Genomic DNA, 57,671 nt, shown 5'->3' on the forward strand with positions numbered 1-57,671 from the left:
CGCGGTGGCCCCGCCAAAGCGGCCACCGCCGATTATGAGCGAACCTCTGCCACCCTGGCCCGCCGCGCCCGCCACCCCGCCACCAGCGAAGGCCCCAGCGCCACCAGTGCCGACCCTGCCACCACCGTCACCGCCCCGGCATAGCCCAGCGCATTGATCTGTTCGGCATGCACGTACTCAGGCCACACCCAGGCCGATAGCGCCACCGCAATAAAGGTGACCAGCGGCGTCAGTGCCAAGGTCGCACTCACCCGCGATGCTTCCCAATGCGCCAAAGCCTCGGCAAATGCGCCATAGGCGACCAGGGTGTTCAGGCAGCACGCCAGCAGCAACCAGCCTTGTACAGCCGTCAGTTGCAGCGCCTCCAGCGGGTGCGCCCAAGGCGTCAGCAGCGCCGCGCAGCACAGGTAGATCACCATCATCACCTGCTGCGAATGCCAGACCGTCAGCAACTGCTTCTGGCTCAGGGCATAGAACACCCAGATGCTGGTGGCCAGGATGATCGTCAGTACACCGGTGGTATAGGTCCCAAGTGATGTCAGCAGCTCGTCCAGGCGCTGGTTGAAGAACAGCCCGAAACCGGCCAGCAGCACCAGCAACCCGATACCCTGGCCCAAGCTGAAACGCTCTTTGAACACAAACACACTGGCCACCAGCAACAGCACCGGCCCCAGTTGCACCACCAACTGTGCAGTACCAGGGCTGAGCAGTTTGAGACCGACCAGATACAGCACGTAGTTGCCCATCAGCCCACACACGGCCACCGCTACCAGGCCCAAGCCCTTGCGCCCCAGCCGCTGGACTGGCGGCAGGCGCCGGTTGGCGGCCAGCCAGGCGAACAGCAAGCCGCCGGAGACCAGCAGCCGATACCAGGTGACCGTGATCGGATCCATCACCTGCAGCACCTGCTTGAGCTTGATCGGCAGAATGCCCCACAGCAGCGCGGTCAGCAGCGCCAGGAACAGGCCATGGACCCAGCGTCCGGAAGAAATGTGCATAGCGTCCTCGATCAATGCCCTGATTGGGGTGATTGAAGTCTAAGGGCTGCAAAGGTGGGGCTGGCAGAAAGTGGCGGGAAAAGAATTCATCAGGTCATTCCCGCGGGGCATGGCTGCCCCGCGGCGGACGGGATGCGTCACTTCTTGTGCCTGGCGAACGCCGCTTCCAGTGCATCGTTGATGGTACGCAGCACCTTGACCCGCGCCCAGCGCTTGTCGTTGGCTTCCACCAGCGTCCAGGGGGCTATCTCGGAGCTGGTACGATCGACCATGTCACCCACCGCCTCGGCGTATACATCCCACTTGTCGCGGTTGCGCCAGTCTTCCTCGGTGATCTTGTAGCGCTTGAACGGGATCTCTTCACGTTCCTCGAAGCGCTGCAACTGTGTCTCTTGGTCGATTGCCAGCCAGAACTTCACGACCACGATGCCCGAGTTGCTCAACTGCTCCTCGAAATCATTGATCTCGCCATAGGCGCGCATCCAGTCGGCCGGGGTGCAGAATCCTTCGACCCGCTCCACCAGCACCCTGCCGTACCAGGAGCGGTCGAAGATGGTGAACTTGCCGCGCGCCGGCACATGTCGCCAGAAGCGCCACAAGTAAGGCTGGGCGCGCTCCTCCTCGGTGGGTGCGGCGATCGGTACGATACGGTACTGACGCGGGTCCAGCGCAGCAGCCACCCGGCGGATCGCTCCACCTTTACCTGCCGCATCGTTGCCTTCGAACACCGCGATGAGGGCATGCTCACGCATGCGCTTGTGCCTCAGCAGCCCGGCCAGGCGCGCCTGCTCGGCGACCAGTTGCTTTTGATAGTCGTGCTTGTCGAGGCGCTGGGTGAGATCCAGGGCACCGAGCAGGCTCAACTGATCGATGCTGCGCCCCAATGGCGCGACATTGCCCTGGTGCTTGCCCTTCGGCGCGTTGGCCAGCGCCGCGTTCAGGCTTTCGAGCAGAATGCGCCCGGCCGCCAGCGCACGGTAGTGCGGATCGACACCCTCGATCACATGCCAGGGCGCGTAGTCGCGGCTGGTGCGCCGCAGAACCCGCTCACCGAAACGTACGAAGCGGTCGTAGGTCTCGGACTGTTGCCAGTCCAGCGGACTGATGCGCCAACTGTGCAGCGGATCGTCGCGCAGCACCTTGAGCCGGGTCTTCATCTGTTTCTTGGAGAGGTGAAACCAGAACTTGATGATCAGCGCACCTTCGTCGCAAAGCATCTGTTCCAGGCGCTCGGCGCCGGTGATGGCCTGGTCGAGCACCGCATCCTTGAAGCGACCATGCACCCGCCCCTGCAACATCTGGCTGTACCAATTGCCGAAGAACACGCCCATTCGCCCTTTTGGCGGTAGTGCACGCCAGTATCGCCAGGCGGGTGGGCGCGCCAGTTCTTCGTCGGTCTGCTGGTCGAAGGTGAGCACATCGATCATCCGCGGGTCCATCCACTCGTTGAGCAGCTTGACCGTCTCGCCCTTGCCAGCACCCTCGACACCGTTGATCAGTACGATGACCGGGAATCGCGCCTGCTGCTTGAGCTCGAACTGGGCCTCCAGCAACGCCTCGCGCAGGGCCGGCAATTCGGCCTCGTAGGTTTCCTTGTCAATGCTGTGACCGATTTCCGCGGATTCGAACATGGCTCACTCCTTCGATGGATAAGCAAGAGTAGCGGATTGCACGCCAGTCTTGCGCCCTCTTCCCACGGCGGATACAGCGCCGGCGACGCAGATGGCATAAAATCTTCGCTTCACTGCCAGCCGAACCGACCATGCCTGATACCCCACTCCCCCAGCACGCCCAGATCGACTGGGACGACCAGGGCCGCCCCCACTCGCGGCAATACGACGACGTCTATTTCTCGAAGAACGAGGGCGTGCACGAGACGGTGTACGTCTTCCTCGAGCGCAACCACCTGGCCCGGCGCTTCGCCGAGCTTGCGCCGCACGCCTGCCTGGTGATCGGCGAGACCGGTTTTGGTACCGGCATGAACTTCTTCTGTGCCTGGCAACTGTTTGCAGAAAAGGCTCACCCCGAGGCGCGGCTGCATTTCGTCAGTGTCGAGAAGTACCCACTCAGTCGCGCCGACCTGGCCCGCGCTGCAGCGCTGTGGCCGGAGCTTTCGCCCTTCAGCGAACCCTTGCTGGCGCAGTATGTGGCCGTGCATCCAGGCTTCCAGCAGTTCAGCTTCGAGCAGGGCCGGGTCACCCTCACCCTGCTGGTCGGTGACGTGCTGGAACGGTTGCCCCAGCTCGACGCGCCCATCGACGCCTGGTTTCTGGACGGCTTCGCCCCGGCGAAGAACCCGGACATGTGGACGCCGGAACTGTTCGCGCAACTGGCACGGCTGTCACGCCCCGGCACCACGCTGGGGACCTTCACCACCACAGGTTGGGTGCGCCGCGGCCTGGCAGCCGCCGGTTTTGCGATCAAGAAAGTGCCGGGGCTGGGCAAGAAGTGGGAAGTGATGGGGGGAGAATTCGTCGGCTGGCCTGAAGACCTGCCGACGCCGCCACAACCAGCCCCCTGGTATGCACGCCCCGCCCCCGTGGACGGCCCCCGTCGCGCGCTGGTCATCGGCGCCGGGCTGGCCGGTTGCGCCAGCGCCGCCAGCCTGGCTGCACGCGGTTGGCAGGTCGAAGTGCTGGAACGCCACGACGCCCCGGCCCGAGAGGCCTCCGGCAACCCCCAGGGCGTGCTGTACCTGAAGCTGTCGGCACACGGCACCGCCTTGTCGCAGATGATTCTCGCCGGGTTCGGCTACACCCGCCGTTGGCTCGAACGCCTGCAGCGTGGCCGCGACTGGGACGACTGCGGCGTGCTGCAACTGGCGTTCGACACCAAGGAAACCGAACGCCAGGCCAAACTTGCCGGCGCCTTCGACAGCAGCCTGCTGCAGTGCCTGGATCGCGAGCAGGCCGAGGCGATCGCCGGGGTCGCCCTGTCCAGCGGTGGGCTGTTCTACCCCGAGGGCGGCTGGGTGCACCCGCCCGCACTGTGCCACGCGCAACTGCAACACCCGCGCATTCGCCTGCTCAACCATCACCAGGTGATCGAACTGCGCCGCGTCGACGGTCTGTGGCAAGCCTGGGACGGCGAACGGTTGCTGGCCAGTGCGCCGCTGGTGGTGCTGGCCGGTGCCGCTGAGATACGCAACCTCGAGGCATGCGCCGAGCTGCCGCTCAAGCGTATCCGAGGACAGATCACCCGCCTGCCGCTGACCGAGCGCAGCCAGGCGCTGGGCACCGTGGTCTGCGCCGACGGCTACGTCGCCCCGGCGCGCGATGGCGAGCACACCCTAGGTGCCAGTTTCGACTTCCATAGCCTCGACCTCGCCCCCACTGCCGGCGAGCACGCAAGCAATCTTGGTCTGCTGGAGGCGATTTCTGCCGACCTGGCGCAGCGGCTCGACACGGCCGCACTGGATCCGGCGCAATTGCAGGGGCGCGCAGCGTTTCGCTGCACCAGCCCGGATTACCTGCCGATTGTCGGGCCGCTGGCCGATCCTGCTGCGTTCAGCACGACCTATTCAATGCTGGCCAAGGATGCCCGACAGGTTCCGGCGATCGCCTGCCCCTGGCTGGAAGGCTTGTACGTCAACAGCGGCCACGGCTCACGCGGCCTGATTACCGCGCCTTTGAGCGGCGAGCTGATTGCCGCCTGGGCCAGTGGCGAACCGCTCCCGGTGCCCCGGGCCGTGGCCGAGGCCTGTCATCCAAACCGCTTCACGCTGCGCAAGCTGATTCGCGGCAAATGAAACAGCACCCACCCGTCCCATATAACAGATTGATCTAAAACTCCCGCAAATCCCCTGGGTCAGTTCCTTAAGGTGCCCCATGTGGGGGCACTCTTTCCCCAACGGCAAAACCGGTAAGGACTTATGTGCGGATTAGCAGGAGAGTTGCGTTTCACCCCCATCGACCAAGCCCCCCGCCCGGCGGATCTCGCCGCGGTGGAGCGCATCACCCATCATCTGGCGCCACGCGGCCCTGATGCCTGGGGCTTCCACAGCCAGGGGCCGATCGCCCTCGGCCATCGGCGCCTGAAGATCATGGACCTGTCCGACGGCTCGGCGCAGCCGATGGTCGACAACACCCTCGGCCTGTCCCTGGCGTTCAACGGCGCCATCTACAACTTCCCGGAACTGCGCCAGGAACTGCAGGACCTGGGCTATAACTTCTGGTCAGACGGCGACACCGAAGTGCTGCTCAAGGGCTACCACGCCTGGGGCGCCGCGCTGCTGCCCAAGCTCAACGGCATGTTCGCCCTGGCCATCTGGGAGCGCGACAACCAGCGCCTGTTCCTGGCTCGCGACCGCCTCGGCGTCAAGCCGCTGTACCTGTCGCGCAACGGCGAGCGCCTGCGCTTCGCCTCGACCCTGCCGGCGCTGCTCAAAGGCGGCGACATCGACCCGATGATCGACCCGGTAGCGCTCAATCACTACCTCAACTTCCACGCCGTGGTGCCAGCACCGCGCACGATGCTGGCCAACGTGCAGAAGCTCGAGCCCGGGACCTGGATGCGCATCGACCGCCACGGCGAAGTCGAGCGCCAGACCTGGTGGCAACTGCATTACGGCCCGACCCCGGACGAGCAGGACCTCGACCTCGAAGGCTGGACCACCCGTGTGCTCGATGCCACCCGCGATGCCGTGGCGATCCGCCAGCGCGCGGCTGTGGATGTTGGCGTGCTGCTGTCCGGTGGCGTCGACTCCAGCCTGCTGGTCGGCCTGCTGCGCGAAGTCGGCGTGGACGACCTGTCGACCTTCTCCATCGGTTTCGAGGATGCCGGCGGCGAACGTGGCGACGAGTTCCAGTACTCGGACCTGATCGCCAAGCACTACGGCACCCGCCACCACCAGTTGCGCATCGCCGAACACGAGATCATCGAGCAGTTGCCGGCTGCCTTCCGCGCCATGAGCGAGCCGATGGTCAGCCATGACTGCATCGCCTTCTACCTGCTTTCGCGTGAAGTCGCCAAGCACTGCAAGGGCGTGCAGAGCGGCCAGGGCGCCGACGAGTTGTTCGCCGGCTATCACTGGTACCCGCAGGTGAATGGTGCCGAGGATGCCTTCGCTGCCTATCGCGAGGCGTTCTTCGACCGTAGCCACGACGAATACCGCGACACCGTGCAGGCACCCTGGTTGCTGGACAACGATGCCGCTGGCGATTTCGTTCGCGAGCACTTCGCCCGTCCCGGTGCAACCCATGCGGTGGACAAGGCCCTGCGCCTGGACAGCACGGTGATGCTGGTCGACGACCCGGTCAAGCGTGTCGACAACATGACCATGGCCTGGGGGCTGGAGGCACGTACGCCGTTCCTCGACTATCGCCTGGTCGAACTTTCTGCCCGTATCCCGGCCCGCTTCAAGCTGCCCGACGGTGGCAAGCAGGTGCTCAAGCAGGCGGCGCGACGGGTCATTCCCCATGAAGTCATCGACCGCAAGAAGGGCTACTTCCCCGTACCCGGCCTCAAGCACCTGGAGGGCGCGACCCTTGGCTGGGTACGCGAACTGCTGACCGACCCGAGCCAGGACCGTGGCCTGTTCAACCCGGCCATGCTCGATCGCCTGCTGAGCAACCCCCACGGCCAGCTCACCCCACTGCGCGGCTCCAAGCTGTGGCAACTGGCGGCCCTGAACCTGTGGCTCAGCGAACAAGGAATCTGACCAATGAAAGCCCATAGTGCCTATGGCCAGCGCCTGTTGCGCGGCCAGGCGCCCTCCTACGAACGCCTCCAGGCACGCCTGGCCGGTGACGGCAGCGACCCCCACGACCAGCCGCGCGCCGTGCACTGCGGCTGGGGACGTTTGCTGATCGGCCACACCTACCCTGACCCTGCACAACTTGCCGAGGCCATGCTCGACGAACAGCCCGGCGAACGTGACATCGCCTTGTACGTGGCGGCCCCCCAGCAGTTGCTGGCCCAGGCGCCGCAACAGCTGTTTCTCGACCCCTCCGACACCCTGCGCCTGTGGTTCACCGACTACCGCCCGGCCCAGCGCGTGTTCCGCGGGTTTCGCATCCGTCGCGCCCAGGCCGAAGGCGACTGGCAGGCGATCAACACGCTGTATCAGGCGCGCGGCATGATGCCGGTCAATCCCGAGCTACTCACCCCGCGCCACCTGGGTGGCCCGGTGTACTGGATTGCCGAGGACGAAGACACCGGCGCCGTGATCGGCAGCGTCATGGGTCTGAACCACAGCAAGGCTTTCGACGACCCCGAGCACGGCAGCAGCCTGTGGTGCCTGGCCGTCTCCCCGCAGTGCAGCCGTCCGGGTGTCGGCGAAGTGCTGGTGCGCCATCTGGTCGAGCACTTCATGAGCCGCGGCCTGGCCTACCTCGACCTGTCGGTGATGCACGACAACCGCCAGGCCAAGCGGCTTTACCAGAAGCTGGGCTTTCGTAACCTGCCCACCTTCGCCGTCAAGCGCAGGAATGGCATCAACCAGGAACTGTTCCTCGGCCCTGGCCCTGAAGCCGGGCTCAATCCCTACGCGCGGATCATCGTCAACGAAGCCCTGCGCCGTGGTATCGAAGTCCAGGTAGACGACGCCAGCGCCGGGCTGTTCACCCTGAGCCTGGGCGGGCGCCGGATTCGCTGTCGCGAATCGCTGAGTGACTTGACCAGCGCCGTGACCATGACCCTGTGCCAGGACAAGCGCCTGACCCGCAAGGTGCTGCACGATGCCGGCCTGCAGGTGCCTGCCCAGCAACTGGCCGGCAACGCCGACGACAACCTGGCTTTTCTCGAAGAGCATGGCGCCGTCGTGGTCAAGCCGGTGGATGGCGAGCAGGGCCAGGGCGTCGCGGTCAACCTCACCGAATACGACGAGATCAGCCAGGCTGTGGAGCACGCCCGGCGTTTCGACAGCCGCGTGCTGCTGGAGAGCTTCCACGCCGGTTTCGACCTGCGCATCCTGGTGATCGGCTTCGAGGTGGTGGCCGCCGCCATTCGCCATCCGGCCGAGGTGATCGGCGACGGCAAGCACACCATCAAGGCACTGATCGAGGCCCAGAGCCGCCGTCGCCAGGCCGCAACCGGGGGTGAAAGCCGCATCCCGATGGATGAGGAAACCGAGCGCACCCTGCGCGCCTCCGGGCTGGGTTTTGAAGACGTATTGCCGGCAGGCCAGCGCCTGGCGGTGCGGCGCACGGCGAACCTGCACACTGGCGGCACCCTGGAAGATGTCACCGAACAGTTGCACCCGGTGCTCGCCGATGCGGCAGTGAGGGCTGCACGGGCACTGGAAATTCCGGTGGTCGGCCTGGACCTGATGGTGCGCGATGCGCAGCAGCCGGACTACGTGATCATCGAAGCCAACGAGCGGGCCGGGCTGGCCAACCATGAACCGCAGCCGACTGCGGAGCGGTTCGTGGATCTGCTGTTCCCGCATAGCCAGCCCCTGGCCTGAATCGCTGCTGGTCTTTTCGCGGGCAAGCCCTTGTGGAATGGGCTTGCCCGCGAAAAAGCCAGCAAAGACCCCAAGGAGTACCCATGTCCGAACGACTCCCCGAACCCGACCTGGACTACCTCAAGCGCGTCCTCCTGGAGATGCTCGCCATCCCCAGTCCCACCGGCTTCACCGATACCATCGTGCGCTACGTAGCCGAGCGCCTGGACGAACTGGGCATCCCCTTCGAGCTGACCCGCCGTGGCACCATCCGCGCCACGCTCAAGGGCCGTCAGAGTTCGCCCGATCGCGCCGTCTCGGCACACCTGGACACCATCGGCGCCAGCGTGCGGCAGTTGCAGGACAACGGCCGCCTGGCACTGTCGGCAGTAGGTCACTGGTCCAGCCGCTTCGCCGAAGGCAGCCGGGTCAGCGTGTTCACCGACACCGGCGTGTTTCGCGGCAGCGTGCTGCCGTTGATGGCCAGCGGGCACGCGTTCAACACCGCCATCGACCAGATGCCGATCAGTTGGGAACACGTTGAGGTGCGCCTGGACGCCTACTGCGCTACCCGCGCCGATTGCGAGGCGCTGGGCATCGGCATCGGCGACTTCGTCGCCTTCGATCCGCTACCGGAATTCACCGATAGCGGCCATATCAGCGCCCGTCACCTGGACGACAAAGCCGGCGTGGCGGCATTGCTCGCAGCCCTCAAGGCTGTGGTGGAAAGTGGCCGCCAACCGCTGATCGACTGCCATCCGCTGTTCACCATCACCGAGGAAACCGGCTCCGGGGCCGCAGGCGCGCTGCCTTGGGATGTCAGCGAGTTCGTCGGCATCGACATCGCCCCGGTGGCGCCGGGGCAGGCGTCCAGCGAGCATGCAGTAAGCGTGGCGATGCAGGACTCTTCAGGGCCGTACGACTACCACCTGTCCCGTCATCTGCTCAAACTCGCGAGCGACCAGGAGTTGCCGGTACGCCGCGACCTGTTCCGCTACTACTTCAGCGACGCCCACTCGGCGGTCACGGCCGGGCACGATATCCGCACTGCGCTGGTGGCGTTCGGTTGCGACGCCACTCACGGTTACGAGCGCACCCACATCGACAGCCTGGCTGCACTGAGCCGCCTGTTGTCGGCGTACCTGCTCAGCCCGCCCGTGTTCGCCAGCGACTCGCAACCGGCCAATGCTTCTCTGGAGCGCTTCAGTCATCAACTGGAGCATGATGCGCAAATGGAGAGCGATACCCGGGTGCCAGCGGTGGATAGCCTGGTGGGCAACAAGAGCTGAACCTGGCGGCGGCGTCTACGCGGGTGAACCCGCCCAGACGTCGCCGACGATTAACGTCCCTGCCCCACTTTCAAGTAGCATGCAGCCCAACCTGCCCAACCCGATAGCCATCATGCTGATCCCCTACGACCAACTCGAAGCCGACACCCTCACCCGCCTGATCGAAGACTTCGTCACCCGCGACGGCACCGACAACGGCGACGACACCCCGCTGGAAACCCGCGTGCTGCGCGTGCGCCAGGCCTTGGCCAAAGGCCAGGCATTCATCCTCTTCGACCTGGAAAGCCAGCAGTGCCAGTTACTGGCCAAGCATGATGTGCCACGGGAGTTGCTGGATTAAGACGAGGAGCTGCGCTCCAGCTCCTGCTCCTTGATACGCTTGTAAATCTCCGAGCGGTGCACCACCACCTCACGCGGTGCACTGATCCCGAAGCGCACCACGCCCCCTTCGACGGCCATCACTTTGATGCGGATGTTCTCGCCGATGGTGACGACCTCGCCGACATCACGTCCGATTACCAACATGCTCCGATCCTCCAGACCCAGGGAAAATCCGAGCCTGCTATGGGCATTCGGCCTATTCAATCACTCACCTGTGAAATAGACCGCACCTACCCAGATCGGTAAAAAGCCCTACAGACGGCACCTGCATAACAGCTATTGCCCTGGCCGCGCCTTGGCCCGCATCTTTACCGCCATACTGGCCATCTCGTCATAGAGCACCTGCGGGGCTTGGCACTTCAGACGCCAGGCATCGCGTCCGGCCTCGTGCGGCAGAATCAGGAATTCGCCCGCCGCGACCTGTGCGTGGATGTAGTCGGCAATCTGTGCGGCAGTGATGGGCGAGCCTTCCAGCAGCTTGCCGACCTGCGCCTTCATCGCCGGATTCGGCCCGCGGAAAGAGTCAAGCAGGTTGGTCTGGAAGAACGACGGGCACACCACATGCACCCCCACCTCGAGTTGGCGCAACTCCACCAGCAGGCTTTCCGACAGCGCCAGCACACCGGCCTTGGCGACGTTGTAGTTGCTCATTCCCGGCCCTTGCATCAGCGCCGCCATCGAAGCGATGTTGATGATGCGCCCCTTGCTGCGCTCGAGCAGTGGCAAAAACGCCTTGCAGCCCTTGACCACGCCCATCAGGTTCACTGCGATCTGCCAGTCCCAGTCTTCAAGCGACAGCTCGGCGAAGAACCCGCCCGAGGCGACGCCTGCGTTGTTGACGATCACATCGATGCCGCCGAATTGTTCCTCGCAGGCTTGGGCCAAGGCGGTGAGCTGGCTGTAGTCACGCACGTCGCAACGCTGCACGAAACCATCGCCGCCTGCTGCACGTACCTGCTCCAGGGTTTCGCGCAGGCCAGCATCGTTGACATCTGCCAGCGCCAGGCGCCAACCCTCCCGAGCCCAGCGCAGGGCGATCTCGTGGCCCAGGCCGGATCCTGCGCCTGTGATCATGATGCGGTTTTGCATGGTGACGGGCCTTGTGCCGACTGAATTGCAACCGAGTCTAATCAACGTCGGACAGCGAGGCAGGATTCATCAGGATAGTGAATGCAAGCCCATGACCGTTCAGTCAGTGCCGAGCTCGTCGACCTGCAAGGGGCAGACACACAAATGGAATCTTTCAGGTCCGGCAACAGTCCGAATTTACAAGAGGCCAGCAGTTCCAGGCCCTTGACCCCAACCACGCAAGGATTTCGCCCATGACCACGATCCTCATCATCATCCTGATCCTGCTGCTGATCGGTGGCTTACCGGTCTTCCCCCATTCGCGCAGCTGGGGTTATGGCCCGTCCGGCATCGTCGGTGCCGTACTGGTGGTGCTGCTGGTGCTGTTATTGCTCGGGATGATATGACGCCACCGCCATGCCGCCAGTGGCGGCATGGCGATTGAGCTGGCGATCCAGCTGCTGCATCGCCGCGTGCAACGCGCGCACGTCCGCACTCAATTGCTCCGGTGCGGGTGACGGCTGGGCGCAGGTTCGTTCGAGACGTTCGCACAATTCCACCAGAGTACTGGCGCGCACGATGCGCGCAGCGCCCTTGACCCGATGGGCCAGTTGCGCAAGTGCCTGCGGCTGATGCCTGAACGTCTGCAAGCATTTGAGATCACTACGGTTGCTGCTGCGTAGATCGGACAGCAAGGCACTGAGCGCAGCTTGGTCCTTGCCCACCAGGTGCATCAGATGGCCCATGTCCAGAATCGATTGCCCGCATGCGTTCGCCTGTGAGGGTGGACGACACGCCGTCAGTACTCGCTCCAGGTCTTGCAGCCCCAGCGGTTTGAACAGGCAACCGTCCATGCCCGCAGCCCGGCAGCGGTTTCGCTCATCGACCAGGGCGCTGGCCGTGAGCCCGATCACCCGACAGCGCGGACGCTCGCTGCGCCGCTCATGTTCGCGGATTGCCCGCGCCAGTGCGTGCCCACCGAGGCGTGGCATGTTGCAATCGCTGATCACGACATCGAAATGCTCCTTGAGCCACAAGCGCAGGGCCTGCGTGCCGTCTTCGGCGACGCGGGCCTGATGGCCGAGGTAATCGAGCTGTTGGGCCAGCAACAGGCGGTTGGCAGGGTAGTCATCGACAACCAGCACCCGCAACCTGGCGAAGTGCGCCATGGCCGTGGGCACGGAGGGCTCCTCACGGGCTTCCTGCGCGATCAGCAAAGGCAGCTCAAGGTGAATGCACACCCGTGTTCCCTGCCCCAGCACACTGTCCAGCCTCAGGTGCCCTCCCATCATCTGGCACAGGCTGCGGCTGATGGCCAAACCCAGCCCGGCGCTGTGACGTGGCGATTGTCGATGGTTGCTGGCCTGGCGAAACAGTTGGCCAAGGGCGGCCAGCTCATCGGCGGCAATGCCGATTCCGGTGTCCTCCACGGCCAGCTCGACCGCCAGCCTGGCCCCCTGCGCACGCGCCTGCAAATCAACCCGGACATGACCCTCGCCGGTGAACTTGATCGCATTGCTCAGAACGTTGGCGAGGATCTGCTTGAAGCGCAGAGGATCGAGCATGACCTCGCACGCCTGTGCACCGCGCATGTTCAGTTCCAACACCAGGCCCTTGGCCCGCGCCTGCGCTTCGAACAACTGAACCACGCTGGCCACCTGCTCGCCCAGCACGACACGCTGCGGCGCCAGTTGCAAACGCCCGGCTTCGATCCGGCTGACATCGAGAATGTCACCGATCAACTCGAGCAGGCCGCGCGCGGCATCGGTGGCCACTTCGATGGCCATGCGGTCGAGAACACCCTGGCCCGCCTTGCGCTGGGCCAGTTCGAGCATGCCCAGCAGCGCGTGTAGCGGAGTGCGGATTTCATGGCTCATGGTGGTGAGAAAGCCAGTCTTGGCCTGGTTCGCCGCCTCCGCCTCGCGGCGCGCCCGTGCCGCCTCTCGCTGCAGACGGCGCAGGTAACGAATCCACACCAGCGCCAGCAACAGCAGGCCAAAGGCCGCCGCGAAGCCACCCAGGATCTTGCCACGATAGCGTGACCAGACCCCATCCCCCACGATCAGTGGATTGCGCCAGCGGCGAACCAGGGCATCGGTTTCCTGTGGGGCAAGGCTGAGCAGGGCCTTGTTCAGGATGCCCTGCAACGCCTGCTCGCCGTGCGCCGTGGCCAGCGCGAAGTGAGCAGGCGGCAAGGATACGCTGGCCGCGATCTTCACGCGCCCCGGATACCAACGGGCGATCATCGGCCGCGCATCGTCGTAAGTCAGCACCGCCGCGCTCACCTGACCGCGTGCCACCGCGTGCAGGGCCTCGAGTGCCCCGCCATAGGCCTGCAAGCGGATACGCGGGTAGCGCTGGGCCAGGAGGTCCGGCACGGCACTGCCCAGGATCACACCCAGTCGGTGCCCCTCCAGCCCGACCAGGCTCGCAGGGCCGGAGGCGTCTTCACGCGTGACCAGCACCCGTGCTGCGCTCAGGTATGCCCGACTGAAACTCAGCTCGCGGGCCCGCTGCGGGCTGTAGGGCAAACCGGCAATCACCTGCGCACGCCCCTGACGCACCCACTCGATCATCTGCTCGATAGTGCCTGAGGCTTGCACCTCGAAACGCAACCCGGTGCGCTGGCTGATCAATTGCAGGATGTCCAGGCTCAGCCCCTGCAGCCCCGCCTTGGCATCGCGATAGCTCAGAGGTAGCAACTGTTCGTCCAGCACCACCTTGACCACAGGATTGTCACTGATCCAGCGCTGCTCGGAGGTGCTCAACTGCAAGGCAGCAGGATCGTAGGCCACCATCGCCAACGGGCTCCAGCGTCGGCGGATCTGCTCATGCTGGGGCTCGCCAAGGCTGGCGAGGGCTTCATCGACCAAGGTCGCCAGCGGCCCGGTCGAGTCGAGCATGGCGAAGCCGATCGCCTGTGAATCCAGGTCGGCACGACCGACCGCCTCGACCCCGAACAGCTGACTGCGCCCCAGCAGGTAGCGTCCTTTGTGCTCATCCCCGATATACACATCGGCCTGACCCAGTACCAGCGCGGCCATGGCACTGAACGGCGAGGCATGCCACTGGACCTGCGCCAGCGGGTAACCTGCCAGAACCTGTTCCAGTGAGCGATAGCCTTCGACCATGGCCAAGCGCATACCGGGCTCATGCCCTGGTCCAGGTGCGCCGACCGGTCGGGCCGCCATCAGCATGGGCCGGTCCTCGGCATAGGGATGCGACAAGCGCAAGCCGGCATCCTGAGCCTGGCGAGCGGTCACCGAACCGACCAGGTCGATGCGTGCATCACGCAAGGCTGCAAAGGCCTCGTTCTGCGTGGCAAAGACCTGCACCTCGACCTGCATGCGCAACCGTGCCGCCACCAGGCTGGCGTAGTCGGCAGTGATACCCTCATAGGTCTGGCCGGTGCCCAGCAGGTCGAAAGGGGGATCGTGTCGTTCGACGATACCCAGGCGCAACCGGCTTCGCTCCCACAACCAGCGCAGGGCGGCTTGCGTCGGTTCGATGGCCGGCCCCTTCAGGGCAACCCCCGAATGCAACTGGGTGGCAGTTGCTTGCGACGGGGCGATCAGGCACAACAGCAGCGCCATCGACAGGGCTCGGCCGAGCACTGGACAGCTCTAGATCAAAAGATTGCGGCGGGCGAAATCCGCGAGATCGATGAGCGAACGGACCCGAAGCTTTTCCAGCAGACGGCTCTTGTAGGTGCTGATGGTCTTGTTGCTCAGCAACATCGCATCGCCGATTGCCTTGTTGCTCAAGCCCCTCGCCAACTGCTGCAGAACCATCAATTCACGGTCGGTGAGGCTGGCGATGCACTGCGCCTCGCTGGCCTTGAGATCCTGCCGGTGCACCGAGCTGAACGCCACCTGCGGAAAGTAGGTGTAACCGGAAAGCACGGCGCGCACCGCCTTGTTCAGTTCACCAAGATCATCGGTCTTGGACACATAGCCGGCGGCGCCGGCCTGCATGCAACGCAGCGAATAGGCCTCGGCCAGTTGCGAGGTAAGGATCAGCGACTTGGCCGGATGCTCCAGGCTACGCATCCGGGCGATCACCTCCAGGCCATCCAGGCCAGGCATGGTGATGTCCAGGATCACCAGATCCACCGGTTCCTGGCGCATCAACCGCAGCGCATCGATACCATTGTCCGCCTGCCCGACGACCTCCAGCCGCTCCTGGCGCAACAGCATGCACACGGTCGAGCGGATGAAAGGATGGTCGTCGACCACCAGTACCCTGCTCATGCTCGTTCCTCGCTCGTCATGTCCATGGACTACAACTCGGCATCGAAAACGACGGTAACCAGGCCACTGTAGGTACTTCCGGCATTGGCCAGCATGCCGCGTACCTGATCGGATTCGATGGCGAAGTGCAACTGCCCGGGGCGATTCGCCACCGGCTGAACCGACTCGAACTGCAATGCCATGGCGCGCCCGGTGGGCAGCGGCAGTCGCTGCACCGCGCCGCCCCCATGCTGGATCCCCCCAGGCAGGCTGAGCGCCACTTCCAGGTCGGCCTGATGGCTGGCGGCATCCCGGATCGCGCACCCGGTACCACTGTCGTGCTGACACAGCTTGTAGACCTTGAACGGGCCGGTCGACCACACCCGGAAAGGCAAGTCGCGATAAAGCCGCTGTGGAACCCGCCCGCCCCCCAGCCATGCCTGCCAGCCGCCTCGTGGTTCGAGCACGGCGCGCTCGGATCCTGGGGGAAACTCGAACAGGAAGGCATGCTGCACATCCAATTCGAAATTGACGGTCAGTGTGTCGCCGCTAAGCGCTGACACTCCATTACCGAAGTCAAAGTCCATGCCCGGACCGATGCGGTAGGTGGTGGAACCTCGATAGATGCCAGAACGCAGGCGGTAAGGCGGCGGTAGGTCGAGCTGGAAGGCGACGCTGGTTTCCTGCACGTCGAGGTTCTGGCTGAAGCCCGCTGCAGCGTAACCACCATCTGCAGTGCAGGCTCCCGGGGAGGTCGGATTGCCGATGCTCCAGAGGAAGGAGATAAGGGCGGGACGGAATTGCGAGACATTGCCGATACTGCTGCAACCGCCCTCCACCCTTGCCTGGTAAAGCGTATGTCGATTGATATTCGCGCCGAGCACGCGTTGGCTGAGCGCCGTCCACTCGAACACCATACGCCGCGAATCGAGCCCGTCATCAGAGCGCACCTCGATCTCGCGTCGAGCGGGAACCTTGACGAAGAAGGTATCGCGCACATCCGAAGCTGCACGGATCGTCGTCTTGGTATAGGTGATAGGCAGGGTCACGGTCATCTGCTCACGGCAGCTCGAACCCCAGCTCTGACAAAGCCCGCCAGGCGGCGTAGTATTCTCGAACCGTCCCGATCCGCCGCCATTGTATTTCGCAGTCAAGGTCACCTCCAGGGCAGGGGCAACCGGTGCGACCAGCAGCATGAGCCATAGCCAGGCGCGACCGATATGCGCAAGGCGACCGCGTCCTGCGAGGCGGCTCATCCTTCCACCACGACATCGCGGCGTTCGGCACCTTCATGCAGGTCGAAGCGATGTTCCTTTTCCACATGACCACTGAATTGTCGGCTACGCCCCGGCAACAAGTGATGCTTGGTGGCCGCATCACAGGTCTGCGCCGCCACGTGGCACTGACGGAAACGGTCCAGGACTACACTGGCGTTGCCAGCGTTGGTCACTTCCAACTGACCAGCCTGACGGCGAATCCGGGTATCGAAACGCGCCTGCTGCGGGCGCACGAACAGCAACGAACCGTAACCGGCCAGCAGGTTGACGCCAGCCTGCAAGTGCTCACGGTAGCTGCGTGCCTCTTTTTCATCGACGGCAAAGCCATCGCCGCGCTCAGGCAGCACCGGTACGAAGCGCAGGCGGAAATAGCGCTCCTGATCTCGTGGCCCTCGGTACAGAAGGCGCACAGCCTGCATGCCACCAGCAGGCACGATCAGCCGGGCAGGACTGGCGATCAGCCCTCGCTGTTCCAGCGCCAGGCCATCAGTCGCGACCTCACGAGCACTGCCGTCTGCGTCATACACCAGCTCCACCACGCTGATCCTGACGAAGGCCGTGGTGTCGCCACCATTGCGTACCCGTTTGAGCAAGGTGCTCCGGTCACCTTCAAGGTAGTCGTAAAGCCCACCGATGTTCAGTTCTGGAGCCGCGTGTAATGACAGCGGCATCGTCAGCAGCAGGGCCATCAGGCCGCGGATATCCATGCGATAAATCTCCATGCAATCAATGTGATATTAGGGGGGCGTCGGGCGCGTGGCCATGCACCGATGCGAGCGATACTTCCCAAAACGCGATGAGAAAACTCCTACAAAAAGCAGGCGCTGTGCACTTCTCAACCACTGCGTGCATCCGTGGCAGGGTCCCCTTTGCCCGCCAGTTCACCGGGCCTGCACTGCTGGTCACCGGCCAACAGCACATCGCCCTCGCGCACCAGTCGCGAAGGGTCAAGCGCCAGCAAGCAGACCGCTGCCCCCTTGAGACGGACCTCGAGAGTCGGAGTCGCCTCGCTCATTTCAACGGCGAAGAAACCGTCGACTTCAGTGACGCTGCGGCTGGCGTGATTGAGTACCTGCGCGCCCCGCAAGGGCTGGCCCTTGTCGTCGAACAAGCGTCCCAGCACCGTGACCGTGCGCATCACCCGCAACTGGCGATAGGCGATGCCGCCTCGGTTCAGGTGGTAATCCAGGCTGGCGGGCTGGATCAACGCCGCAGTGGGGTCGATACCTTCGAAGTCGAACTGCACGCTGCCGGGCTTGTAGGCCGCGACCGGGATCACGTTGCGCCCGGGGCGCAGGACGGCGGTGCTGCCATTGGGGTCTTCGGCGTGCAGTTTCAGGTCGGGCAAGTCAGTGTCGACGTCGACAATCAGACCCGCCTGATGCGGCAGGTACTGGCCGCTCATTGCAACCTTGCCGCCCCCAAGCGCAAGCAGGCTCTCCAGGTTCACGCCACCGCCGAACTCGCCGTTGTAGGAAGATTGCTGAACGTAGGCATCGCCATGCATCACCTCGTTTTCGAACTGGGTATCGCCGCCCAGCCCCACGCCATAGCGGTCGGCACTCATCGTTGCACCGACACTGCGCAGCGGCCCGAGCTCGAGGTCTTGCTGATAGGTCAGCGAGGTGTTGATGTCGCGCCCGCCATCACGAGAAGTGCGGGTACCGACAGTCGCCGACAACCGCCGCCCCTTGCCGCCTCCCAGGCTCATGCTCAGCGCCAGGTTGACCCCGCGGCTGCGTGACTCCCCCGTGGCCAACGTGCCGGGGCGGTCGAACACCGACAGCCGCCAGTTGGCATCGGAGCCGAACAGCCGTCCGTAATACGACCACCCCAGATCCAGCCCCAACCCCTCGCTGGCACCGCTGCTGTGCGACACCCGCAGGTTGGCAGTGTGCCGCGGGTCCAGGCGCTGACTCAGCGACACCGAGGTCTGCCGGGTCGCCAGCGCCGCATGAGGGCGCCGGGTGGTCGTCTGGGGGGTGAGCCAGGAGCGGCTGTGGCTGGCCACCAGGGAGGTGGTCTCGAAATTGCCCACGGCCTGCAGGTCGTAGCCGTTGCCATAGCCCCGGGCCTGATAGAGGTTGCCATACAGCTTGAAGCGCTCGTGCACATCCCAGTCCAGCGAAGTGCCGAACTGCTGCTGCTCATCGATCTGCTGCACGGAAACCCCCACCACTGCGCGTGGATGCAGGAGGTAGTTGGCAAGGATGCCGCCACTGAGACTGTCGTCATGCTCACGTGACCAGTTGCTCAGCACACTGCTCTGGCGCCCCAGGTAGACGTTGTAGCGCCAACGCCCGCCGCGGCTGCTCCAGTTGCTGGGTTTGTAGATGAATGCCTGGTCGCGCGAGGTGACCTGGCCATCCTCGACCAGACGCACCTCGACTTCGTAGATGCCACCGGGCAGCACCCGGGTGTCCAGGGTCTGCAAGCCAGGCTGCACAGGCTGGCTGTTGATCAGCACACCGTTGCGGTAGATCTCGACGATCGCCGGTCGGTCGGGGGTGACATAGATCGGGGTGGTGCTGGGCATGCCGGTATCCAAGGCCAACCCGTCGCTGCTGCCGAACATCAGCCCCAGTGTAGTGTCGGGGCTGGCCCCGTTCAGCCGTGGCTGGCGCGTCAGGCCCTGGGCACTGGGGGTGAAGTAGCCGAGCCGATAGAAGTGATCTTCGACCAGGCGTTCGGCATACAGCTGCTCGACGTGATAACGGGTCGAGGCGTCGGCCTCGCTGCCACGGTCGAGTTGGCCATCGGCCAGGGCGGTCCAGTGACCGATGCTGCCCTGGCCCTGCAGTGCAAAGCGCCCAGTACCGCCGCGCCCATCTCCGACCAGGTTGAGCTGGTTGCGCAGCAACAGGCCCGTGCTTCCTTGCTCTGGCGGCTGGTGAAAACGAGGTACCTGCCCGGCGCTTTCGGCCTGGAGGGTGAGCAACGATAACTGTGAGTTGACCAGGCTGTAGTGCACGGCCTGAAGCCCATCGGGACAATCCTGAAGACAATCTCCGAGCGGTCGCGGTCGAGCCAGACGCTCCTGCCAGCGCTGGCGCAGGCTTTCGGGCTCGCGGCTCTCGTCGGTTTCGGTGAACTCGAGCAGTTGCACCTGCTCGTCACGCCCCAGGACCACCATGGCATCGCCCAGGTAGCGGCCGTCCAGGTCCACCCGCACCGCCAGCGGCACATCGAAGAAATGCCCCTCGAATTCACGCGGCAAACCCTCGACCCGCCCGAGGGTTGCAGAGGCAGCAAGGCCGATCCGGGGCATCAGGGCGATGCAGGCGCCCACGAGCAGGCAATGGCGGAGCGCGGCGGGGATAGGTTGAAAGATTGGCATAGGCATCATGGCAGGCAATGCCCGCCCCGCCCTGACAAGCATCAGACAGGGGCAGCAACGGGCAATGGAAAGCAGGGAGTGAGCGAATCAGGGGGTGGCGGTTTCGAACATCATGCTCACCAGCCCCTGGTAGCTGCCGGGCACATAGCCGCCGGCTGGCGCGGCTTGAGCCGCGATCTCGAAACCGACCACCGCACCCGGCGCTGCCTGCGCCGCGGTGATGACTTCGGTGGAGGTGGTGCTGAGTGTCGTGCCGGCCACCGACACATCCAGGCCGATGCTGTTCACGCCGTCGCTGACCGCCGCCGGCGACACCAGGTAAGCGGTGATCGGGCCAACGGTGCTCTTGACCTGCAACTGCTTGCGGATCGGCTGCAGTTCGCTGCGGAACGAGTTCCAGGACAGTTCTTGCGGGTCGTTCATCCAGTTGCCGCCCACCGGCTCGACGAAGAAGGCATCGGTAGGCACCTGTGCGGTGACCTGGACCTGCTTTTCGATAGGGTCGACGGCATATGCCGATGCGGCGGTAAACAGTGCGAGGGGCAGGGCCACGAACAGACGTTTCATGAGGAAATCTCCTTGAAGTGATGAGGCGGAATAACGCTTGACTGCGTCACCTGGCTCATTATTCGCGGAGTAATCGACGCATTAACTCAGACCCTTCCCAGCGAGCTTGGGAAATTTCCCAGGGATAGAGAAATGCCATCAATCAGAAACGACGACGCCCCGGCAAGCGGGGCGTCGTACTCGGCATCAACGATCAGTGGGAAACCGCACCACTGGCGCCCAGGCCGGTCTGCGAGCGAACGAACTGCGGGTAGAACAGTGCACGCTCGTCATCGGCAGCCTTGGACTTGTCGGTGACCGAGAAGAACCAGATACCCGCGAAGGCGATGATCATGGAGAACAGTGCCGGGTACTCGTACGGGTAGATGGCTTTTTCATGACCGAGGATCTGCACCCAGATGGTCGGGCCGAGGATCATCAGGCCAACCGCGCTGATCAGGCCCATCCAGCCGCCGATCATGGCGCCGCGGGTGGTCAGCTTCTTCCAGTACATCGAGAGCAGCAGTACCGGGAAGTTGCAGCTTGCGGCGATGGAGAAGGCCAGGCCAACCATGAAGGCGATGTTCTGCTTCTCGAACAGGATACCCAGGCCGATCGCCAGGACGCCCAGCGCGACGGTGGTGATCTTCGACACGCGGATCTCGTCCTTGTCGTTGGCCTTGCCCTTGCGCCATACGCTGGCGTACAGGTCGTGGGAAACTGCCGAGGCACCCGCCAGGGTCAGGCCGGCAACCACAGCCAGGATGGTGGCGAAGGCCACGGCCGAAATGAAGCCCAGGAAGATGCTGCCACCCACGGCATCGGCCAGGTGTACCGCCGCCATGTTGTTACCGCCCAGCAGGGCGCCGGCGGCGTCCTTGAAGTCCGGGTTGGTGCTGACCAGCAGGATCGCGCCGAAGCCGATGATGAAGGTCAGGATGTAGAAGTAACCGATGAAGCCGGTGGCATACAACACGCTCTTGCGCGCTTCCTTGGCATCGCTGACGGTGAAGAAGCGCATCAGGATGTGCGGCAGGCCTGCGGTGCCGAACATCAGCGCCAGGCCCAGCGAGAAGGCCGAGATCGGATCCTTGACCAGGCCGCCCGGGCTCATGATCGCCTCGCCCTTGGCATGCACCTTGATCGCTTCGGAGAACAGGGTGTTGAAGTCGAAGCCCACATGCTTCATCACCATCAGCGCCATGAAGCTGGCACCGGAGAGCAGCAGCACGGCCTTGATGATCTGCACCCAGGTCGTGGCCAGCATGCCACCGAACAGCACGTACAGGCACATCAGGATGCCGACCAGGATCACCGCGACGTGGTAGTCCAGGCCGAACAGCAGCTCGATCAGCTTGCCCGCGCCGACCATCTGCGCGATCAGGTAGAAGGCCACCACCACCAGCGAGCCCGAGGCCGACAGGGTGCGGATCTCTTTCTGCCCGAGGCGATAGGAAGCAACGTCGGCGAAGGTGTACTTGCCCAGGTTGCGCAGGCGCTCGGCGATCAGGAAGAGGATGATCGGCCAGCCGACCAGGAAGCCGATCGAGTAGATCAGGCCGTCGTAGCCGGAGGTGAACACCAGCGCGGAAATACCCAGGAAGGAAGCAGCCGACATGTAGTCACCGGCGATCGCCAGACCGTTCTGGAAGCCGGTGATGCGCCCGCCTGCGGCGTAGTAGTCCGAAGCCGACTTGTTGCGTTTCGAGGCCCAGTAGGTAATCCCCAGGGTGAAGCAGACGAAGGCCAGGAACATGATGATCGCCGACATGTTCAACGGCTGTTTCTGCACCGCGCCGCTGATTGCATCGGCAGCCCACACGGCCGGTGCGAAGGCACCGCAGGCCAGTACGGCCAAGGTTTTGGCGTGACGAATCATTGCTGCGCCTCCTTCAGGATCGCCTTGTTCAGCTCATCGAACTCGCCGTTGGCACGCCGCACATAGATGGCGGTGAGGACGAATGCCGAGAGGATCAGGCCGACGCCCAGAGGAATGCCCCAGGTGATGGAAGAGCCGGGGCTGAGTTTGGCGCCGAGAATCTGCGGGCCATAGGCGATGAGCAGGATGAAAGCGCAGTAGAGGCCGAGCATGATCGCCGACAGGAGCCAGGCGAAACGTTCGCGTTTGGTGACCAGCTCCTTGAAGCGCGGACTTTCTTGTATCGATCGGTAGATGCTGTCGTTCATTGTTTTTGTCCTAGCAGCAACACAGTAAGGGGAGAACCCGCCTTAACTTTATGCTGCCGGTGGACGCCAACCAGACGACCTTAGTCTTAGATGCAACAGTCTTTTACCATTCGGGTAACAAAGTCAGGGCCAATGCGCACTTTGCAGGAGCGGGTTTACCCGCGAAAAGTACCCACTGGCCCTATCGGTTATTTACCCGTCCACTCCTTGACCCGCTCAGGATGCTTGGCCACCCAGTCCTTGGCCGCTGCTTCAGGCTTGGCCCCTTCCTGGATCGCCAGCATCACTTCGCCGATCTCGTCCTTGGACTGCCACTGGAACTTCTTGAGGAACTCGGCCACTTCCGGCGCCTTGGTCGCCAGTTCCTTGCTGCCGATGCTGTTGACGGTTTCCGCCGCACCATAGACGCCCTTGGGATCTTCGAGGAACTTGAGTTTCCATTTGGCGAACATCCAGTGCGGCACCCAGCCGGTGACCGCGATCGACTGCTGCTTGGCATACGAACGCCCAAGTTCCGCCGTCATCGCCGCGCCGGAGCTTGCCGTCAGCTTGTAGCCGGTGAGGTCGTAGTCCTTGATCGCCTGCTCGGTCTTGAGCATGACTCCGGAGCCTGCATCGATGCCGACGATCTTCTGCTTGAAGCTGGTGTCGTTCTTGAGGTCGGCGATGCTGTTGGCCTTGACGTACTCCGGCACGATCAGGCCGATCTTGGCATCCTTGAAGTTGGGGCCGAAGTCGACCACGTTATCCTTGTTCTTGCTCCAGTATTCGCCATGGGTCACCGGCAGCCAGGCCGAGAGCATGGCGTCGAGCTTGCCGGTGGCGACACCCTGCCACATGATGCCGGTGGCCACCGCTTGCAGCTTCACGTCGTAGCCGAGTTTCTGCTTGATCACTTCGGCAGCCACGTTGGTGGTGGCGACGCTGTCGGCCCACCCGTCCACGTAACCGATGCTTACTTCCTTGGCCATGGCCTGTGCAGCACCCATGGCCAACACCAGGGCGCCGGTCACGCCCAGGAAACGTCGCATTCTTGTAGTAGTCGCCATCAAAGCATCCCCTCGTCAGGTCTTGGAGATTGCATCATCAACCTGCAACACAGCGCGACCTGCTCCGTCAGCGACCTTTACCCAACGATAAGCGACAGCACTTCGCCATTAGCGTCATCCACGCGCGCAGTTCTGCGCGATCCTTGCATGCCAAACTGTTGGCGCCGGGCTACTATCAGCGACTCTCAACCGATGACCCGCGCCAGACGATGGACCGCTCGATGCCCAGCACGCCCCGCACCACCCTCCTCTACCTGATCACCTGCCTGTTCGCCCTGCTCGGTCTCGGTGCATTCTGGTATGGCCTGGGCAAGCCGGTGCACCTGCCCGATGCGGCGAGCCCGTCGCACAAATTGCAGTGCGCCTCCTACACCCCCTTCGACAAGGACCAGTCGCCCTTCGACCAGCCATTTCGCCTGCGCCCTGCGCGCATGGACGCCGACCTGGCATTGCTGGCAGAGCGCTTCCAGTGCATCCGCACCTATTCGATGACGGGGCTTGAGGCGATTCCGGCGCTGGCGCGCAAGCACGGACTGAAGGTGATGCTCGGTGCCTGGGTCAATGCCAACCCGGTAGACACCGACAAGGAGGTGGCGCTGCTGATCGAGGCGGCCAACGCCAACCCGGACGTGGTCAGCGCAGTGATCGTCGGCAACGAGGCGCTGCTGCGCAAGGAAGTCACCGGCCAACGCCTGGCCGAACTGATCACTCGGGTGAAAGCCCAGGTGCAGGTCCCGGTGACCTATGCCGACGTCTGGGAGTTCTGGCTCCAGCACCCGGAAGTGGCGCCAGCGGTGGACTTCCTGACCATCCACCTGCTGCCCTACTGGGAGGACGATCCACGCGGCATCGAGGACGCCCTGGCGCATGTCGCCGAGGTACGTCAGGTATTCGGCAACCGCTTCGCCCCCAAGGACGTCAGGATCGGCGAAACCGGCTGGCCCAGCGAAGGCCGCCAGCGCGAGACCGCAGAGCCAAGCCGGGTCAACGAGGCACGCTTCATCCGGGGCTTCGTCGCGATGGCCGAGGCCAACGGCTGGCACTACAACCTGATCGAGGCCTTCGACCAGCCCTGGAAACGCGCCAGCGAAGGCGCAGTGGGTGGCTACTGGGGGCTGTACGACGCTGATCGGCAGGACAAAGGCGTGCTCGAAGGACCCGTCAGCAACCTGACACAGTGGCCACAGTGGTGGCTGGCCAGCGCGTTGCTGGTGTTGGCGACTCTGGGCCTGGCCGGGCGCCCGGCGCACGCCCGCGCGGCGTTGCTGTTACCGCTGCTGGCGGCAGTCGGCGCGGGCAGCCTGGGGCTGTGGGGCGAGCTGATGCGCACCAACGCGCGCTTTGTCGCTGAATGGCTGTGGGCGGCAGCGCTGGCGGGCCTGAACCTGCTGGTACTGGCCCATGCCGCGCTGGCCCTGGCCCGACGCGAAGGCTGGCGTGAGCGGTTGTTCGCCTGGCTGCAGGCGCGAGCGGGATGGTGGCTGCTGGCAGCGGGATTCGCAGCGGCGGTGAGCATGCTGGCAATGGTCTTCGATCCGCGCTATCGCAGCTTCCCCAGCGCAGCGCTGCTGCTGCCGGCGCTGGTGTACCTGTTGCGACCGGTGGCCGCGCGCAGGGCCGAAGTGGCGCTGCTGGCATTCATCATCGGCGCAGGAATTGCGCCGCAGCTGTATCAGGAAGGGCTGCACAATCATCAGGCCTGGAGCTGGGCGGCGGTCAGTGTGCTGATGGTGGCTGCCCTTTGGCGCAGTTTGCGCAGGGCTTGAAACGGCGGTGTTCCTTTCGCGGGCAAGCCTGCGAAAAGAACACCGGTAAACCTGCTAGCTGGAGGCCCTGACCAACCGCAACCCCGCCAGAACCACCGCAAAAACCCCCAGACTCGCCGTGTACAGCACCAGCGCCGGCACCCCTGCCACCAGCGCCAGCACCGCCCCCCACCAGCCAAGCCGTCCCGGCAACACCTGGCACAGCAAGGCCAGCCCCAACGCCACCCAGCCGATCACCTGGAAGTGAATCCACAACCCCAGCAGCGACCGCGCCTGGCACTGCCAGTGTTCGCCAGGCACCGCGCACAGGCCTACCCACTGGCCGTCTTCCATCAGGCCGAAACGCACGCCATAACTGGCCGCCAGCCACACCGGCAGAAACAGCAGCAACGCAACGACAGGCCACCAACGACTCATGCACAGCTCCAGAAAATGTAACCGGCGCTCAGGATAATCCCCCAGGCCTGCCGCGCAAGGCAAAATGGCGCGGTTCGGCTAATGTCGAGGAAGCGGTCATTGCCGCAGCGGCCAACTTCGCGGCAACATCCGCCACAATAAAGGACAGCGCGCCAGGCAACTTTGCCAGGGGCACGATGGTCCTAGCTCCACATTGCCTTGCCGTTCTCCCGGGGGACTCTCCATGCTTCGACCGTTGCGCCTCGTCGCCCTGCTGTGCGGCCTGTTTCTGGCTGCGGCCGCCTCTGCGCGGGACATCGACCCCGCCACCTACGGCTATCCCTTGACCAATCCGTTCGAGGCGACCATTGCCACCACGCCGCCGGACCAGCGCCCGACGCTGCCCAGCGACGACGATATCAACCAGTCCGACTACAGCCTGAACCTGCGCCCAGAGCGCGAATTCACCCTGCCGGACAACTTCTGGCCGGTGAAAAAACTCCGCTACCGCCTGGCACGCCAGGACCACGAAGCGCCATTGGTGTTCATCATCGCCGGCACCGGCGCGCCCTACAGCAGCACCATCGCCGAATACCTGAAAAAACTGTTCTACCAGGCGGGCTATCACGTGGTGCAGTTGTCTTCGCCCACCAGCTGGGACTTCATGAGCGCCGCCTCACGCTTCGCCACGCCCGGCGTGAGCCGCGAGGATGCCGAAGACCTGTACCGGGTCATGCAAGCCGTACGCGCCCAGCATCCGCGCCTGCCGGTCAGCGAGTTCTACCTCACCGGCTACAGCCTCGGCGCCCTGGACGCGGCGTTCGTCAGCCATCTGGACGAAACCCGGCGCAGCTTCAACTTCAAGCGCGTGCTGCTGCTCAACCCGCCCGTGAACCTGTACACCTCGATCAACAACCTCGACAAACTGGTGCAGACCCAGGTCAAGGGCATCGACCGCAGCACCACGTTCTACGAACTGATGCTGGAAAAACTCACGCGCTACTTCCAGGACAAGGGCTACATCGACCTCAATGACGCCCTGCTCTACGACTTCCAGAACTCACGCGAGCATTTGTCCAACGAACAGATGGCCATGCTGATCGGCACCTCGTTCCGTTTCTCGGCAGCCGACATCGCCTTCACCTCCGACCTGATCAATCGCCGCGGCCTGATCATTCCGCCGAAGTTTCCGATCACCGAGGGCAGCAGCCTCACGCCGTTCTTCAAACGGGCCCTGCAATGCGACTTCGACTGCTACCTGACCGAGCAGGTGATCCCCATGTGGCGTGCGCGCACCGACGGCAACAGCCTGCTGCAACTGATCGATCAGGTCAGCCTGTACGCCCTCAAGGACTACCTCGCCGACAGCCCGAAGATCGCCGTGATGCACAACGCCGACGACGTGATCCTCGGCCCCGGCGACATCGGTTTCCTGCGCAAGGTGTTCGGCGACCGGCTGACCCTTTATCCACACGGCGGCCATTGCGGCAACCTCAACTACCGCGTCAATGCCGACGCCATGCTGGAGTTCTTCCGTGGCTGACAGACTCATACTTGCCCTCGCCCTGCTCGTCAGTACCAGCGCCCTGGCAGCAGAAACCGCACCGCGTACCAGCGTGGTCGAAGCCGATGTGATCGACACGCCTACCGTGGAATCGGACGGCTTCCTCGACCCGCTGCGCGAGCTGAAATTCAACCCCGGTCTCGACCAGCGCGAGTTCGAACGCTCCACCCTGGCCGCGTTGAACGTCTACGACCCGCTGGAATCGATGAACCGGCGCATCTACCACTTCAACTATCGCTTCGACCAATGGGTGTTCCTGCCGGCGGTCGATGGCTACCGCTACATAACCCCGCACTTCGTGCGCACCGGGGTGAGCAACTTCTTCAACAACCTGGGGGATGTGCCCAACCTGTTCAACAGTGTGTTGCAGCTCAAGGTCAAACGCTCGGCGGAGATCACTGCGCGCCTGATGTTCAACACCCTCATCGGCGTGGGTGGCCTGTGGGACCCGGCGACCAAGATGGGGTTGCCACGCCAGAGCGAGGACTTCGGCCAGACCCTGGGCTTCTACGGCGTTCCGGAAGGCCCGTATATCATGCTGCCGATCCTCGGTCCCTCGAACCTGCGCGACACCACAGGCCTGGTGGTGGACTACGTCGGCGAGCGCGAAGCGAATTTCCTCAACGTCGCCGAGGTCAGTACCGACCATCCGGAGATCTTCCTGCTGCGGGCGATCGACCGGCGCTACACCACCAATTTCCGCTATGGCCAGACCAACTCGCCGTTCGAGTACGAAAAAGTGCGCTACGTCTATACCCAGGCGCGCAAGTTGCAGATTTCAGAGTGAGTGCGGCGGGGCCGCCATGCGGCCTCAGCCCACCAACCCCAGAAACTGCTGCAACTCCCGGCGCTTGGCCAGGGCATCGCTGCGCCCCAGTTCGATCAGCTCACTGCAGTAGCTCGCCTCGAACAACAGGTAGCTGAGTACACCGGCCCCGCTGGTCCTGGTCGCTCCGGGCCCACGCAGGAACAGGCGCAACGCAGCCGGCAACTCGCGCCGATGACGTGCCGCGATCTCGTCCAGCGGCTGGCTGGGCGCCACCACCAGTACTTCGATCGGCGCCAGGCCCAGGCGCCGGGCGTCCAGATGTGCAGGCATCAGATGACTCAGGTGATTCAGGCGTTGCAACAACTCGATATCGTCTTCGAGGCTGTCGATGAAGGTACTGTTGAGCATGTGCCCACCGATCTGCGCCAGGCTCGGCTGTTGCCCGCTGAACACCCGTGCACTCTGTACCGGCGGCACAGGGCGCTGCGGGTTACCGCTGACCCCCACCACCAGTACGCGACTGGCCCCCAGGTGCAGTGCCGGGCTGATCGGCGCAGACTGGCGCACCGCGCCGTCACCGAAGTACTCGTCGCCCAGGCGCACCGGAGCGAAGAGCAACGGGATGGCCGAACTGGCCAGCAGGTGCTCGACGCTCAGCGCAGTGGGTACGCCGATACGCCGGTGCCGCAGCCAGGGTTCGATCGCTTCGCCGCCTTGATAGAACGTCACCGCCTGGCCGGACTCGTAACCAAAGGCGGTTACGGCCACCGCGCGCAGTTGCTCGCTGGCCAGGGCATGGTGGATGCCATCCAGGTCCAGATGCGCCTTGAGCAGCGCTCGCAGCGGGCTGCTGTCGAGCAGCGCTACCGGCATCTGCCGGCCCAGCCCCAGCAGGCTGTGGCTGACGAAACGGCTGGCCTGACGCATGACCCCGGGCCAGTCGCTGCGCAGCACAAGGTGGCTGCGAAAGTTCTGCCAGAAGCGGGTCAGGCGCTGCACCGACTCACCAAAGCGAGTGGCGCCGCTGGCCAGGGTCACGGCATTGATGGCCCCGGCAGAGGTGCCGACGATGACCGGGAAGGGATTGGGCGCGCCAGCGGGCAACAGTTCGGCGATACCGGCGAGCACGCCGACCTGGTAGGCAGCACGGGCTCCGCCGCCGGAGAGGATCAGGCCAGTAGTCGGGGGTGGGGCCATCGGTTCCTTCCTGGTTTGTCGGTTTTGTCAGGATCGGCCCCTTCGCGGGCAAGTCGGGGCGCGAAAGGGCCTGCAGCCACTACCCCGGATCAGCGCTTCTTCTTGTCATACAGCCGCGGCGCCCCTTCGGGCCGCGACTTGAAGCGCCGGTGCGCCCACAGGTACTGCTCGGGGCACTCGCGGAGCACACTTTCGACCCACTGGTTGATGCGCAGGCAGTCGGCCTCCTCGCTCTCCCCTGGGAAATCCTCGAGCGGCGCATGCACCACCAGACGATAGCCGCTGCCATCTTCCAGGCGTTTCTGAGTGAACGGAATCACCCGCGCCTTGCCCAGTCGGGCGAACTTGGTCGTTGCAGTCACCGTGGCGGCGGGGATGCCGAACAGCGGCACGAACAGGCTCTGCTTGGTGCCGTAGTCCTGGTCCGGCGCGTACCAGATCGCCCGCCCGCCGCGCAGCAGCTTGAGCATGCCGCGTACGTCCTCGCGCTCCACTGCCAGGGAGTCGAGGTTGTGCCGCTCGCGACCGCGTCGCTGGATGAAGTCGAACACCGGATTGCCGTGCTCGCGGTACATGCCATCGATGGTGTGCTCCTGGCCGAGCAGGGCCGCGCCGATCTCCAGCGTGGTGAAATGCACCGCCATGAGGATGGCGCCCTGCCCGTCACGCTGGGCTGCCTGCAGGTGCTCCAGACCTTCGATGTGTGCCAGGCGGGCAAGCCTGGCTTTGGGCCACCACCAGCTCATGGCCATTTCGAAGAAGGCGATGCCGGTAGAGGCGAAGTTTGCCTTCAGCAGGCGCTGCCGTTCGTCGCCGGACAGTGCCGGGAAACACAGCTCCAGATTGCGCGCGGCAATGCGCCGACGCTCGCCGGCCAGGCGATACATCACGGCGCCCAGGGCGCTGCCGAGCCACAGCAAGGCTCGGTAAGGCAACTGCACCACCAGCCACAGCAGTCCCAGGCCGAGCCACAGGCCCCAGAAACGTGGATGGAGGAAGTAGGGACGAAAACGCGGACGATCCATTGAAGCTTCCGGTAAGACAAAGGCCTGGCATTCTACAACCTTTGGCCGCAGGTTGCGGCCAATCGGTCTTATCGTTATAAGTCAGGGCACTTTTTTCGCAACAAGCCGTCTATGCAGACCATGAGCCTCAACCAGACACCCGACTCCGCCACCGTGTTCCAGCTCAAGGGCAGCATGCTCGCCATTACTGTGCTGGAACTGGCGCGCAACGACCTCGAAGCCCTCGACCGCCAACTGGCGGCGAAAGTGGCGCAGGCCCCCAATTTCTTCAGCAACACACCGCTGGTGCTGGCCCTGGACAAACTGCCGCCGGACGAAGGCGCCATCGACCTGCCCGGGCTGATGCGCATCTGCCGTCACCATGGCCTGCGCACCCTGGCGATCCGCGCCAGCCGGATCGAGGACATCGCCGCGGCGATCGCCATCGACCTGCCGGTCCTGCCGCCCTCCGGCGCCCGCGAACGCCCGCTGGAACCTGAGCCGGAAGTGAAGAAAGTCGAGCCCGCTCCGGCACCCGCTGTGGCCGCCGAACCCGAGGTTCGCCCGACCCGCATCATCACCAGCCCTGTACGTGGCGGCCAGCAGATCTATGCTCAGGGCGGCGACTTGATCGTGACCGCCTCGGTGAGCCCGGGTGCGGAACTTCTCGCCGATGGCAATATCCATGTGTACGGCGCCATGCGTGGCCGCGCACTGGCTGGTATCAAGGGCAACACCCGAGCCAGGATCTTCTGTCAGCAGATGACGGCCGAAATGGTCTCCATCGCCGGTCAGTACAAGGTCTGCGAAGACCTGCGCCGCGACCCGCTGTGGGGTTCGGGCGTGCAGGTGAGCCTGGTCGGCGACGTGTTGAACATCACCCGTCTTTAACGGATACTGCCGCCATTTTAAGAGCAACTTTTCCACCGTTGCCTTTTTTGCATTTGCTGGGACTTCGGGTCCCGTTTATTTAGGGGTGAAACACCTTGGCCAAGATTCTCGTGGTTACTTCCGGCAAGGGGGGGGTGGGCAAGACCACCACCAGCGCCGCCATCGGTACCGGCCTCGCATTGCGCGGCCACAAGACTGTGATCGTCGACTTCGACGTCGGCCTGCGTAACCTCGACCTGATCATGGGCTGCGAACGCCGCGTGGTGTACGACTTCGTCAACGTGGTCAACGGCGAAGCCAACCTGCAACAGGCCCTGATCAAGGACAAGCGCCTTGAGAACCTGTTCGTGCTGGCCGCCAGCCAGACCCGCGACAAGGACGCCCTGACGCAAGAAGGCGTCGAAAAGGTCCTGATGGAGCTCAAGGAGCAGTTCGACTACGTCATCTGCGACTCCCCGGCCGGTATCGAGAAAGGCGCGCACCTGGCGATGTACTTCGCCGACGAAGCCATCGTCGTGACCAACCCGGAAGTCTCCTCGGTACGTGACTCCGACCGCATGCTGGGCATTCTGTCGAGCAAGTCGCGCCGCTCCGAGAACGGCGAGGAGCCGATCAAGGAACACCTGCTGATCACCCGCTACCACCCCGAGCGCGTGGAAAAGGGCGAAATGCTCAGCATCGCCGACGTCGAAGAGATCCTCGCGATCAAGCTCAAGGGCGTGATTCCCGAGTCGCAAGCGGTCCTCAAGGCATCCAACCAGGGTATCCCGGTCATCCTCGACGACCAGAGCGACGCCGGCCAGGCCTACAGCGATACCGTCGACCGCCTGCTGGGTAAAGAGAAGCCTCTGCGCTTCATCGAAGTGCCGAAGCAAGGATTCTTCGCGCGCCTGTTTGGAGGCAAATAAACCATGAACCTTTTTGACTTCTTTCGTGGCAGACAGAAACAGACCAGTGCGTCGGTAGCGAAAGAGCGTCTACAGATCATCGTGGCGCATGAGCGCGGCCAGCGCAGCGAACCGGACTACCTGCCGGCGCTGCAGAAAGAACTGCTCGAAGTGATCCGCAAGTATGTGAACATCGGCAACGATGACGTGCATATCGAGCTGGAAAACCAGGGCAGCTGCTCGATTCTGGAACTGAACATCACCTTGCCGGATCGCTGATAGAAACCCCTGTCACACCGCGATCCCCTGTGGGAGCGGGCTTGCCCGCGAAAAGGCCGGTACTGGCGCCATCACTCTGGCACTTGTACCGGCCTTCTTCGCGGGCAAGCCCGCTCCCACAGTGCTTTACAGAGAACCGTTGAACATGCCGCTGTCGAACATCCAGATCCTCTTCGAAGACGCCGCCGTCCTGGTGATCAACAAACCGACCCTGCTGCTGTCGGTGCCAGGCCGTGCCGAGGACAACAAGGATTGCCTGATCACCCGCCTGCAGGAAAACGGCTACCCCGACGCGCTGATCGTCCATCGCCTGGACTGGGAGACCTCCGGGATCATTCTCCTGGCCCGCGATGCCGACAGCCACCGCGAGCTGTCGCGCCAGTTCCACGACCGCGAGACGGAGAAAGCCTATACCGCACTGTGCTGGGGCCAGCCGACGCTCGACAGTGGCAGTATCGACCTGCCGCTGCGCTACGACCCGCCCACAAAGCCACGCCATGTGGTCGACCATGAGCAGGGCAAGCATGCCCTGACCTTCTGGCGCGTACTGGAACGCTGTGGCGATCATTGCAGGGTTGAACTGACGCCCATCACCGGACGCTCGCACCAGTTGCGCGTACACATGCTGTCGATCGGGCACCCGCTGCTGGGCGACCGGCTGTATGCCAACCCCGAGGCATTGGCGGCCCATGAACGGCTGTGCCTGCATGCATCGATGCTGAGCTTTACTCACCCGGTGTCTGGGCAGCGGTTGAAGTTCGAGTGCCCGGCGCCGTTCTAGATTTTTGTGGCTGCACCGGCCCTTTCGCGGGTAAACCCGCTCCCACAGGGGTCACCTCCAACCCTGTAGGAGCGGGCTTGCCCGCGAAGAGGCCCGCACAAATTCCGGACCATTTACGCTAAACTCGCGCCACTGCTGTCTGGAGTGAGCTATGCGCGAAGCACTGAATACCGGCCTGATCGATTTCCTCAAGGCCTCCCCGACGCCCTTCCACGCCACCGCCAGCCTGGCCAAGCGCCTCGAAGCCGCCGGTTACCAGCGTCTGGACGAGCGTGACAGCTGGGCCACCGTGCCCGGCGGACGCTACTACGTCACCCGTAACGACTCTTCGATCATCGCCATTCGCCTGGGCAAGCATTCGCCCTTGATTGGCGGCATCCGTATGGTCGGCGCACACACCGACAGCCCGTGCCTGCGGGTCAAGCCGCAGCCCGAACTGCAGCGCCAGGGCTTCCTGCAACTGGGCGTCGAAGTCTATGGCGGTGCCCTGCTCGCCCCTTGGTTCGACCGCGACCTGTCGCTGGCCGGACGCGTCACCTTCCGCCGCGATGGCAAGGTCGAAAGCCAACTGGTCGACTTCAAGCTGCCGATCGCCATCATTCCCAACCTGGCCATCCACCTCAACCGTACCGCCAACGAGGGCTGGCCGATCAACCCGCAGAACGAGCTGCCGCCTATCCTGGCCCAGGTCGCCGGCGACGAGCGTGTCGACTTCCGAGCCCTGCTCACCGAGCAACTGGCCCGCGAGCACGGCCTGATCGCCGACGTGGTGCTGGACTATGAGCTGAGTTTCTACGACACCCAGAGCGCTGCGGTCATCGGCCTGCATGGCGACTTCATCGCCGGTGCGCGCCTGGACAACCTGCTGTCGTGCTATGCCGGGCTGCAGGCGCTACTGGCCGCCGAGAGCGACGAAACCTGCGTGCTGGTATGCACCGATCACGAAGAGGTCGGCTCCTGCTCGGCGTGCGGCGCCGACGGACCGATGCTCGAGCAGACCCTGCAACGTCTGCTGCCCGATGGCGACGAATACGTGCGCACCATCCAGCGCTCGTTGCTGGTGTCGGCCGACAACGCCCACGGCGTGCACCCCAACTACGCCGAAAAGCATGACGGCAATCATGGGCCCAAGCTCAACTCCGGCCCGGTGATCAAGGTCAACAACAACCAGCGCTACGCCACCAACAGCGAAACCGCCGGCTATTTCCGCCACCTGTGCATGGCCGAGGAAGTGCCTGTACAAAGCTTCGTGGTGCGCAGCGACATGGGCTGCGGCTCGACCATCGGCCCGATCACCGCCAGCCACCTGGGCGTGCGTACCGTCGACATCGGCCTGCCGACCTTCGCCATGCACTCGATCCGCGAGCTGTGCGGCAGCCAGGACCTGGCGCACCTGGTGAAGGTGCTGACGGCGTTCTATCGCAGTCGCGAACTGCCTTGATATCAGCTAGGCCTTTTCGCGGATAAACCCGCTCCTACAGGTGCATCAACGCTCCAGCAGGAGTGGGCTTACCCACGAATTCTCCGCCCCTCAACGCGCTATGCTTCAAGCATGCCCCCGACAACAGAAGGATTCTGTTCATGTCACCCTTCATCTCCCTGTTCGTGCCGGTTTTCCTTTTCCTGATGCTGCTGACCATCGGTTTCAGCCTGCGCGAGCGCAATGCCGGCGTGCTGATGATGTGGATCGGCACCCTCGGCATCTTTGGCATCATGTGCTGGAAGATCCTCGAGAAACTCGCCTGAGAAATCCTCTACACTCCGGCAATCGATCGACCTGAGGTAGATTTTCCGGTGCCCGCCTTTCTCCGTTGCCTGACCCTGCTGCTCCTCCTGTTCATCGCCCCGGTGCAAGCCGCTGGCCTGCCCGGCTTGCTGGGTAGCAGCACGCCTGCCCAACCCCAGGCCACCGAGCCGCTGGACAAGTCCCTGGACGAAGTGATCAAGAGCCTGGAAAACGACCAGCAACGGGCCAAGTTGCTGGCCGACCTGAAGAAACTGCGCGATGCCAGCAAACAGTCGCAACCCACGGTGGAACAGGGCGTACTGGGGCTGATCGGCAACGCCATGCACGACCTGGAAAAGCAGTTCAGCGGCGATGCCAGCCCCTTCGTGCGTTGGTCGCAGGAAATCGACCAGGCCCAGAACGAGCTGGCAGCATTGGTCGTTCCGGTGCACCAGTGGCCAGCGATCCTGTTCGGCTTCGCTGCGGTCATTGCCGTGTGGAGCCTGTTGGCCTACGCCTTCAACTGGATCGGCCATCGGGTACGGATCCGCTTCGGGCTGACCGAGGAGCTGCCCCAACACCCACGGACCTGGGACCTGGTGCGATTCGCCCTGCGCAAGCTCGGGCCCTGGCTGGTGGCGCTGGTATTCACCGTGTACCTGAGCTTCGCCCTGCCACCGTCGCTGGGCAAATCCCTGGCCATGGTCCTGGCCTATGCGCTGGTGGTCGGCACCTGTTTTTCGGCGATCTGCGTGATCGCCTTCTCTCTGCTCGACGGCCCGCATCGCCACCGTGCCCTGCATATCCTGCGACACCAGGCGTTTCGTCCGTTATGGCTGATCGGCAGCTTCGCCGCCTTCGGTGAAGCGATGAGCGATCCACGCCTGACCACTGCGCTGGGCACACACCTGGCCCATGCGATAGCGACCGTGACCAACGTGCTGGCGGCCCTGTGCACAGGCTTGTTCATCCTGCGCTTCAGGCGGCCGATTGCGCACCTGATCCGCAATCAGCCCCTGTCGCGGCGCCTGACCCGGCGCACACTCAGCGACACCATCGAGCTGCTTGGCAGTTTCTGGTTCGTCCCGGCCTTGATCCTCGTGGCGATCTCGCTGTTCGCCACCTTCGTCTCTGCCGGCGACACCAGCACCGCCCTGCGTCAGTCACTGATGTGCACCGTACTGGTGGTGGTGTGCATGGTGCTCAACGGCCTGGTGCGTCGCCACGCCGCCAAACCTCGGCGCGCCAACAAACGTCAGGCGGTGTATACCGAACGCCTGAAGAACTTTGGCTACGCCTTGGTCCACCTGTGCATCTGGTTGCTGTTCATCGAGCTGGGCCTGCGCGTGTGGGGGCTTTCGATGATCGGTTTTGCCGAGGGCGAAGGCCATGATGTCAGCGTGCGCCTGCTGGGCCTGGCAGGCACCCTGATCGCCGCCTGGCTGGTGTGGATCCTGGCCGACACCGCCGTGCATCACGCACTGGTGCGTTCGCGCCGAGGTCTGGCCAACGCCCGTGCGCAGACCATGATGCCGCTGATCCGCAACGTACTGTTCGTGGCGATCTTCATCATCGCGGTGATCGTCGCCCTGGCCAACATGGGCATGAACGTCACACCGCTGCTGGCCGGTGCCGGTGTCATCGGCCTGGCCATCGGCTTCGGTGCGCAATCGCTGGTGGCCGATCTGATCACCGGCTTGTTCATCATCATCGAGGACAGCCTGGCCATCGACGACTATGTCGACGTCGGCGGCCACCTGGGCACGGTCGAGGGCCTGACCATTCGCACCGTGCGCCTGCGCGACATCGACGGCATCGTCCACACCATCCCGTTCAGCGAGATCAAGAGCATCAAGAACTACTCGCGCGAGTTTGGCTATGCGATCTTCCGAGTCGCCATACCGCACAACATGAGCATCGACAAGGCGATCAGCCTGATTCGCGAGGTGGGGCAGAAGCTGCGCAATGATCCGCTGATGCGCCGCAACATCTGGTCGCCGCTGGAACTGCAGGGAGTCGAGAGTTTCGAGTCGGGCTCGGCGATCCTGCGGGCACGCTTCAAGACCGCGCCGATCAAGCAGTGGGAGGTGTCACGGGCCTTCAACCTGGCGTTGAAGCGCCAGCTCGACGAAGCCGGGCTGGACCTGGCTACGCCGCGGTTGTCGGTGCAGGTGGTGACGGCTGGGGGTGGGGCGATGGCTGAGTCTGGCTCCGCCGGTTAGTGCCCTTTCGCGGACGAACCCGCGAAAGCTCTCCGCTACCCCGCCTGCGCCTGGATACGAATCGCATCGTGCCGCCAATACTCCAGGTCGCAGTCGATCAGGTGCCCATGCTGGTCACTGTTGACCCGGGTGATGTGCAACCCCGGGCTCCCTGCCGACACCCTAAGCGCCATGGCCGCCGCCACCGGCAACGCAGTCGGCAGGATCTCGAAACACACCTGCCCGTAGCGGATGCCATATTCGCGGGCATAGATCTCGGTCAGCGACTGTGCCAGGTCCAGCGCCAGGATCCCCGGAAAATAGCGTGGGTTGAGGTAGTGCTCGGCATACAACACGCCGCGTCCATCGATGCGCCGCAAACGGCAGATCTGTATCACGCTCGATAACGCCGGGAGCCGCAGGCGCGCACAGATCGCCGCCGACGCCGGCAGCAAGCGCGCCGCCAGCAGCTCCGTGCTCGGCACGCGTCCCTGGTCGCGCACCATCGCATGGAAGTGGCTGCGCTCGATCAGGTCGTAGGTCAGGCGTTCGGGGGCGACGAACCAGCCGCGCCGCTCTTCGCGGTAGATCAGGCCCTGGGCCTCGAGCTGCACCAGTGCCTCACGCAAGGTGATGCGGGTGGTGTCGAATACCTCGCTCAGCTTGCGCTCGGCCGGCAGCTTGCCGCCCGGCATCAGCAGGCCATGTTCGATCTGTTCCTGCAGCGCATGGCAGATGGCTGTTACCGCCCGCGGTGGGGTCGATTGCATCAAAGGTTACCTATCTGGACTAGTCCAGCCCCATAACAGGGCAACTGGAGAATAGAGCAAGCCTAGGCACGGCTGATGAAGATCCTGTGACAAAGCCCTTGCACCACGATTGCCAGAATCGGGCCAAGCCCCGCGAATAAAGGGCCGGGTTCTGGTCTACGCTTTGCTTTCAGGGCCCAAGCCTCACCGCTGGCGGGCCTGTTCTACATCAAACTGTCATGCAACAGGCCTACCTTGGCTCAAGGTTTGCTGACCTAGACCAATGGTTCTCGGCAAGGTCTGCACCACAGCATTCACAACAGCGTTCATAACAACGATTGCAAGGCACCCACCAAAGGAGCTTCGGATGAAAAAGTTCTTCATGGCGTCACTGCTGGGCTCGGCCATCGCCCTGTGCACCACGGCCATGGCCGCCGATACCGACCTCAAGGCCCTGGAAGACGCCGCCCGCAAGGAAGGCACGGTGAACAGCGTGGGCATGCCGGATGCCTGGGCCAACTGGAAAGGCACCTGGGATGACCTGGCCAAGAAGTACGGCCTCAAGCACAGCGACACCGACATGAGCTCGGCCCAGGAGATCGCCAAGTTCGACGCTGAAAAAGACAACGCCAGTGCCGACATCGGTGACGTCGGCGCCGCCTTCGGCCCGATCGCCGTGACCAAGGGCGTGACCCAGCCGTACAAGCCGAGCACTTGGGACCAGGTGCCGGAGTGGGCCAAGGACAAGGACGGTCACTGGGCGCTGGCCTATACCGGCACCATCGCCTTCATCATCAACAAGGACCTGGTCAAGGAAGACCAACGCCCGAAAACCTGGCACGACCTGGAAAAAGGCAAGTACAAGGTCGCCATCGGTGACGTCGGCACCGCAGCCCAGGCCGCCAACGGCGTACTGGCTGCCGCCATCGCCTACAAGGGCGACGAAAGCAATATCGAGCCGGGCCTGCAACTGTTCACCAAGCTGGCCCAGCAGAAGCGCCTTTCGCTTGCCAACCCGACCATCCAGACCCTCGAGAAAGGTGAAGTGGAAGTCGGCGTGGTCTGGGACTTCAACGGCCTGAGCTATCGCGAACAGATTGATCCGAAGCGTTTCGAAGTGCTGATCCCGTCCGATGGCTCGGTGATTTCCGGCTACACCACCATCATCAACAAATACGCCAAGCACCCGAACGCCGCCAAGCTTGCCCGCGAATACATCTTCAGCGACGCCGGCCAGACCAACCTGGCCATCGGCCACGCCCGCCCGATCCGCGCCGAGCACCTGAAGCTGCCAGCCGATGTCCAGGCCAAGCTGCTGCCCAACGAGCAGTACCAGGCCGCCCAGCCGATCAAGAACGCCGACGCCTGGGAGAAGACCTCCAAGGCCCTGCCGCAGAAGTGGCAGGAGCAGGTGATCATCGAGATGGAGTGACAGCGGGGTTTTCCAGCGCCTGACCCGGCCCTTTCACGGGTAAACCCGCTCCCACAGGTGCAGCACAAGCTTCCGGGCCTGCGCGATACCTGTGGGAGCGGGTTTACCCGCGAAAAGGACGACGCGATACCGACCCATTCCTCTGCGGAGCCAACATGCAACACAACGTCATCCTGGTCCTGCTCGACGGCCTCAACCACCAGGTCGCACACCACGCCATGGGCCACCTGCACGCCTATGTCGAGGCCGACCGCGCCGCGCTGTACCGTGTGGAATGCGAACTGCCGTCACTGTCACGCCCGCTGTACGAGTGCATTCTCACCGGCGTGGCGCCGATCGACAGCGGTATCGTGCACAACAACGTCAATCGCCTGTCCAATCAGCGCAGCGTCTTCCACTACGCCCGCGAAGCCGGGCTGGGCACTGCAGCTGCGGCCTATCACTGGATGAGCGAACTGTACAACCGCTCGCCCTTCGATCCGATCCGCGACCGCCATACCCACGCGCCCAAGCTGCCGATCCAGCATGGGCTGTTCTACTACGCCGATCACTACCCCGATTCGCATCTGCTGGCCGACGCCGAGTACCTGCGCCGCCGTCATGCCCCGAACTTCCTGCTGGTGCACCCGATGAACATCGACGATGCCGGCCACCGCCACGGTCTGGACAGCAGCCAGTACCGCAACGCCGCACGCAGCGCCGACATCCTGCTGGCCGACTACCTGCCACTGTGGCTCGAAGAGGGCTATCAGGTACTGGTCACCGCCGACCACGGCATGAACAACGACCGCTCGCACAATGGCCTGCTGGCCGAGGAACGCGAGGTGCCGCTGTTCGTCTTCGGCGACGCCTTCAGCCTCGACCCGGCCGCCAAGCCCCTGCAGACCGAGCTGTGCGGCACGATCTGCGAACTGCTCGGCGCGGCCCACGACAAACCGGTCTGCCGGGAGTTGCTCAAGTGAATTCCAGCCACCGCGGCCGCCACCTGGCCCTGCTCTGCCTGCTGCCCTTCGCCATTTTCTTCATCATCTTCCAGATCGCCCCGCTGGTCTGGGTCGCCATCGCCAGCCTGCAAAGTGAAAGTGGCTGGGGCCTGGACAACTTCAGCAAGATCTTCGCCTCGAAGTTCTACCTGCAGGCCATCGAACGCAGCCTCGAGATCAGCTTCTGGTCGAGCCTGTTCGGCATCGTCATCGCCACCCTCGGCGCCTACTCGTTGCGCCAGGTCGATTCGCGCCTGCGCGACTTCGTCAGCGCCTTCGCCAACATGACCAGCAACTTCGCCGGCGTGCCACTGGCCTTCGCCTTCATCATCCTGCTGGGCTTCAACGGCGCACTCACCCTGGCGCTCAAGGAGATCGGCCTGCTCGGCGACTTCAGCATCTACTCCAAGACCGGCCTGATCATCGTCTACACCTACTTCCAGATTCCGCTGGGCGTGTTGCTGCTCTACCCGGCCTTCGACGCCCTGCGCGAGGACTGGCGCGAATCCGCCGCGTTGCTCGGTGCCAGCCACTGGCAGTTCTGGCGGCACATCGGCCTGCCGGTGCTGACCCCGGCACTGCTGGGCACCTTCGTCATCCTGCTGGCCAACGCCCTGGGCGCCTACGCCACGGTCTATGCCCTGACCACCGGCAACTTCAACGTGCTGCCAATTCGTATCGCCGCCCTGGTGGCCGGCGACATCACCCTCGACCCGAACCTGGGAAGCGCGCTGGCCATGGTGCTGGTGGGGCTGATGACCCTGGTGACGGTGGTCCATCAATGGCTGCTGAAAAGGAGCTACCATGCGCGCTGAATCACACAAGGGCGGCTGGTACCACCGCGCCGTGGTGTACCTGCTGTTCCTGATCCTGCTGTTGCCCCTGGCCGGCACCCTGCTCTACTCATTGGCTACCAGTTGGTCGGCGAGCCTGCTGCCCAGCGGCCTGACCCTCAAGTGGTACGTGCAACTGTGGAGCGAGCCGCGATTTCTCGCCGCCTTCGGCCAGTCGTTGATCGTCTGCGTGGGAGCGTTGGTACTGTCGGTGGTGCTGATCCTGCCGCTGCTGTTCGTGGTGCATTACCACTTCCCCAAGCTCGACGCGCTGATGAACATTCTCATCCTGCTGCCCTTCGCGGTGCCGCCGGTGGTGTCTTCGGTGGGGCTGCTGCAGTTGTACGGCAGCGGGCCGATGGCCATGGTCGGGACGCCGTGGATCCTGATCGGCTGCTATTTCACCATCGCCCTGCCCTTCATGTACCGGGCGATCACCAACAACCTGCAGGCGATCAACCTGCGCGACCTGATGGACGCCGCGCAACTGCTCGGCGCCAGCACCTGGCAAGCCGCCCTTCTGGTGGTGCTGCCCAATCTGCGCAAGGGCCTGATGGTGGCGTTGCTGCTGTCGTTTTCCTTCCTGTTCGGCGAATTCGTGTTCGCCAACCTGCTGGTCGGCACCCGCTACGAAACCCTGCAGGTCTACCTGAACAACATGCGCAACAGCAGCGGCCACTTCAACAGCGCGCTGGTGATCTCCTATTTCGCCTTCGTGCTGGTACTGACCTGGGTCGCCAACCGCCTGAACAAGGATAAATCCTGATGAGCTTCGTCAGTGTCCAGAAACTTCAAAAGAGCTACGCCGGCAGCCCGGTCTTCGAGAACATCGACTGCAACATCGAACGCGGCGAGTTCGTCACCCTGCTCGGCCCGTCGGGGTGCGGCAAGTCCACCCTGCTGCGCTGCATCGCCGGCCTGACACCTGTCGACAGCGGCCGCATCCTGCTCGACGGCCAGGACATCGTGCCACTCAGCCCGCAGAAGCGCGGGATCGGCATGGTCTTCCAGAGCTACGCGCTGTTCCCCAACATGACCGTTGAACAGAACGTCGCCTTTGGCCTGCGCATGCAGAAGGTCAAGGCCGAGGAGAGCCAGGCGCGTGTGCACGAGGCCTTGAAGCTGGTGGAGCTGGGCAGTTTTGCCGGACGCTATCCGCACCAGCTGTCGGGCGGTCAGTGCCAGCGCGTGGCGCTGGCCCGTTCGCTGGTCACCCGCCCGCGCCTGCTGCTGCTCGACGAGCCGCTGTCGGCGCTGGATGCGCGTATCCGCAAACACCTGCGCGAGCAGATCCGCGCGATCCAGCGCGAGCTGGGGCTGACCACCATCTTCGTCACCCACGACCAGGAAGAGGCGCTGACCATGTCGGACCGCATCGTCCTGATGAACCAGGGGCGCATCGTCCAGAGCGGCGACGCCGAAACCCTCTACACCGCACCTGTCGACCTGTTCGCCGCCGGTTTCATCGGCAACTACAACCTGCTCGACGCCGACAGCGCCAGCCGCCTGCTGCAGCGCCCGGTCAGCGCACGCCTGGCGATCCGTCCCGAGTCCATCAGCCTGGGCCTGGACGGTGAACTGGACGGGCAGATCCGCAGTCACAGCCTGCTCGGCAACGTGATCCGTTACCGTGTCGAGTCGCGCGGCGTGGAGGTGGTGGTGGACGTGCTCAATCGCTCGTCTGCCGATCTGTATGCCGACGGGCAGCGCGTGTCGCTGTCGATCGACCCCACCGCGCTACGGGAAGTGGCTTAAGGAGATTCAAGCAATGGCACTGGCGATTTTCGATCTGGACGAAACCCTGATCCACGGTGACTGCGCGTCGCTGTGGAGCGAACAGATGGCCCGGCTGGGCTGGGTGGACGGCAAGGAATTCCTGCGTCGCGACCATGAACTGATGGAGGCGTACGGCAAGGGCCACCTGCAGATGGAGGACTACATGGCCTTCAGCCTGGAGCCCATCGCCGGGCGCACGCTGGAAGAGGTCGAGCACCTGGTCGAGCCCTGGGTGGAGGATGTGATCGAGCCGATCATCTATGGCGATGCCTGTCGCTGCATCGCCGAACACCGCAACAAGGGCGATCGCATCCTGATCATCTCCGCCTCCGGCACGCATCTTGTCGGGCCGATCGCCGCACGCCTGGGGGTCGACGAATACCTGGCCATCGAGTTGGAGGCGATCAACGGCGTGTACACCGGCAAGACCCACGGCGTGCTGACCTACCGCGAGGGCAAGATCACTCGCTTGCTGGAGTGGCTGGACCAGGAGCAGGAGAACCTGGAGGGCGCGAGCTTCTATTCCGACTCACGGAACGACCTGCCGCTGTTACTGAAGGTGGACCATCCGAATGCGGTGAATCCAGACCCGGTGCTGCGCGAGCATGCCCAGACCAATGGCTGGCCTGTGTTGAGCTGGTCCTGAGATCCATTGCCCCTGTTCCGGCCTCTTCACCCGTGAAGAGGCCGGGTCTGCTTACGCCAGGTCAGGGTCGATCACCATCACCAGCTTGCCGGACACCTGGTTGCTCTCAAGCTCCGCATACGCCGCCTGGGCGAATTCGACTGGATAGGTATCGACCAACTGTGGCGACAGCCGCCCTTCGGCGAACAGCGGCCACACCTGCTGCTGCAGGTCGCGCAGCAACTCGGCCTTGAAGCCATCATCACGATTGCGCAGGGTGGAACCGGTGATCTCCAGGCGCTTGCCCAGCACCAGCGCCAGGTCCACTTCGAACTTGCGCCCGCCCATCAGGCCGATGATCACCCAGCGGCCGTCGCGGGCCAGCAGCTCCAGGTTGAGCGGGCCATAGCTCGCGCCTACCGGGTCGAGGATCACATCGAACGGCCCGAACCCCTTGAGCGCGTCGAGGTTCTCGTTACGCACCACACCTCCTGCGGCACCCAGTGCCTTGCAGTAGTCCAGGCGCTCCTGGGAGCCGACGCTGACCCATACCGGGCAACCAAACGCCTTGCCCAACTGGATGGCCGCAGAGCCCACACCACTGGCACCGGCGTGCACCAGTACCTTCTCACCCGCCTTGGCCGCCCCGAGCTGGAAGATATTCAGCCAGGCCGTGGCGTACACCTCAGGCAGCGCGGCCGCCTCGTGCAGGCTCAGGCCCTCGGGCACCGGCAGCACATGGCGGGCATCCACGACCACTTCTTCGGCCATGGCGCCACTGGCCAGCAGCGCACAGACCCGATCGCCCACGCGCCAATCTGCCCCCGCACCCACCTCCTCGATCACCCCGGCGCACTCCAGCCCCATGTAAGGGCTGGCACCGGGTGGCGGCGGGTACAAACCCTTCATCTGCAACAGGTCGGCGCGGTTCAACCCGGCCGCAGCCACTCGAATGCGTACCTGCCCCGCGTCACAAACCGGACGTTCGGCTTCGACCCAGGCTACATGTCCGTCAACGCCTTGCAATGCCTTCACAGTGCCTCCATAGTTGAGTCATGACTGAGCCCGGGATCGCCATGTCCCGGGTTTTTTGCAGTATTCAGCCGGTTTCATGGAACCGGCGTACGGAAAAGACGGCCTACTATGCGTGATCAATTGCCCCCACGTCGAATCAGCATGAAGCATTTCCTCCCCAGCACCGCCCTCGCCCTCATGGTCGGCCTCGGCAGCCTCACGCTCGGTGGCAATGCGGCCGCCGCCAACAAATGGGACAGCCTGCAGCCGGACCGCGACGAGATCGTCGCCAGCCTCAACGTGGTGGAGCTGCTCAAGCGCCATCACTACAGCAAGCCTCCGCTGGACGATGCCCGCTCGGTCATCATCTATGACAGCTACATCAAACTGCTCGATCCATCACGCAGCTATTTCATGGCCAGTGACATCGCCGAATTCGACAAGTGGAAGACGCAGTTCGACGACTTCCTCAAGAGCGGCAACCTCGACCCTGGCTTCACCATCTACAAGCGCTACCTGGACCGCGTGAAATCGCGCCTGGACTTCGCCCTGGCCGAACTGAACAAGGGCGTCGACAAGATCGACTTCACCGTCAAGGAAGACCTGCTGGTCGACCGCAAGGACGCTCCGTGGCTGAAGAACGAGGCCGAGCTCGACGACCTGTGGCGCAAGCGCGTCAAGGATGAAGTGCTGCGCCAGAAACTGGCCGGCAAGGATCCCAAGCAGATCCAGGAAACGCTCACCAAGCGCTACAAGAACCAGTTGGCGCGCCTGGACCAGACCCGTGCCGAAGACATCTTCCAGGCCTACATCAACACCTTCGCCCAGTCCTACGATCCGCACACCAACTACCTGTCGCCAGACAACGCCGAAAACTTCGACATCAACATGAGCCTGTCGCTCGAAGGCATCGGCGCTGTGCTGCAGAGCGACAACGACCAGGTCAAGATCGTGCGCCTGGTACCGGCCGGCCCTGCCGCCAAGACCAAGCAGGTCGCTCCTGCCGACAAGATCATCGGTGTCGCCCAGGGCAGCAAGGAAATGGTCGACGTGGTCGGCTGGCGCCTGGACGAAGTGGTCAAGCTGATCCGTGGCCCGAAAGGCTCGGTGGTGCGTCTTGAAATCATCCCAGCCAGCAACGCACCGAACGACCAGACCACCAAGATCGTTTCGATCACCCGCGAGGCGGTCAAGCTCGAGGAGCAGGCAGCGAAGAAATCGGTGCTCAAGCTCAAGCAGGACGGTCGTGACTACAAGCTCGGTATCATCGAGATCCCGGCCTTCTACCTCGACTTCAAGGCCTACCGTGCTGGCGATCCGGACTACAAGAGCACCACGCGCGACGTGAAGAAACTGCTCACCGAACTGCAGAAGGAGAAGGTCGACGGCGTGGTCATCGACCTGCGCAACAACGGCGGCGGCTCGCTGCAGGAAGCCACCGAACTGACCAGCCTGTTCATCGAGAAAGGCCCGACCGTGCTGGTACGCAACAGCGACGGCCGCGTCGACGTACTCGAGGACGAGAACCCCGGCGCCTTCTACAAGGGCCCGCTGGCACTGCTGGTCAACCGCCTCTCGGCCTCGGCTTCGGAGATCTTCGCCGGCGCCATGCAGGACTACCACCGCGCGCTGATCATCGGTGGCCAGACCTTCGGCAAGGGCACCGTGCAGACCATCCAGCCGCTGAACCATGGCGAGCTGAAACTCACCCTGGCCAAGTTCTACCGTGTCTCCGGCCAGAGCACCCAGCACCAGGGCGTACTGCCGGACATCGACTACCCGTCGATCATCGACACCAAGGAAATCGGCGAGAGCGCCCTGCCCGAAGCCATGCCATGGGACACCATCCGCCCGGTGGTCAAGCCGGCAGCCGATCCGTTCAAGCCATTCCTGGCCCAGCTCAAGGCGCAGCATGAAGCCCGTAGCGTCAAGGATGCCGAGTTCACCTACATCCGCGACCGCCTGGCGCTGACCCAGCGCCTGATGAACGAGAAGACCGTCAGCCTCAACGAGCAGGATCGCCGTACCCGTCACGACGAGATCGAGGCCAAGCAACTGGCGCTGGAGAACACCCGACGCAAGGCCAAGGGCGAAGAGCCGCTCAAGGAACTGAAGAAGGTCGACGAAGACGCCCTGCCCGAGGAGAAGGACGACGCCAAGCCAGAAGATGATGCCTACCTGGCCGAAACCGGTCGCATCCTGCTCGACTACCTGCGCCTGAGCTCGCAAGTGGCGAAGAAGTAAGCGACTCGACCAGGTGATGGCAGATTAATGTGACCTGTCATCAAACAGTCATCGCACTGTCGTGAAATAGAAGGGCCGGACGCCAAAACGTCCGGCCTTTTCATTTTCAGGAAGCAGTCCATGACCGTCACCGAACAGCTCAGTGCCTTGAGCGCCATCCTGGCTCAACGCAGCATTCACAGCCTGTTCCAACCGATCATCTGCCTTTCCGAGCGACGCATCCTCGGCTATGAGGCGCTCAGCCGCGGACCGTCCAACAGCCCTCTGCATTCACCCCTGAACCTGTTCGCCATCGCCCGCCAGGCGGGGCGCCTGAGCGAGCTGGAAGTGCTGTGCCGGGAGAACGCATGCCGACGCTTCAGCGAGCTGGGGCTCGAAGGCAAGCTGTTCCTCAATGTCTCGCCCGAGTCGCTGCTGGAGCCGCACTACCCTTCTGGGCGCACCCTGAAGATGCTCGAGCAGGTCGGTCTGCAACCCAGCCGTGTGGTGATCGAGCTGACCGAGCAAACCCCCACCGACGACTTCCAATTGCTGTCCAACGCCTTGCATCACTATCGGGACATGGGCTTTTCCATCGCGCTGGACGACCTGGGTGCCGGTTATTCGAGCTTGCGCCTGTGGTCGGAGCTGCGTCCGAACTACGTGAAGATCGACCGACACTTCATCGACGGCATCCATCAGGATCCGCTCAAACGCGAATTCGTTGGTTCCATCCTGCAGATCGCCCGCGCCTCGAAGGCCCAGGTGATTGCCGAGGGCATCGAGCTGGGCGAGGAGCTGACGGTACTGGCCGACATGGGCGTCGACCTGTTGCAAGGCTACCTGCTCGGCCGCCCTCAGGAATTCCCCCCGCGCGAGGGCCTGAATCTGCTGCCCCCGGCGCACGGCAGCGCACTGATGATCAACGAGGAAGGAAGCGACCTCGCCGCACTGCTGATCGAGCAGCCTGCGGTTGCGCTGGACACCCCGACCCAGCAGGTGCTGGAAGCGTTTCGCCGCCAGGCCAATCTCAACTCCCTGGCCGTGCTCGATGCCCAGGGCCACCCCTGCGGTATCGTCCATCGGCACTCGCTGTCCGACGTTCTGCTCCAGCCGTTCGGCACCGACCTGTTCGCCCGCAAGCCGATCAGCCGACTGATGAACGAAGACTTCCTCGCAGTCGAGCGCAGCCAGTCACTGCAGCAGGTCAGCCGCCTGCTCACCAGCCGCGCACGACAGCGCATCGAGGAAGATTTCATCATCACCCACGGTGGTCGCTACCAGGGCCTGGGGCGGGTGATCGATGTGCTCAAGTTGATCACCGAGCAGAAGATCCAGCAGGCCCGCTACGCCAACCCCCTGACCCTGCTGCCGGGCAACGTGCCGATCCGCCAGTGCCTGACCCGCCTGCTGGAGCAACAGCGTGCGGCGGCGGTGTGCTACGTCGACATCGACAGCTTCAAACCCTTCAACGATATCTATGGCTATGCCCGCGGCGACGAGGTGTTGCTGTGCCTGGCCCAGTGCTTGAACGACAGCGTCGATCCGCGCCGCGACTTCGTCGGGCATATCGGCGGTGATGATTTCATGCTGGTCTTGGGGTCGCTCGATTGGCGCGAGCGGCTGCACCAGCTGATCGATAATTTTCTACGCGAATGTCGACGTTTCTATCGCAGCGAGCACCTGGAGGCCGGGTGCTTCATCGCCCACAACCGCCAAGGGCAGCGGGAGACCTTCCCATTGCTGTCGCTGTCGATCGGCGTGGTTTTGCTGCGACCGGAATGCTGTGCCAGCCTCGATGCGGCGCAGTTGGCCGATCTCGCCTCACAGGCAAAGCGCCAGGCCAAGGATACAACCGGGCCCAGTCTGAGCCTGATCGATACCGCGGTGTTGTAACCCTACCCTGCCGTCACTTCTTCGGGGTAAGCGAACTCGAACACCCGCACCACTTCGGACGCATGCCACGACGCCGCCTCCATGCCATCGACCGGCCCGGAAAACCGCCCCAGGCGCTCGACACACTCGAAGAAGCCGGTACGCGGCAGGCGGCTGGCCCCCTGGCTGATCACCAACGAACTGCGCAGCGGCTGCTCGGCGCGCGCGTCGAGCAGCGCCAGATACTCCAGGGCGGCGGTCAGGGTTTGCATGGCGGGGGTGGGCAGCTCCAGGCGCTCGAGCAGCGCCCTGTAGGTGAGCAGATGGCGTTGACGGCGGGCCAGGTCGAGCTCGTCCAGCAGGCGCTGCCATTGCTGACGACTGATCCTGACCTGGCTCATGATGGATCGCTCCAGCCGGCGATTCCCAAGTGCCACGCCAGGCTGCGCTGGATCGCCGCATCAGGCACACGCTCGCCCGACTCGATCATGGCCAGGTACGAGGGGCTGATGCCGACGCTGCGGGCCAGTTGCTCGGGGGCCAGGCCCTTGGCCTGACGCAACTGCGCCAGCTCCCCCAGGGCGGGCAAGCTGGCGCTTTGCTCGATGACTTCGCCACGGTCTTCAGTGACCGCAGCCTGAGGTTCGTCGATATTGGCTGGCGCCTGCCCGGCTGCCGCGAGCAGCGCCTGGTACTGGGCCCAGGGAACAACTGCATACTCGGGCTGACCGTCCCGACTGATGACCTGAATACCCATACAACCCCCTCACTGCATGTAATCCGTCGGCATAATGCTTATGCCAATTATATGACCAAGTGCAGGAGTCTGTGCAGGTCAGGCCAAAATCAAGAGCGAGGACGTTCCAGGCGCAACGCCTCCGGGCTGTCCGGCAGCCGCTCGACCACACGCAGGCGCTCGGGTGACTGGCTGTCGCGCCATGCCTTGAAGCGCGCCAGCTCGTCGCCGACGGTCTTCAGCACCCACCCCAGGACGGCGATGTCATCGAGAAAGCCGACACCGACGATCCAGTCCGGAATGGCATCCAGGGGGCTGACGAAATACAGCAGACCAGCGACGATGGTCACCAGCGCCTTGGGGCTTACAGCACGGTACTCGCCGCGCCACCAGGCCAGACACAGGCCTTGCATCAGGCGCAGGTCGTCACGCAACTGGCCCAGCTTGGGGCCCTTGCGGGCCACGGCGAACAGCAGCGCCGGCAGGCGGCCACGGCTGAGCAGGCGCTCGGCCAGCGGCAGGAAACGGGCAAAATTCCAGGGTGCGCTCATGGTGTCTCCAGCATCAGCCAGGAAGGTTATCCACATTTATTGTGGATAACCTTGTGAACAGGGCAGCATTTTCAGGCGCTAGGCGCCCACGGGGCAAGGGTCCCGCTCAGATCGGGCGTTTTTTACACAACCGTTTCAGACAGGCAAACGATTTGCGTCAGGCGTGCGGTTGGGTACGCTTCAAGGTACCTCATGCTCAGACAGTGAGACACCCGCGACGTTCGCGTCAAGCGTGCGGCCAAAATGAAAACGCCCCGTCGAAACGGGGCGTCAGGTGTCGCGGTTGCCAGATTACTTGGCCGGCGCTTCGGCAGGCTCGGCGTCCAGCTTGCTCGGGTCCTTGATGGCCAGCAGCTCGAGGTCGAACACCAGTACGGAGTTCGCCGGGATCAGCGGGCTCGGGCTCTGGGCGCCGTAAGCCAGCTCGGCCGGGATGTACAGCTTGTACTTCTCACCGACGTGCATCAGTTGCAGGCCTTCGACCCAACCTGGGATCACGCCGCTGACCGGCAGGTCGATCGGGTTGCCGCGCTCGATGGAGCTGTCGAAGACCTTGCCATCGATCAGCTTACCTTCATAGTGGACGGTAACCACATCGGTCGGCTTGGGCTGCGGGCCGTCGGCCTTCTTCACGACTTCATACTGCAGACCCGAGGCGGTAGTGACCACGCCCGGCTTCTTGGCGTTGTCCTCAAGGAACTTCTTGCCCTTGGCGGCCGCTTCCTCGCTGGCCTTGGCCAGACGCTCCTCGGCGCGTTTCTGCAGGGCGGTGAAGGCTTCAACCAGCTCTTCGTCCTTCAGACGGGCTTCTTTCTTGCCGACCGCATCCTCGATACCCAGGGCCACCGCTTTGGAGTCCAGGTCATCCATGCCTTCTTGCGCCAGGCTCTTGCCCATGTTGAGGCCGATACCGTAGGAGGCCTTCTGTGCTGGGGTCTTCAGCTCGACGCTGCTGGTCTGAGCGTCGCAGCCAGCCAGGACCAGGCCTACCAGGGCAACCGCAGCCGCCAAACGATGCTGTTTCATGCTATTTCCTTGTTCATGCGCCATGAGGGCAATCAGGGTAAAGCCGCGAGCTTATCAGGCGGCCATGACCAATGGCTACCGGCATAGGAGCGGGTTTGTGGCAGGAAGTTCCTGTATGAAGGGATGTTCATCCCACCGTGAAAATCAAGGGTAGCTGCCGGCCCGGTATTCGCCCGCCACTTCCCGCAATACCTCGCACAGCCATTGGGCGGCCAGCCCCAGCGGCAGGGCTGCGTTGCGGCAGATACCCACCGAGCCTCCCGGTTCGCGTACACCCAGGTCGAGCTCGACCAGCTCACCACGCTGCAGGTCGATCAGCACGGCGTCCCGCGGTGCCACCCACACCGCATCGCTGCCCAGCAGGTAGCGCCGGCTCAAAGCCAGGGACAGGGTTTCCAGGCGTTGCCCCGGCATCTGGATACCGCACTGCACGAACAGGCTATCGGCGTGCTGGCGAATGGTGGTGCCTGCTGGCGGCAGCACCAGTGCGTAGTCGCCAACCCGCGCTCGGTCCAGGGGATGACGCGCGAGCAACGGATGGCCGGGACGCACCACCAGGCTCATGGACTCACTGTACAGGTGCTCGAAGGAAAGGCCCTGGATCTGCGGGCTGTCGGTCATCCGCCCGACCACCAGTTCCAGCTCGCCCAGGCGCAGTTGCCCCAGCAATTGGGCACTGACCCCGGTAGCCACACTGATCATCAACGCTTCATGACGCTGGTGCAGGCGACACAGTACCTCCGGCATCAACAATCCCTCGACCGTCGACAGCACGCCGATGCGCACCTGCGACGGCGCCCGCGCCTCGCCGCGCACCGTGCTGACGCCTTCGCGCAACGCCTGCACGCTGGGCCCGGCGTAGCGCATGAAGCGGGTACCCGTCGAGGTCAGCTCGACGCCTTGTCGGGTGCGCTCGAACAGGCGCGTCTCGAGCAAGTCCTCAAGCTCCTTGAGCGTCTTGGAAATGGCCGGCTGGCTGATCGCCAGGGCATCGGCGGCCCTGGCCAGACTGCCCTGACGGGCGATCTCCAGGAAGCACAGCAGATGGCGGTACTTGATGCGGGTATCGAGGTTCATGCACGGCAGTGTAACTATGTGCATGGGGGCTGCAAGTCGTCTGTGAATACCCTTTCCTACAACGACTCGATCCCATTCTGACAATGCGCAGCTTGCCCTCAAGGCGCTTGGCTTTGTAGGGTGCAGCTTTCCCCGGCAAGGAGCCAACCGATGTCGCTTTACCAAACCCAGGACCTATCACTAGACCTGGGAGCAGAGCTGCCGCAGGACAGCAGCATGAACATGCTGACGTTCCCCGAGCGCGGCACCACCTTGGTGATCGCCCGCAGCCCGCTCCCCGCAGACCAGTCCTTCGACATCGTCTACCGCCAGCAGCTCGAACAACTGCGCAGTCGCCTCGATGCACACATCACCGAGCCTCAAGCCACGACCTGCGGCATGGCGCAAGCCATCCATGGCCTGGAAGTCGGCCTGCAGTTCCAGCGTGGCGAAATTCGCTCGCACCAGCGTCAACTGGCCTATCCCCATGTACAGGCACAGCGTCTTATGGTGCTGAGCTATAGCAAGGAGACACCGCTGACGGAAAACGACCTCATGCACTGGCAAGCCATCAAGGCGAGCCTGCAGACACGCTGACACCCCTCCAGCAAGGAAGCCCGGATTCATGGCGCAGGACCTCCACGCCGCCCGCAAGGACGACCTGATACTGCACCCACCGTTGATGGCCGAACTCACCAGCGCGCTGACCGAGGCGGTGGTCTATGCGGCCGCCACGGCCGCAGTGGGTGCGGCCTTGGGCGCCGCCGTCGCCGCCACCATCGGCACCGGCGGTGCGGCGGCTGCACTGGTGCCGGTGGCCGCCGGCCTGCTGGTAGGCGCGGCCAGTTCGCTGCCCGGCGGCGGCGACAAGAGCATCGGCGAACACATTTCCGACTTCAGTGACTGGGTCGGCAACTCGTTGTTCCCGCCCGAGCCCTATGGCGCCATCCTGACCGGCTCCGCCAACGTCCATATCAATGGCATGCCCGCTGCCCGTGCTGCCGGCATCAGCCTGGGCGTCGAGGCCTCGCCCGACACCCCCGAGCCACCCTCCATCCTGGAAAACGTCGGTGCCTACGCCATGCTGGGCGCCTCGATGATGCTCCCGATCATCGGCATGGCCCAGGACATCGCAAGCATCTTCAACCCGCCGATCACTACACCCGCCGATCCCGGCACCCAGGAGAGGGGCGAGGACACTGTCACCTGCAGCAAGCACCCGGCCAAGAACTTCCTCGCCCAGGGTTCGGACAAGGTCTTCATCAACGGCCAGCCCGCAGTTCGGGTCGGCGACAAGACCACCTGCGACGGCCCTGTGGGCATGACCTTCTCACCCAATGTGCGCATCGGCGGCGGCACCCTGACGGTGCGCGACATTCGCGACGGCAAGAGCGCACTGGCGAAGATCATCGGCATCGTCGCCGGCATGCTCCTCTCGCGCCGGGGTGGCAAGGCCCGCTCACGCCCGGGCAAGGCCCCCAAGCCAAAGTCGATGATTCCCAAGTGCAAGGGCCATCCGGTGATCGTCTCCAGCGGTGCCAAGCTGCTCGATGGCCCTGACGACCTGGATTTCGCCCTCCCCGGCCTGCTGCCGATCGAGTGGGCCCGGCGCTATGACAGTAACGACACGCGCGGCGACGGCGTGTTCGGCCTGGGCTGGAGCCTGCCTTATGAAGTGCGCATCGAGCGTGTCCCCCACCCTGAAGGGGGCGAGCTGTGGATCTATGTCGACGAGGAAGGCACGCGTATCGAACTGGGGCGCCTGCAGCCAGGCAGCGCGCTGGTCAGCAGCCTCGACGGCCTGGCGTTTTTCCATCAGGATGCCGGCATCACCGTGGTCGAGGACATCTACAGCGGCCAGTACCAGGTGCTGCGCACCGACCCGCACGACCCGAGTCGTTCACGCCTGGTGCAACTGGGGGATCGCAACCTCAACCGCCTTGACCTGCTCTACGACAACGACGGCCGCCTGCAGTACCTGGTCGACACCTTTGGCCGCACGGTGGTCGAACTGCTCTACGACAGCGTGCATGCTCGCCGCGTCGGCCAGGTGCAACGTCTGTTCCTGCGCGGGGGCAACGACTTTGTGGTCGAACGCCGTGAAACCCTCGCCACCTACACTTACACCCCTGCCGGTCAACTGAGCGAAGTACACGAGCCGGGCGGCCAGGTGCTGCGACGCTTCAGCTATACCCCTGAAGGCCTGATGGCCAGTCACACCCTGGCCAGCGGTGCGACCTTCCATTACCAGTGGCAGCGCTTCGCCGCCGTCCCTCGTCCGACACCGAACCTGCCGCCGCTGCTCGAGCCGCAGCCAGACCATGAGTGGCGGGTGATCCGTCACTGGAGCGAAGACGGCGAGGACTACCACTTCCACTACGACCTGGCGCTGGGTCATACCGAGGTCACCGACAGCCTCGGTCGCAAGGAACATTTCGAGTGGGGCCCGTTGCACGAGGTATTGGTGTACATAGATGCACTGGGCCAGCGCTGGCAGGAAGAGGTCGTCCAGGGCCAGTTGCTGGCGAGCATCGACCCGCAAGGCGCCGAGTGGCGATACCACTACGATGCACTCGGGCGCCTGATCGAAAGCCACGACCCGCTAGGGCGTTGCGAGCGCACCACCTACACCGAGCACTGGGCGCTGCCCACGCACATCAGCGATGGCGCCGGCCGCACCTATCGCAATGCCTACGACACCCGCGGCAATCTGATCAGTACCACCGACCCACTGGGGCGCACCACGCGCTACCGTCACGATCGACAAGGCCGGGTGGAACAGGTCATCGATGCACAGGGCAAGACCCGCCAGCTGGAATGGAACGCCCGAGGGCAACTGATTCGCTACAGCGACTGCTCCAACCGCACCACCCTCTGGCGCTATGACGAGCGCGGTCACCTGAGCGAAGTCTTCAACGGCCGCAACAACCGCACCCGCTATCGTTTCGACGCCCGTGGCCACCTGCTGGAAAGCACCCGCGCCGACGGGCGCGTCGACCGCTACCAGGTAAACCTGTCGGGGCAGTTGACCCAGCACATCGACCCTGGGCAGCAGCTCACCCGATGGCACTACGACGAGCGTGGGCGCCTCAGCCAACGCACCGACGCCATGGGGCTCACCCTTCGCTTCGCCTGGGATGCGCACGACCGCCTGCAGCGTCTGCAAAACGAAAACGGCGAGCACTACGCCTTCCACTGGGATGCCCTGGACCGCCTGGCCGCCCAGCACAACCTCGATGGCGGCGGTCACAGCTATCGCTACGATGCAGCGGGCAATGTCATCGAGGCGAGGCTGCACCCGGCCCGCGACGCCGAGCCGACGTTCCCCGGCAGCCCGCCGGAACCCGAAGCGTCGATACAGTCGCAATACTTCGAGTACGACGACGCCGGGCGCCTGTTGCGCAAGCGCACCGACGACGGCGTCACCGACTACGAATATGACCTCGCCGACAACCTTCTGGCGATCACCTTCACCAACCTGCAGGGAGAGCCAAAACGGCTCGCCTTCAGCCATGACGCCCTCGGGCAATTGCTGAGCGAAACCGGTGAAGCGGGCCGGCTTGCCTACGAACATGACGAACTGGGCAACCTGCAGACCCTGACCCTGCCTGATGGCCGACGCCTCAACCATCTGTACTACGGCAGCGGCCACTTGCATCAGCTCAACCTCGACGGCCAGGTGATCTGCGATTTCGAGCGCGACGAGCTGCATGCCGAAGTCCTGCGCACACAAGGCCGGATCCAGACCCGGACCCGCTACGACAGCACCGGGCGCCTGCTGGAAAAAGCCCTGCATGTACAGGGCGCAGGCCCCGGCAGCCTGGCCCTGCTGAGCAAGCAGTATCGTTATGACGACAGTGACAACCTGATCGGCGAGGACTTCATCCAGTGTCAGCGAGCCCGCGACGGCGAGCCGCCCACGCACGCCCAGATCATCGGTCGCCTGTTCGGCACCGACGCCAGCGGCAATGTCCAGCGCGGTCAGGTTCGCTACGACTATGGCCCCACAGAACGCATCCATGGCGCCAGCCGCACACTGCCTCATCGCAATGGCCAACAGGTCGAGCACTACGGCTACGACAAGGCCGGCAACCTGCTCGACGGTTACCCGATCAAGGGCTACGTACGGCACAACCGCCTCAAGGTCTACCAGGACAAGCGCTACCGCTACGACCGCTTCGGCCGCCTCAGCGAAAAACGTACTGGCGCGCACCTGATCCAGCGCTTCGACTACGACGCCGAGCACCGCCTGGTACGCGTACACCAGCAGCGCGGGCCGGTGCACGAGCGGGTGGTATTCGACTACGACCCGCTCGGCCGCAGGATCGCCAAGCGCCTGTACCGCAACGATCACGCTACCCCTGTCAGCCAGACCCTTTTCCTCTGGCAGGGTCTGCGCCTGTTGCAGGAAATCCAGGACGACAAACCCAGCCTGTACGTCTACGCCGACAGCGACAGCTACGAACCCCTCGCCCGCCTCGACGGCGCACCCGGCGCCGAACTGCTGCACTACTTCCACACCAACCTCGCCGGGCTGCCCGAGCAGCTCACCGATGAAAACGGCATGACCGTGTGGCAAGGTGAGTTCGAGACCTGGGGCAAGTGTCGGGAAGAATGGCACCATGCCGGGCAGAACCGTCAGCAGAACCTGAGGTTCCAGGGACAGTACCTGGACCGGGAGACAGGGCTGCACTACAACACGTTCAGGTTTTATGATCCGGAGGTGGGGCGGTTTACACAGCAGGATCCGATTGGGTTAGGAGGGGGCGTCAATCTTTACGCTTACCCAAAAAACCCTCTCAATCATGCAGATCCGCTCGGCTGGATTCCTTGCCCAGTCAGTCGAGAGAAAGCTAACAAACTACTGGACAGTGGGGCGGTCAAGGTTACCGTCAAATCGAAAAGTGATGCAGAACAACTCTTCATGGATCGTTACCTAGGGCACAACTATAAAAACATGACCGGTGAAAGCGGTCCTAGCACGAAAAATTTGATGGAGTATCTTGGGGGCAAGAAAACGAAAGCAGGCACCTATCACTGGGATGACCAGATGGACCCACATCAACGCAATCGTGTCATGGGGCACGGCCCCGAAAACCCAGATGGTGCATTACCTCATCTGCAGGTACACCAGACTGATGGAAAAGTGATCCATATTTTCTTCCCATGGACATGAGGCTTTAGACAAATCATGACTAGCAAAAATCTGGAAAACCTCCTCAAAGGCAAAACTCTACTGAAAGAGGTCAAACCTGAAACCCCAAAGGACAGAGCTTGGATAGAGTTATCCCTGCAGGACCACTTAATTCCTACGTACCCTTTCAGGGCCGAACCCTATTCAATGATCGGCCATTCCCCCTATACCAACCAATGTCGCATTGAAGACGCACGCTTCAAAACCCGCTTGAACATATTTAACATCGAAGAGATAGAGCAAGACCTTGACCCCTCATACGATCGCCTTGGCAATTTTAAAACACTTGAATCCGTCGATGAATTGATGGAATTTCTAAACGAAAACAATCTGACGCTGGAGGACTTCATCGACGCATCGAGCGTGGAAGAGTACCCCTTGTGAGCACCATA

Annotated in this window: 50 protein-coding genes; 27 read left to right on the forward strand and 23 right to left on the reverse strand. The window is 63.7% G+C overall.

Annotated elements, in window-relative coordinates:
• Positions 1 to 32: 32 nt before the first annotated feature.
• Positions 33 to 998 carry a DMT family transporter gene (locus IAE40_RS07715; protein WP_200602950.1) on the reverse strand — a complete coding sequence of 322 codons (966 nt, stop codon included), beginning with the start codon at positions 996 to 998 and terminating at the stop codon, positions 33 to 35.
• Between the two features lie 137 nt (positions 999 to 1,135).
• Positions 1,136 to 2,629 carry a polyphosphate:AMP phosphotransferase gene (pap, locus tag IAE40_RS07720; protein WP_200602951.1) on the reverse strand — a complete coding sequence of 498 codons (1,494 nt, stop codon included), beginning with the start codon at positions 2,627 to 2,629 and terminating at the stop codon, positions 1,136 to 1,138.
• Positions 2,630 to 2,760: 131 nt separating this feature from the next.
• On the opposite strand from pap, the gene mnmC reads away from it, so the two are divergent.
• From mnmC to IAE40_RS07745, 5 genes are all read left to right on the forward strand, one after another.
• Entirely contained in the window at positions 2,761 to 4,746 is a 1,986-nt protein-coding gene (gene mnmC / locus IAE40_RS07725; protein ID WP_197890737.1) for a bifunctional tRNA (5-methylaminomethyl-2-thiouridine)(34)-methyltransferase MnmD/FAD-dependent 5-carboxymethylaminomethyl-2-thiouridine(34) oxidoreductase MnmC, read from the forward strand.
• Between the two features lie 123 nt (positions 4,747 to 4,869).
• Entirely contained in the window at positions 4,870 to 6,657 is a 1,788-nt protein-coding gene (locus IAE40_RS07730) for an N-acetylglutaminylglutamine amidotransferase (RefSeq protein WP_151926285.1), read from the forward strand.
• 3 nt (positions 6,658 to 6,660) lie between these two features.
• The gene (gene ngg / locus IAE40_RS07735) at positions 6,661 to 8,403 is read left to right on the forward strand and encodes an N-acetylglutaminylglutamine synthetase (RefSeq protein ID WP_054893859.1); all 1,743 of its coding nucleotides are present in this window, start codon (positions 6,661 to 6,663) and stop codon (positions 8,401 to 8,403) included.
• A gap of 83 nt (positions 8,404 to 8,486) precedes the next feature.
• Complete coding sequence (locus tag IAE40_RS07740) at positions 8,487 to 9,671, forward strand: osmoprotectant NAGGN system M42 family peptidase (RefSeq protein ID WP_063545789.1); 1,185 nt, start codon at positions 8,487 to 8,489, stop codon at positions 9,669 to 9,671.
• 112 nt (positions 9,672 to 9,783) lie between these two features.
• Positions 9,784 to 10,011 (forward strand): YheU family protein, encoded by a 228-nt coding sequence (locus IAE40_RS07745; protein ID WP_054893888.1) that lies wholly within the window; start codon positions 9,784 to 9,786, stop codon positions 10,009 to 10,011.
• On the opposite strand, the gene csrA is transcribed toward IAE40_RS07745, so the two are convergent.
• Positions 10,008 to 10,196, reverse strand: a complete 189-nt coding sequence (gene csrA, locus IAE40_RS07750; protein ID WP_063545790.1) for a carbon storage regulator CsrA — start codon at positions 10,194 to 10,196, stop codon at positions 10,008 to 10,010. The two genes, IAE40_RS07745 and csrA, sit on opposite strands and share 4 nt — an antisense overlap.
• 132 nt (positions 10,197 to 10,328) lie before the next feature.
• Entirely contained in the window at positions 10,329 to 11,141 is an 813-nt protein-coding gene (locus IAE40_RS07755; protein WP_197890733.1) for an SDR family oxidoreductase, read from the reverse strand.
• A 233-nt stretch (positions 11,142 to 11,374) separates the two neighbouring features.
• Here IAE40_RS07755 and IAE40_RS07760 point away from each other — a divergent pair, with 233 nt between their 5' ends.
• Complete coding sequence (locus IAE40_RS07760) at positions 11,375 to 11,527, forward strand: DUF3309 family protein (protein WP_065862157.1); 153 nt, start codon at positions 11,375 to 11,377, stop codon at positions 11,525 to 11,527.
• Here the strand turns inward: IAE40_RS07760 and IAE40_RS07765 are convergent.
• The 9 genes from IAE40_RS07765 to IAE40_RS07805 form a co-directional block, all read right to left on the reverse strand.
• Complete coding sequence (locus tag IAE40_RS07765) at positions 11,507 to 14,734, reverse strand: transporter substrate-binding domain-containing protein (protein ID WP_200602952.1); 3,228 nt, start codon at positions 14,732 to 14,734, stop codon at positions 11,507 to 11,509. The genes IAE40_RS07760 and IAE40_RS07765 overlap by 21 nt on opposite strands.
• Before the next feature lie 9 nt (positions 14,735 to 14,743).
• The gene (locus IAE40_RS07770) at positions 14,744 to 15,370 is read right to left on the reverse strand and encodes a response regulator transcription factor (protein ID WP_153772843.1); all 627 of its coding nucleotides are present in this window, start codon (positions 15,368 to 15,370) and stop codon (positions 14,744 to 14,746) included.
• A gap of 29 nt (positions 15,371 to 15,399) precedes the next feature.
• Positions 15,400 to 16,605, reverse strand: a complete 1,206-nt coding sequence (locus IAE40_RS07775; protein ID WP_178117522.1) for a hypothetical protein — start codon at positions 16,603 to 16,605, stop codon at positions 15,400 to 15,402.
• Positions 16,602 to 17,333: a fimbrial biogenesis chaperone gene (locus IAE40_RS07780; RefSeq protein WP_197890727.1), complete on the reverse strand. Its 732-nt coding sequence runs from the start codon at positions 17,331 to 17,333 to the stop codon at positions 16,602 to 16,604. Before IAE40_RS07780 ends, IAE40_RS07775 begins: the two co-directional genes overlap by 4 nt.
• Positions 17,334 to 17,461: 128 nt before the next feature.
• Complete coding sequence (locus IAE40_RS07785) at positions 17,462 to 19,963, reverse strand: TcfC E-set like domain-containing protein (protein WP_200602953.1); 2,502 nt, start codon at positions 19,961 to 19,963, stop codon at positions 17,462 to 17,464.
• An 87-nt stretch (positions 19,964 to 20,050) separates the two neighbouring features.
• The gene (locus IAE40_RS07790; RefSeq protein WP_153772840.1) at positions 20,051 to 20,530 is read right to left on the reverse strand and encodes a CS1 type fimbrial major subunit; all 480 of its coding nucleotides are present in this window, start codon (positions 20,528 to 20,530) and stop codon (positions 20,051 to 20,053) included.
• Between the two features lie 193 nt (positions 20,531 to 20,723).
• Positions 20,724 to 22,388 carry a cation acetate symporter gene (locus IAE40_RS07795; RefSeq protein ID WP_054893849.1) on the reverse strand — a complete coding sequence of 555 codons (1,665 nt, stop codon included), beginning with the start codon at positions 22,386 to 22,388 and terminating at the stop codon, positions 20,724 to 20,726.
• The gene (locus IAE40_RS07800) at positions 22,385 to 22,696 is read right to left on the reverse strand and encodes a DUF485 domain-containing protein (protein WP_063545796.1); all 312 of its coding nucleotides are present in this window, start codon (positions 22,694 to 22,696) and stop codon (positions 22,385 to 22,387) included. Before IAE40_RS07800 ends, IAE40_RS07795 begins: the two co-directional genes overlap by 4 nt.
• A 188-nt stretch (positions 22,697 to 22,884) precedes the next feature.
• A complete protein-coding gene (locus tag IAE40_RS07805; protein WP_200602954.1) occupies positions 22,885 to 23,745 on the reverse strand; it encodes a glycine betaine ABC transporter substrate-binding protein in 861 nt (286 codons plus the stop codon).
• A gap of 209 nt (positions 23,746 to 23,954) precedes the next feature.
• Here IAE40_RS07805 and IAE40_RS07810 point away from each other — a divergent pair, with 209 nt between their 5' ends.
• Positions 23,955 to 25,511 (forward strand): glycoside hydrolase family 17 protein, encoded by a 1,557-nt coding sequence (locus tag IAE40_RS07810; RefSeq protein ID WP_200602955.1) that lies wholly within the window; start codon positions 23,955 to 23,957, stop codon positions 25,509 to 25,511.
• Between the two features lie 54 nt (positions 25,512 to 25,565).
• Here the strand turns inward: IAE40_RS07810 and IAE40_RS07815 are convergent, their stop codons facing one another.
• Positions 25,566 to 25,928: a hypothetical protein gene (locus IAE40_RS07815; protein ID WP_063545798.1), complete on the reverse strand. Its 363-nt coding sequence runs from the start codon at positions 25,926 to 25,928 to the stop codon at positions 25,566 to 25,568.
• A 223-nt stretch (positions 25,929 to 26,151) separates the two neighbouring features.
• Here IAE40_RS07815 and IAE40_RS07820 point away from each other — a divergent pair, with 223 nt between their 5' ends.
• Together IAE40_RS07820 and IAE40_RS07825 are read left to right on the forward strand one after the other, a co-directional pair.
• The gene (locus IAE40_RS07820) at positions 26,152 to 27,450 is read left to right on the forward strand and encodes a serine/threonine protein kinase (protein ID WP_065862161.1); all 1,299 of its coding nucleotides are present in this window, start codon (positions 26,152 to 26,154) and stop codon (positions 27,448 to 27,450) included.
• The gene (locus tag IAE40_RS07825) at positions 27,443 to 28,258 is read left to right on the forward strand and encodes an MlaA family lipoprotein (protein ID WP_054893844.1); all 816 of its coding nucleotides are present in this window, start codon (positions 27,443 to 27,445) and stop codon (positions 28,256 to 28,258) included. Before IAE40_RS07820 ends, IAE40_RS07825 begins: the two co-directional genes overlap by 8 nt.
• A 24-nt stretch (positions 28,259 to 28,282) precedes the next feature.
• On the opposite strand, the gene IAE40_RS07830 is transcribed toward IAE40_RS07825, so the two are convergent.
• Together IAE40_RS07830 and IAE40_RS07835 are read right to left on the reverse strand one after the other, a co-directional pair.
• Entirely contained in the window at positions 28,283 to 29,437 is a 1,155-nt protein-coding gene (locus tag IAE40_RS07830; RefSeq protein ID WP_197890715.1) for a patatin-like phospholipase family protein, read from the reverse strand.
• A gap of 89 nt (positions 29,438 to 29,526) precedes the next feature.
• Positions 29,527 to 30,462, reverse strand: coding sequence for a lipid A biosynthesis lauroyl acyltransferase (locus IAE40_RS07835; RefSeq protein WP_153772837.1), 936 nt, complete (start codon positions 30,460 to 30,462; stop codon positions 29,527 to 29,529).
• A 111-nt stretch (positions 30,463 to 30,573) separates the two neighbouring features.
• On the opposite strand from IAE40_RS07835, the gene minC reads away from it, so the two are divergent.
• The 7 genes from minC to IAE40_RS07870 all read left to right on the forward strand — a co-directional run bounded on the left by minC (position 30,574) and on the right by IAE40_RS07870 (position 37,227).
• Entirely contained in the window at positions 30,574 to 31,332 is a 759-nt protein-coding gene (gene minC / locus IAE40_RS07840; protein ID WP_063545803.1) for a septum site-determining protein MinC, read from the forward strand.
• Positions 31,333 to 31,427: 95 nt separating this feature from the next.
• Entirely contained in the window at positions 31,428 to 32,240 is an 813-nt protein-coding gene (minD, locus tag IAE40_RS07845) for a septum site-determining protein MinD (RefSeq protein ID WP_054893840.1), read from the forward strand.
• 3 nt (positions 32,241 to 32,243) lie between these two features.
• On the forward strand, positions 32,244 to 32,498 hold the full coding sequence (minE, locus tag IAE40_RS07850; protein WP_003252572.1) for a cell division topological specificity factor MinE: 255 nt from the start codon (positions 32,244 to 32,246) through the stop codon (positions 32,496 to 32,498).
• A gap of 145 nt (positions 32,499 to 32,643) precedes the next feature.
• Complete coding sequence (locus tag IAE40_RS07855) at positions 32,644 to 33,279, forward strand: RluA family pseudouridine synthase (RefSeq protein ID WP_200602956.1); 636 nt, start codon at positions 32,644 to 32,646, stop codon at positions 33,277 to 33,279.
• Positions 33,280 to 33,430: 151 nt separating this feature from the next.
• Entirely contained in the window at positions 33,431 to 34,720 is a 1,290-nt protein-coding gene (locus IAE40_RS07860) for a M18 family aminopeptidase (protein ID WP_200602957.1), read from the forward strand.
• Between the two features lie 140 nt (positions 34,721 to 34,860).
• Positions 34,861 to 35,025 carry a hypothetical protein gene (locus IAE40_RS07865; protein ID WP_177339392.1) on the forward strand — a complete coding sequence of 55 codons (165 nt, stop codon included), beginning with the start codon at positions 34,861 to 34,863 and terminating at the stop codon, positions 35,023 to 35,025.
• A 48-nt stretch (positions 35,026 to 35,073) separates the two neighbouring features.
• Positions 35,074 to 37,227: a mechanosensitive ion channel family protein gene (locus IAE40_RS07870; RefSeq protein WP_200602958.1), complete on the forward strand. Its 2,154-nt coding sequence runs from the start codon at positions 35,074 to 35,076 to the stop codon at positions 37,225 to 37,227.
• Positions 37,228 to 37,262: 35 nt separating this feature from the next.
• Here the strand turns inward: IAE40_RS07870 and IAE40_RS07875 are convergent, their stop codons facing one another.
• On the reverse strand, positions 37,263 to 37,976 hold the full coding sequence (locus tag IAE40_RS07875; RefSeq protein WP_153772834.1) for a UTRA domain-containing protein: 714 nt from the start codon (positions 37,974 to 37,976) through the stop codon (positions 37,263 to 37,265).
• Positions 37,977 to 38,322: 346 nt separating this feature from the next.
• Here IAE40_RS07875 and IAE40_RS07880 point away from each other — a divergent pair, with 346 nt between their 5' ends.
• From IAE40_RS07880 to IAE40_RS07905, 6 genes are all read left to right on the forward strand, one after another.
• Entirely contained in the window at positions 38,323 to 39,387 is a 1,065-nt protein-coding gene (locus IAE40_RS07880; protein WP_200602959.1) for an ABC transporter substrate-binding protein, read from the forward strand.
• A 155-nt stretch (positions 39,388 to 39,542) separates the two neighbouring features.
• Complete coding sequence (locus tag IAE40_RS07885; RefSeq protein WP_125931639.1) at positions 39,543 to 40,349, forward strand: alkaline phosphatase family protein; 807 nt, start codon at positions 39,543 to 39,545, stop codon at positions 40,347 to 40,349.
• Positions 40,346 to 41,185: an ABC transporter permease gene (locus IAE40_RS07890; RefSeq protein WP_054895576.1), complete on the forward strand. Its 840-nt coding sequence runs from the start codon at positions 40,346 to 40,348 to the stop codon at positions 41,183 to 41,185. The genes IAE40_RS07885 and IAE40_RS07890 overlap by 4 nt, the downstream gene beginning before the upstream one ends.
• Positions 41,175 to 41,969 (forward strand): ABC transporter permease, encoded by a 795-nt coding sequence (locus IAE40_RS07895; RefSeq protein WP_054895577.1) that lies wholly within the window; start codon positions 41,175 to 41,177, stop codon positions 41,967 to 41,969. Before IAE40_RS07890 ends, IAE40_RS07895 begins: the two co-directional genes overlap by 11 nt.
• Positions 41,969 to 42,958, forward strand: a complete 990-nt coding sequence (locus IAE40_RS07900; RefSeq protein ID WP_200602960.1) for an ABC transporter ATP-binding protein — start codon at positions 41,969 to 41,971, stop codon at positions 42,956 to 42,958. The genes IAE40_RS07895 and IAE40_RS07900 overlap by 1 nt, the downstream gene beginning before the upstream one ends.
• Positions 42,959 to 42,971: 13 nt before the next feature.
• Positions 42,972 to 43,625 carry an HAD family hydrolase gene (locus IAE40_RS07905; RefSeq protein WP_200602961.1) on the forward strand — a complete coding sequence of 218 codons (654 nt, stop codon included), beginning with the start codon at positions 42,972 to 42,974 and terminating at the stop codon, positions 43,623 to 43,625.
• A gap of 51 nt (positions 43,626 to 43,676) precedes the next feature.
• Here IAE40_RS07905 and IAE40_RS07910 read toward each other — a convergent pair whose 3' ends face one another.
• Complete coding sequence (locus IAE40_RS07910) at positions 43,677 to 44,639, reverse strand: NAD(P)H-quinone oxidoreductase (RefSeq protein ID WP_153772830.1); 963 nt, start codon at positions 44,637 to 44,639, stop codon at positions 43,677 to 43,679.
• Between the two features lie 141 nt (positions 44,640 to 44,780).
• Between IAE40_RS07910 and IAE40_RS07915 the strand changes: the two genes are divergently transcribed.
• Positions 44,781 to 46,862 carry a carboxy terminal-processing peptidase gene (locus tag IAE40_RS07915; RefSeq protein WP_176717855.1) on the forward strand — a complete coding sequence of 694 codons (2,082 nt, stop codon included), beginning with the start codon at positions 44,781 to 44,783 and terminating at the stop codon, positions 46,860 to 46,862.
• 120 nt (positions 46,863 to 46,982) lie between these two features.
• Positions 46,983 to 48,737: a bifunctional diguanylate cyclase/phosphodiesterase gene (locus IAE40_RS07920; RefSeq protein WP_200602962.1), complete on the forward strand. Its 1,755-nt coding sequence runs from the start codon at positions 46,983 to 46,985 to the stop codon at positions 48,735 to 48,737.
• A gap of 2 nt (positions 48,738 to 48,739) precedes the next feature.
• On the opposite strand, the gene IAE40_RS07925 is transcribed toward IAE40_RS07920, so the two are convergent.
• The 5 genes from IAE40_RS07925 to pcaQ form a co-directional block, all read right to left on the reverse strand.
• The gene (locus IAE40_RS07925) at positions 48,740 to 49,117 is read right to left on the reverse strand and encodes a hypothetical protein (RefSeq protein ID WP_054890902.1); all 378 of its coding nucleotides are present in this window, start codon (positions 49,115 to 49,117) and stop codon (positions 48,740 to 48,742) included.
• Positions 49,114 to 49,473, reverse strand: a complete 360-nt coding sequence (locus IAE40_RS07930; RefSeq protein ID WP_200602963.1) for a helix-turn-helix domain-containing protein — start codon at positions 49,471 to 49,473, stop codon at positions 49,114 to 49,116. The genes IAE40_RS07925 and IAE40_RS07930 overlap by 4 nt, the downstream gene beginning before the upstream one ends.
• 89 nt (positions 49,474 to 49,562) lie before the next feature.
• A complete protein-coding gene (locus tag IAE40_RS07935; protein WP_200602964.1) occupies positions 49,563 to 50,003 on the reverse strand; it encodes a YkvA family protein in 441 nt (146 codons plus the stop codon).
• A gap of 291 nt (positions 50,004 to 50,294) precedes the next feature.
• The gene (locus IAE40_RS07940) at positions 50,295 to 51,029 is read right to left on the reverse strand and encodes an FKBP-type peptidyl-prolyl cis-trans isomerase (RefSeq protein WP_054890905.1); all 735 of its coding nucleotides are present in this window, start codon (positions 51,027 to 51,029) and stop codon (positions 50,295 to 50,297) included.
• Positions 51,030 to 51,173: 144 nt separating this feature from the next.
• Positions 51,174 to 52,106, reverse strand: a complete 933-nt coding sequence (gene pcaQ, locus IAE40_RS07945; protein WP_200603014.1) for a pca operon transcription factor PcaQ — start codon at positions 52,104 to 52,106, stop codon at positions 51,174 to 51,176.
• 150 nt (positions 52,107 to 52,256) lie between these two features.
• Here pcaQ and IAE40_RS07950 point away from each other — a divergent pair, with 150 nt between their 5' ends.
• From IAE40_RS07950 to IAE40_RS07960, 3 genes are read left to right on the forward strand one after another with little or no spacing between them, the layout of a single operon-like run.
• Positions 52,257 to 52,682, forward strand: coding sequence for a DcrB-related protein (locus IAE40_RS07950; RefSeq protein ID WP_200602965.1), 426 nt, complete (start codon positions 52,257 to 52,259; stop codon positions 52,680 to 52,682).
• Between the two features lie 28 nt (positions 52,683 to 52,710).
• Positions 52,711 to 57,261: an RHS repeat-associated core domain-containing protein gene (locus tag IAE40_RS07955; RefSeq protein ID WP_200602966.1), complete on the forward strand. Its 4,551-nt coding sequence runs from the start codon at positions 52,711 to 52,713 to the stop codon at positions 57,259 to 57,261.
• A 15-nt stretch (positions 57,262 to 57,276) separates the two neighbouring features.
• Entirely contained in the window at positions 57,277 to 57,663 is a 387-nt protein-coding gene (locus IAE40_RS07960) for a hypothetical protein (RefSeq protein ID WP_200602967.1), read from the forward strand.
• Positions 57,664 to 57,671 lie beyond the last annotated feature (8 nt).

The organism is Pseudomonas sp. S44 (genome assembly GCF_016624805.1).
GTDB lineage: Bacteria > Pseudomonadota > Gammaproteobacteria > Pseudomonadales > Pseudomonadaceae > Aquipseudomonas > Aquipseudomonas machongensis.

Coding starts and splice junctions, on each gene's coding strand:
- minE (WP_003252572.1), top strand. CDS start 32,244: ATGAACCTTTTTGACTTCTTTCGTGGCAGACAGAAACAGACCAGTGCG.
- IAE40_RS07950 (WP_200602965.1), top strand. CDS start 52,257: ATGTCGCTTTACCAAACCCAGGACCTATCACTAGACCTGGGAGCAGAG.
- IAE40_RS07805 (WP_200602954.1), bottom strand. CDS start 23,745: ATGGCGACTACTACAAGAATGCGACGTTTCCTGGGCGTGACCGGCGCC.
- IAE40_RS07820 (WP_065862161.1), top strand. CDS start 26,152: ATGCTTCGACCGTTGCGCCTCGTCGCCCTGCTGTGCGGCCTGTTTCTG.
- IAE40_RS07930 (WP_200602963.1), bottom strand. CDS start 49,473: ATGGGTATTCAGGTCATCAGTCGGGACGGTCAGCCCGAGTATGCAGTT.
- IAE40_RS07925 (WP_054890902.1), bottom strand. CDS start 49,117: ATGAGCCAGGTCAGGATCAGTCGTCAGCAATGGCAGCGCCTGCTGGAC.
- IAE40_RS07915 (WP_176717855.1), top strand. CDS start 44,781: ATGAAGCATTTCCTCCCCAGCACCGCCCTCGCCCTCATGGTCGGCCTC.
- IAE40_RS07955 (WP_200602966.1), top strand. CDS start 52,711: ATGGCGCAGGACCTCCACGCCGCCCGCAAGGACGACCTGATACTGCAC.
- IAE40_RS07865 (WP_177339392.1), top strand. CDS start 34,861: ATGTCACCCTTCATCTCCCTGTTCGTGCCGGTTTTCCTTTTCCTGATG.
- IAE40_RS07715 (WP_200602950.1), bottom strand. CDS start 998: ATGCACATTTCTTCCGGACGCTGGGTCCATGGCCTGTTCCTGGCGCTG.
- IAE40_RS07770 (WP_153772843.1), bottom strand. CDS start 15,370: ATGAGCAGGGTACTGGTGGTCGACGACCATCCTTTCATCCGCTCGACC.
- IAE40_RS07835 (WP_153772837.1), bottom strand. CDS start 30,462: ATGGATCGTCCGCGTTTTCGTCCCTACTTCCTCCATCCACGTTTCTGG.
- IAE40_RS07940 (WP_054890905.1), bottom strand. CDS start 51,029: ATGAAACAGCATCGTTTGGCGGCTGCGGTTGCCCTGGTAGGCCTGGTC.
- IAE40_RS07920 (WP_200602962.1), top strand. CDS start 46,983: ATGACCGTCACCGAACAGCTCAGTGCCTTGAGCGCCATCCTGGCTCAA.
- IAE40_RS07775 (WP_178117522.1), bottom strand. CDS start 16,605: ATGAGCCGCCTCGCAGGACGCGGTCGCCTTGCGCATATCGGTCGCGCC.
- IAE40_RS07815 (WP_063545798.1), bottom strand. CDS start 25,928: ATGAGTCGTTGGTGGCCTGTCGTTGCGTTGCTGCTGTTTCTGCCGGTG.
- IAE40_RS07935 (WP_200602964.1), bottom strand. CDS start 50,003: ATGAGCGCACCCTGGAATTTTGCCCGTTTCCTGCCGCTGGCCGAGCGC.
- IAE40_RS07790 (WP_153772840.1), bottom strand. CDS start 20,530: ATGAAACGTCTGTTCGTGGCCCTGCCCCTCGCACTGTTTACCGCCGCA.
- IAE40_RS07740 (WP_063545789.1), top strand. CDS start 8,487: ATGTCCGAACGACTCCCCGAACCCGACCTGGACTACCTCAAGCGCGTC.
- IAE40_RS07885 (WP_125931639.1), top strand. CDS start 39,543: ATGCAACACAACGTCATCCTGGTCCTGCTCGACGGCCTCAACCACCAG.
- IAE40_RS07760 (WP_065862157.1), top strand. CDS start 11,375: ATGACCACGATCCTCATCATCATCCTGATCCTGCTGCTGATCGGTGGC.
- minC (WP_063545803.1), top strand. CDS start 30,574: ATGCAGACCATGAGCCTCAACCAGACACCCGACTCCGCCACCGTGTTC.
- ngg (WP_054893859.1), top strand. CDS start 6,661: ATGAAAGCCCATAGTGCCTATGGCCAGCGCCTGTTGCGCGGCCAGGCG.
- csrA (WP_063545790.1), bottom strand. CDS start 10,196: ATGTTGGTAATCGGACGTGATGTCGGCGAGGTCGTCACCATCGGCGAG.
- IAE40_RS07810 (WP_200602955.1), top strand. CDS start 23,955: ATGGACCGCTCGATGCCCAGCACGCCCCGCACCACCCTCCTCTACCTG.
- IAE40_RS07860 (WP_200602957.1), top strand. CDS start 33,431: ATGCGCGAAGCACTGAATACCGGCCTGATCGATTTCCTCAAGGCCTCC.
- IAE40_RS07895 (WP_054895577.1), top strand. CDS start 41,175: ATGCGCGCTGAATCACACAAGGGCGGCTGGTACCACCGCGCCGTGGTG.
- IAE40_RS07780 (WP_197890727.1), bottom strand. CDS start 17,333: ATGGATATCCGCGGCCTGATGGCCCTGCTGCTGACGATGCCGCTGTCA.
- IAE40_RS07730 (WP_151926285.1), top strand. CDS start 4,870: ATGTGCGGATTAGCAGGAGAGTTGCGTTTCACCCCCATCGACCAAGCC.
- pap (WP_200602951.1), bottom strand. CDS start 2,629: ATGTTCGAATCCGCGGAAATCGGTCACAGCATTGACAAGGAAACCTAC.
- IAE40_RS07855 (WP_200602956.1), top strand. CDS start 32,644: ATGCCGCTGTCGAACATCCAGATCCTCTTCGAAGACGCCGCCGTCCTG.
- IAE40_RS07900 (WP_200602960.1), top strand. CDS start 41,969: ATGAGCTTCGTCAGTGTCCAGAAACTTCAAAAGAGCTACGCCGGCAGC.
- IAE40_RS07755 (WP_197890733.1), bottom strand. CDS start 11,141: ATGCAAAACCGCATCATGATCACAGGCGCAGGATCCGGCCTGGGCCAC.
- IAE40_RS07800 (WP_063545796.1), bottom strand. CDS start 22,696: ATGAACGACAGCATCTACCGATCGATACAAGAAAGTCCGCGCTTCAAG.
- IAE40_RS07960 (WP_200602967.1), top strand. CDS start 57,277: ATGACTAGCAAAAATCTGGAAAACCTCCTCAAAGGCAAAACTCTACTG.
- IAE40_RS07880 (WP_200602959.1), top strand. CDS start 38,323: ATGAAAAAGTTCTTCATGGCGTCACTGCTGGGCTCGGCCATCGCCCTG.
- IAE40_RS07795 (WP_054893849.1), bottom strand. CDS start 22,388: ATGATTCGTCACGCCAAAACCTTGGCCGTACTGGCCTGCGGTGCCTTC.
- mnmC (WP_197890737.1), top strand. CDS start 2,761: ATGCCTGATACCCCACTCCCCCAGCACGCCCAGATCGACTGGGACGAC.
- IAE40_RS07905 (WP_200602961.1), top strand. CDS start 42,972: ATGGCACTGGCGATTTTCGATCTGGACGAAACCCTGATCCACGGTGAC.
- IAE40_RS07830 (WP_197890715.1), bottom strand. CDS start 29,437: ATGGCCCCACCCCCGACTACTGGCCTGATCCTCTCCGGCGGCGGAGCC.
- IAE40_RS07875 (WP_153772834.1), bottom strand. CDS start 37,976: ATGCAATCGACCCCACCGCGGGCGGTAACAGCCATCTGCCATGCGCTG.
- IAE40_RS07785 (WP_200602953.1), bottom strand. CDS start 19,963: ATGCCAATCTTTCAACCTATCCCCGCCGCGCTCCGCCATTGCCTGCTC.
- pcaQ (WP_200603014.1), bottom strand. CDS start 52,106: ATGAACCTCGATACCCGCATCAAGTACCGCCATCTGCTGTGCTTCCTG.
- IAE40_RS07745 (WP_054893888.1), top strand. CDS start 9,784: ATGCTGATCCCCTACGACCAACTCGAAGCCGACACCCTCACCCGCCTG.